The organism is Massilia consociata, from assembly GCF_042432755.1.
Taxonomy (GTDB): domain Bacteria; phylum Pseudomonadota; class Gammaproteobacteria; order Burkholderiales; family Burkholderiaceae_D; genus Telluria; species Telluria consociata.
Window position 1 is genome coordinate 1 of sequence record NZ_JBHLWP010000015.1, and the last position, 56982, is coordinate 56982.

The 56982-nt window shown below is 66.1% G+C and carries 49 protein-coding genes and 3 tRNA genes (1 of these 52 only partly in view); 12 read left to right on the plus strand and 40 right to left on the minus strand.

The window, feature by feature from the left end; all coding sequences use genetic code 11:
• Positions 1–166: 166 nt before the first annotated feature.
• Positions 167–242, minus strand: a tRNA-Asn gene (locus ACFFJK_RS16860).
• 135 nt (positions 243–377) lie between these two features.
• Between ACFFJK_RS16860 and purT the strand changes: the two genes are divergently transcribed.
• Positions 378–1592, plus strand: a complete 1215-nt coding sequence (gene purT / locus ACFFJK_RS16865; RefSeq protein ID WP_379680665.1) for a formate-dependent phosphoribosylglycinamide formyltransferase — start codon at positions 378–380, stop codon at positions 1590–1592.
• 124 nt (positions 1593–1716) lie between these two features.
• Here purT and ACFFJK_RS16870 read toward each other — a convergent pair.
• The 4 genes from ACFFJK_RS16870 to ACFFJK_RS16885 all read right to left on the minus strand — a co-directional run bounded on the left by ACFFJK_RS16870 (position 1717) and on the right by ACFFJK_RS16885 (position 4239).
• A tRNA-Asn gene (locus tag ACFFJK_RS16870) sits at positions 1717–1792 on the minus strand.
• A gap of 67 nt (positions 1793–1859) precedes the next feature.
• Positions 1860–2585, minus strand: coding sequence for an alpha/beta fold hydrolase (locus tag ACFFJK_RS16875; protein ID WP_379680667.1), 726 nt, complete (start codon positions 2583–2585; stop codon positions 1860–1862).
• A 251-nt stretch (positions 2586–2836) separates the two neighbouring features.
• Positions 2837–2912, minus strand: a tRNA-Asn gene (locus ACFFJK_RS16880).
• A 115-nt stretch (positions 2913–3027) separates the two neighbouring features.
• Positions 3028–4239 (minus strand): amino acid aminotransferase, encoded by a 1212-nt coding sequence (locus ACFFJK_RS16885; RefSeq protein ID WP_379680669.1) that lies wholly within the window; start codon positions 4237–4239, stop codon positions 3028–3030.
• Positions 4240–4378: 139 nt separating this feature from the next.
• On the opposite strand from ACFFJK_RS16885, the gene uvrB reads away from it, so the two are divergent.
• A complete protein-coding gene (gene uvrB, locus ACFFJK_RS16890; RefSeq protein ID WP_379680671.1) occupies positions 4379–6475 on the plus strand; it encodes an excinuclease ABC subunit UvrB in 2097 nt (698 codons plus the stop codon).
• A 143-nt stretch (positions 6476–6618) separates the two neighbouring features.
• On the opposite strand, the gene ACFFJK_RS16895 is transcribed toward uvrB, so the two are convergent.
• From ACFFJK_RS16895 to ndk, 19 genes are all read right to left on the minus strand, one after another.
• Complete coding sequence (locus ACFFJK_RS16895) at positions 6619–7083, minus strand: RES family NAD+ phosphorylase (protein WP_379680672.1); 465 nt, start codon at positions 7081–7083, stop codon at positions 6619–6621.
• A 70-nt stretch (positions 7084–7153) separates the two neighbouring features.
• Positions 7154–9172: a hybrid sensor histidine kinase/response regulator gene (locus ACFFJK_RS16900; protein ID WP_379680673.1), complete on the minus strand. Its 2019-nt coding sequence runs from the start codon at positions 9170–9172 to the stop codon at positions 7154–7156.
• A gap of 90 nt (positions 9173–9262) precedes the next feature.
• On the minus strand, positions 9263–9859 hold the full coding sequence (locus ACFFJK_RS16905; protein WP_379680675.1) for a MarC family protein: 597 nt from the start codon (positions 9857–9859) through the stop codon (positions 9263–9265).
• Between the two features lie 195 nt (positions 9860–10054).
• Positions 10055–10594 (minus strand): phosphoribosyltransferase, encoded by a 540-nt coding sequence (locus ACFFJK_RS16910; RefSeq protein WP_036212409.1) that lies wholly within the window; start codon positions 10592–10594, stop codon positions 10055–10057.
• A gap of 39 nt (positions 10595–10633) precedes the next feature.
• Entirely contained in the window at positions 10634–11950 is a 1317-nt protein-coding gene (locus tag ACFFJK_RS16915; RefSeq protein WP_379680676.1) for an adenylosuccinate synthase, read from the minus strand.
• Positions 11951–11953: 3 nt separating this feature from the next.
• Positions 11954–13108 (minus strand): ATP phosphoribosyltransferase regulatory subunit, encoded by a 1155-nt coding sequence (locus tag ACFFJK_RS16920; RefSeq protein WP_379680677.1) that lies wholly within the window; start codon positions 13106–13108, stop codon positions 11954–11956.
• Between the two features lie 279 nt (positions 13109–13387).
• Positions 13388–14263 (minus strand): protease modulator HflC, encoded by an 876-nt coding sequence (gene hflC, locus ACFFJK_RS16925; protein ID WP_379680678.1) that lies wholly within the window; start codon positions 14261–14263, stop codon positions 13388–13390.
• Positions 14263–15555: an FtsH protease activity modulator HflK gene (hflK, locus tag ACFFJK_RS16930; RefSeq protein ID WP_379680680.1), complete on the minus strand. Its 1293-nt coding sequence runs from the start codon at positions 15553–15555 to the stop codon at positions 14263–14265. The genes hflC and hflK overlap by 1 nt, the downstream gene beginning before the upstream one ends.
• Positions 15556–15558: 3 nt before the next feature.
• Positions 15559–16773, minus strand: coding sequence for a GTPase HflX (hflX, locus tag ACFFJK_RS16935; protein WP_379680750.1), 1215 nt, complete (start codon positions 16771–16773; stop codon positions 15559–15561).
• A gap of 32 nt (positions 16774–16805) precedes the next feature.
• Complete coding sequence (gene hfq / locus ACFFJK_RS16940) at positions 16806–17042, minus strand: RNA chaperone Hfq (protein ID WP_026354376.1); 237 nt, start codon at positions 17040–17042, stop codon at positions 16806–16808.
• A 153-nt stretch (positions 17043–17195) separates the two neighbouring features.
• Positions 17196–18539 carry a ribosome biogenesis GTPase Der gene (gene der / locus ACFFJK_RS16945; RefSeq protein ID WP_379680681.1) on the minus strand — a complete coding sequence of 448 codons (1344 nt, stop codon included), beginning with the start codon at positions 18537–18539 and terminating at the stop codon, positions 17196–17198.
• A gap of 9 nt (positions 18540–18548) precedes the next feature.
• Complete coding sequence (gene bamB, locus ACFFJK_RS16950) at positions 18549–19703, minus strand: outer membrane protein assembly factor BamB (RefSeq protein WP_379680682.1); 1155 nt, start codon at positions 19701–19703, stop codon at positions 18549–18551.
• 84 nt (positions 19704–19787) lie between these two features.
• The gene (locus tag ACFFJK_RS16955) at positions 19788–20465 is read right to left on the minus strand and encodes a tetratricopeptide repeat protein (protein WP_379680684.1); all 678 of its coding nucleotides are present in this window, start codon (positions 20463–20465) and stop codon (positions 19788–19790) included.
• A gap of 71 nt (positions 20466–20536) precedes the next feature.
• A complete protein-coding gene (gene hisS, locus ACFFJK_RS16960) occupies positions 20537–21904 on the minus strand; it encodes a histidine--tRNA ligase (RefSeq protein ID WP_379680686.1) in 1368 nt (455 codons plus the stop codon).
• A gap of 145 nt (positions 21905–22049) precedes the next feature.
• Positions 22050–23336, minus strand: a complete 1287-nt coding sequence (gene ispG / locus ACFFJK_RS16965) for a flavodoxin-dependent (E)-4-hydroxy-3-methylbut-2-enyl-diphosphate synthase (RefSeq protein ID WP_379680688.1) — start codon at positions 23334–23336, stop codon at positions 22050–22052.
• Positions 23337–23369: 33 nt separating this feature from the next.
• A complete protein-coding gene (locus ACFFJK_RS16970; protein ID WP_379680689.1) occupies positions 23370–24386 on the minus strand; it encodes a RodZ domain-containing protein in 1017 nt (338 codons plus the stop codon).
• 23 nt (positions 24387–24409) lie between these two features.
• Complete coding sequence (gene pilW / locus ACFFJK_RS16975) at positions 24410–25213, minus strand: type IV pilus biogenesis/stability protein PilW (RefSeq protein WP_379680690.1); 804 nt, start codon at positions 25211–25213, stop codon at positions 24410–24412.
• The gene (gene rlmN, locus ACFFJK_RS16980) at positions 25213–26385 is read right to left on the minus strand and encodes a dual-specificity RNA methyltransferase RlmN (protein ID WP_512700284.1); all 1173 of its coding nucleotides are present in this window, start codon (positions 26383–26385) and stop codon (positions 25213–25215) included. The genes pilW and rlmN overlap by 1 nt, the downstream gene beginning before the upstream one ends.
• Before the next feature lie 110 nt (positions 26386–26495).
• Positions 26496–26921, minus strand: a complete 426-nt coding sequence (gene ndk, locus ACFFJK_RS16985; RefSeq protein ID WP_379680692.1) for a nucleoside-diphosphate kinase — start codon at positions 26919–26921, stop codon at positions 26496–26498.
• A gap of 243 nt (positions 26922–27164) precedes the next feature.
• Here ndk and ACFFJK_RS16990 point away from each other — a divergent pair, with 243 nt between their 5' ends.
• A complete protein-coding gene (locus ACFFJK_RS16990) occupies positions 27165–27860 on the plus strand; it encodes a Bax inhibitor-1/YccA family protein (protein WP_379680693.1) in 696 nt (231 codons plus the stop codon).
• Positions 27861–28067: 207 nt separating this feature from the next.
• Here the strand turns inward: ACFFJK_RS16990 and rlmD are convergent, their stop codons facing one another.
• The 7 genes from rlmD to ACFFJK_RS17025 all read right to left on the minus strand — a co-directional run bounded on the left by rlmD (position 28068) and on the right by ACFFJK_RS17025 (position 36493).
• Positions 28068–29456 carry a 23S rRNA (uracil(1939)-C(5))-methyltransferase RlmD gene (gene rlmD / locus ACFFJK_RS16995; protein WP_379680694.1) on the minus strand — a complete coding sequence of 463 codons (1389 nt, stop codon included), beginning with the start codon at positions 29454–29456 and terminating at the stop codon, positions 28068–28070.
• A gap of 196 nt (positions 29457–29652) precedes the next feature.
• A complete protein-coding gene (gene rpoS / locus ACFFJK_RS17000) occupies positions 29653–30648 on the minus strand; it encodes an RNA polymerase sigma factor RpoS (RefSeq protein WP_379680696.1) in 996 nt (331 codons plus the stop codon).
• A 127-nt stretch (positions 30649–30775) separates the two neighbouring features.
• Positions 30776–31678 (minus strand): peptidoglycan DD-metalloendopeptidase family protein, encoded by a 903-nt coding sequence (locus ACFFJK_RS17005; RefSeq protein WP_379680697.1) that lies wholly within the window; start codon positions 31676–31678, stop codon positions 30776–30778.
• A 158-nt stretch (positions 31679–31836) separates the two neighbouring features.
• Positions 31837–32721 carry a protein-L-isoaspartate(D-aspartate) O-methyltransferase gene (locus ACFFJK_RS17010; protein WP_379680698.1) on the minus strand — a complete coding sequence of 295 codons (885 nt, stop codon included), beginning with the start codon at positions 32719–32721 and terminating at the stop codon, positions 31837–31839.
• Positions 32718–33452 (minus strand): 5'/3'-nucleotidase SurE, encoded by a 735-nt coding sequence (gene surE, locus ACFFJK_RS17015; protein WP_379680699.1) that lies wholly within the window; start codon positions 33450–33452, stop codon positions 32718–32720. The genes ACFFJK_RS17010 and surE overlap by 4 nt, the downstream gene beginning before the upstream one ends.
• 90 nt (positions 33453–33542) lie before the next feature.
• On the minus strand, positions 33543–35876 hold the full coding sequence (locus tag ACFFJK_RS17020; RefSeq protein ID WP_379680701.1) for a tetratricopeptide repeat protein: 2334 nt from the start codon (positions 35874–35876) through the stop codon (positions 33543–33545).
• Positions 35877–35884: 8 nt separating this feature from the next.
• Positions 35885–36493 carry a toll/interleukin-1 receptor domain-containing protein gene (locus ACFFJK_RS17025; protein ID WP_379680702.1) on the minus strand — a complete coding sequence of 203 codons (609 nt, stop codon included), beginning with the start codon at positions 36491–36493 and terminating at the stop codon, positions 35885–35887.
• Between the two features lie 168 nt (positions 36494–36661).
• Here ACFFJK_RS17025 and ACFFJK_RS17030 point away from each other — a divergent pair, with 168 nt between their 5' ends.
• Positions 36662–37636, plus strand: coding sequence for an NADPH:quinone oxidoreductase family protein (locus tag ACFFJK_RS17030; RefSeq protein ID WP_379680703.1), 975 nt, complete (start codon positions 36662–36664; stop codon positions 37634–37636).
• A gap of 54 nt (positions 37637–37690) precedes the next feature.
• Here ACFFJK_RS17030 and yoaA read toward each other — a convergent pair whose 3' ends face one another.
• Positions 37691–39790, minus strand: coding sequence for a DNA repair helicase YoaA (gene yoaA / locus ACFFJK_RS17035; RefSeq protein ID WP_379680705.1), 2100 nt, complete (start codon positions 39788–39790; stop codon positions 37691–37693).
• A 27-nt stretch (positions 39791–39817) separates the two neighbouring features.
• Complete coding sequence (locus ACFFJK_RS17040) at positions 39818–40018, minus strand: YdcH family protein (protein WP_379680706.1); 201 nt, start codon at positions 40016–40018, stop codon at positions 39818–39820.
• Between the two features lie 212 nt (positions 40019–40230).
• Between ACFFJK_RS17040 and ACFFJK_RS17045 the strand changes: the two genes are divergently transcribed.
• A complete protein-coding gene (locus tag ACFFJK_RS17045; RefSeq protein WP_379680708.1) occupies positions 40231–41037 on the plus strand; it encodes a PP2C family protein-serine/threonine phosphatase in 807 nt (268 codons plus the stop codon).
• Between the two features lie 95 nt (positions 41038–41132).
• On the opposite strand, the gene ACFFJK_RS17050 is transcribed toward ACFFJK_RS17045, so the two are convergent.
• From ACFFJK_RS17050 to ACFFJK_RS17075, 6 genes are all read right to left on the minus strand, one after another.
• Positions 41133–41813, minus strand: coding sequence for a hypothetical protein (locus ACFFJK_RS17050; RefSeq protein WP_379680710.1), 681 nt, complete (start codon positions 41811–41813; stop codon positions 41133–41135).
• A 14-nt stretch (positions 41814–41827) separates the two neighbouring features.
• A complete protein-coding gene (gene zapE / locus ACFFJK_RS17055; RefSeq protein ID WP_379680712.1) occupies positions 41828–42925 on the minus strand; it encodes a cell division protein ZapE in 1098 nt (365 codons plus the stop codon).
• A gap of 189 nt (positions 42926–43114) precedes the next feature.
• Positions 43115–44548: a dihydrolipoyl dehydrogenase gene (gene lpdA, locus ACFFJK_RS17060; protein WP_379680713.1), complete on the minus strand. Its 1434-nt coding sequence runs from the start codon at positions 44546–44548 to the stop codon at positions 43115–43117.
• A gap of 15 nt (positions 44549–44563) precedes the next feature.
• Positions 44564–44911 (minus strand): PspC domain-containing protein, encoded by a 348-nt coding sequence (locus tag ACFFJK_RS17065; protein WP_379680714.1) that lies wholly within the window; start codon positions 44909–44911, stop codon positions 44564–44566.
• Positions 44912–45025: 114 nt separating this feature from the next.
• Positions 45026–46288: a 2-oxoglutarate dehydrogenase complex dihydrolipoyllysine-residue succinyltransferase gene (odhB, locus tag ACFFJK_RS17070; protein ID WP_379680715.1), complete on the minus strand. Its 1263-nt coding sequence runs from the start codon at positions 46286–46288 to the stop codon at positions 45026–45028.
• Between the two features lie 71 nt (positions 46289–46359).
• Positions 46360–49215: a 2-oxoglutarate dehydrogenase E1 component gene (locus ACFFJK_RS17075; RefSeq protein ID WP_379680716.1), complete on the minus strand. Its 2856-nt coding sequence runs from the start codon at positions 49213–49215 to the stop codon at positions 46360–46362.
• Between the two features lie 288 nt (positions 49216–49503).
• Here ACFFJK_RS17075 and ACFFJK_RS17080 point away from each other — a divergent pair, with 288 nt between their 5' ends.
• The 5 genes from ACFFJK_RS17080 to ACFFJK_RS17100 are packed head-to-tail and all read left to right on the plus strand — an operon-like array spanning position 49504 to position 54022.
• On the plus strand, positions 49504–50199 hold the full coding sequence (locus ACFFJK_RS17080; protein ID WP_379680717.1) for a PepSY-associated TM helix domain-containing protein: 696 nt from the start codon (positions 49504–49506) through the stop codon (positions 50197–50199).
• A 45-nt stretch (positions 50200–50244) separates the two neighbouring features.
• Positions 50245–50757 carry a DUF2271 domain-containing protein gene (locus ACFFJK_RS17085; RefSeq protein WP_379680719.1) on the plus strand — a complete coding sequence of 171 codons (513 nt, stop codon included), beginning with the start codon at positions 50245–50247 and terminating at the stop codon, positions 50755–50757.
• A gap of 24 nt (positions 50758–50781) precedes the next feature.
• Complete coding sequence (locus tag ACFFJK_RS17090; RefSeq protein WP_379680720.1) at positions 50782–51603, plus strand: DUF4198 domain-containing protein; 822 nt, start codon at positions 50782–50784, stop codon at positions 51601–51603.
• Between the two features lie 15 nt (positions 51604–51618).
• Complete coding sequence (locus ACFFJK_RS17095; protein WP_379680722.1) at positions 51619–52626, plus strand: FAD:protein FMN transferase; 1008 nt, start codon at positions 51619–51621, stop codon at positions 52624–52626.
• A 7-nt stretch (positions 52627–52633) separates the two neighbouring features.
• Complete coding sequence (locus ACFFJK_RS17100) at positions 52634–54022, plus strand: sulfite reductase subunit alpha (RefSeq protein ID WP_379680724.1); 1389 nt, start codon at positions 52634–52636, stop codon at positions 54020–54022.
• 139 nt (positions 54023–54161) lie between these two features.
• Here ACFFJK_RS17100 and ACFFJK_RS17105 read toward each other — a convergent pair whose 3' ends face one another.
• On the minus strand, positions 54162–54533 hold the full coding sequence (locus ACFFJK_RS17105) for a KGG domain-containing protein (protein WP_379680725.1): 372 nt from the start codon (positions 54531–54533) through the stop codon (positions 54162–54164).
• A 278-nt stretch (positions 54534–54811) separates the two neighbouring features.
• On the opposite strand from ACFFJK_RS17105, the gene ACFFJK_RS17110 reads away from it, so the two are divergent.
• Both ACFFJK_RS17110 and ACFFJK_RS17115 read left to right on the plus strand, forming a co-directional pair.
• Entirely contained in the window at positions 54812–56407 is a 1596-nt protein-coding gene (locus tag ACFFJK_RS17110) for an ATP-binding protein (protein ID WP_379680726.1), read from the plus strand.
• Positions 56404–56982, plus strand: partial view of a response regulator gene (locus tag ACFFJK_RS17115; RefSeq protein WP_379680728.1) — the 5' portion only. The gene runs 84 nt beyond the window's last position; the window shows 579 of its 663 coding nt (coding positions 1–579); the start codon lies at positions 56404–56406; its stop codon lies off the right edge, out of view. The genes ACFFJK_RS17110 and ACFFJK_RS17115 overlap by 4 nt, the downstream gene beginning before the upstream one ends.

Below are 56982 nucleotides of genomic sequence, written 5' to 3' on the forward strand. Positions count from 1 at the left end.
GTGATTTACGCTCCGCGCTTCCTCCCCACGGTCGATTACTCTTCCGCAGTTGCGCTTCACTTCGCTCGCTGTGGTCAGCTTGCGGCCGGACTTTCACCCGCAGGAGTGCGCCCATGCTGGGCGCACAAACAAAAAGGGCCGCATTCACATGCGGCCCTTCGTATTCTGGCTCCCCGACCTGGACTCGAACCAGGGACCTGCGGATTAACAGTCCGTCGCTCTACCGACTGAGCTATCAGGGAAAGGAGGCCGCATTATAGCGGCTCGATGGCGGTTTGCCTAGTGCCGAGCATGAACAGTGCCCGCATGCCGTCCGCGCCAGCAGCCGGAGAGGCGCTTTGCTATAGTCGCAGCATTTTCACTATCCGCCATCGACCATGACCACACCACGCCTCTTCGGTACCCCGCTCTCCCCTTCCGCCACCAAAGTCATGCTGCTCGGCTCGGGCGAACTGGGCAAGGAAGTCATCATCGCGCTGCAGCGCCTGGGCGTGGAGACCATCGCGGTCGACCGCTACCCGAACGCGCCGGGCCACCAGGTGGCGCACCGCGCCCACGTGATCGACATGACCGACGGTGCCGCGCTGTCGGCCCTGATCGCACTGGAAAAGCCGGACCTGGTGGTGCCGGAAATCGAAGCCATCGCCACCGAGACCCTGCTTGCGCTGGAAGAGGCCGGCAGGATCACCTGCATCCCGACCGCGCGCGCCGCGATGCTGACCATGAACCGCGAAGGCATCCGGCGCCTGGCCGCCGAGGAGCTCGGCCTGCCCACCTCGCCCTACCGCTTCGCCAGCAGCCTCGAGGAACTGCAGCAGGCCTGCGCGGCGGTGGGCTTCCCCTGCGTGGTCAAGCCGGTGATGTCCTCGTCCGGCAAGGGCCAGTCCAAGCTCGACGGCGCGGCCGACGTGCCGGCGGCGTGGGAATACGCGGCCAGCGGCAGCCGGGTCGATGCCGGCCGCGTGATCGCGGAAGGCTTCATCGACTTCGACTACGAGATCACGCTGCTGACGGTGCGCTCGGTGGGCAGCGACGGCGGGATCGAAACGAGCTTCTGCGAGCCGATCGGCCACAAGCAGGTGCAGGGCGACTACGTGGAGTCGTGGCAGCCGCACCCGATGAGCCCCGTCGCGCTGGAGCGTGCGCGCGACATCGCGGCCAAGGTCACGGCCAACCTGGGCGGCTGCGGCGTGTTCGGCGTCGAGCTGTTCGTCAAGGGCGACGCCGTGTGGTTCTCGGAAGTGAGCCCGCGTCCGCACGACACCGGCATGGTGACAATGGCCACGCAGGTGCAGAGCGAATTCGAGCTGCACGCCAAGGCCGTGCTGGGCCTGCCCGTGAACGTGGCGCTGCGCGCGCCGGGCGCCTCCGCCGTGATCTACGGCCAGCTCGAAGGCAGCGGCATTGCCTTCGAAGGCGTGGCCGAGGCGCTGCGCGTGCCCGATACCGACATTCGCCTGTTCGGCAAGCCGGAATCGTTCGCGCGCAGGCGCATGGGGGTGGCGCTGGCGACGGCCGGGGACGTCGAATCGGCGCGCGAACGGGCGCGCGAGGCGGCAGCCAGGGTCAGGCCGCTACCTTTCCGCCCATAGAGGCAGGCGGGAAGCGCCGCACCGCGCATCGGACGAAGGGAGCCCGCTGTCCAGGGGCTCGCGAATATCCGGTGCAGGCCCGAAAAACAAAAAGGGCCGCATCTTCATGCGGCCCTCCGTATTCTGGCTCCCCGACCTGGACTCGAACCAGGGACCTGCGGATTAACAGTCCGTCGCTCTACCGACTGAGCTATCAGGGAAAGGAGGCCGTATTATAGCAGCGCTTTTCGATTTCGCGAACCCCTGAGCTATCGAAAAGCAAGATTTCTACGCCGGCGACTGCGAGCGGGTCCGCGCGACCAGCTTCGATAGCGCTTCCAGCACCACGTGCGGCTCCGACACCTGCGGGAAATGCGCACTGCCCCTGGCGATGATGCGCTCGCCCAGCGGCGACAGGCGCGCCAGCGCCTCCTGGTTGCGTTCGCGCTCGAGCAGCGCTTCGCGCGAGGCCATCCAGCGCGGCAGGCGCTTGCCGCCCGAAATCACCGTCACCGGAATCGGCGGGAAGTCCGGCGCCTCGCCGATCTCGGCCACGGTTTCGAGTTCGTTGCTGATTTCGTCGTTCGGATCCGGCGGCGAAAAGCGGTCGAGCAGGCCGGCCACCACGCGCTGCAGGGTCGAGCGGTATTGCTTCATGTTGAGCACGTCGTCGGGCGCCGTCGCCTCGATGAACAGCACGCCGCAAGTCTCGTCCGAATACACGCGTGCGAACAGGTTCGCATGCAAGCCGCCGAACGAGTGGCCCACCAGCAGGAACGGGGGGCGCGCGCCGATTTCGCGCAGCAGCGCGCGCAACTGCAGGACGACCGTGGTGCCGAGCTGCGGCTCGCGGGCGCGGGCGCTGCCGCCGATGCGGGGGCGGTCGTAGGTCACCACCGTGCCGAGCGCCTCGATTTCCGGGAACAGCTTGAACCAGCCTTCGAGCGGGCCACCGGCGCCGCTGAACATGACGATGGTCGGGCTACCCTGCCCCGACATGGAGAAGCGGAGCACGTGCCCCGCGACGGCAACGCTTTTGCTGGTTGGTAATTGCTTCACTATGCAATCCGGATAACGAAAGTGTTGCCAGCGTACTCCTACTGCCCATGAATAGGCAACTACTATCGGTCACCCTTTCACAACTCCCTTCCGGCGCATGTTCGAACAAGAGCCGCAAGCGGATCGGCCCGGGCCAACGACACAGGCCATGTGCGAAAGGCGGAAATGACAAAGGGCCGCGTTTTCACGCGGCCCTTCGAATGTTCTGGCTCCCCGACCTGGACTCGAACCAGGGACCTGCGGATTAACAGTCCGTCGCTCTACCGACTGAGCTATCAGGGAATTGAAGACAGCATTATATGTTTGCGATGACACGTTGTCAAACCTGGATCGTGTCGCGCAGCCACTTTTGCTGCTCTTCGGAATCAAGTCGCCTTAGTTCCGAAGAGCCAAGATTTTAAAGAACTTTCGCGACGGCGTCAACGACGCGATCGATATTCGTCGAGTTCAGTGCGGCGACGCAGATGCGGCCGGTGTCCACGGCGTAGATCGACTGCTCGCGCAGCTTGGCCACCTGCTCTTTCGTCAAACCCGAGTACGAGAACATGCCCACCTGTTGGCGCACAAAGTCGAAATCGTGGCCCGGGGCTTTTTCCTTGAGCTTCTCGACCATGCTGCCGCGCATGTCGCGGATGCGCACGCGCATGCCGGCCAGTTCGTCTTCCCACAGCTGGCGCAGCTCCGGGGTCGACAGCACGGTGGCCACCACCTTGCCGCCGTGGGTCGGCGGGTTCGAGTAATTGGTTCGGATGACGCGCTTGAGCTGCGAGAGCACGCGTGCCGATTCTTCGGCACTGGTGGCGACGATCGACAGCGCGCCGACGCGCTCGCCGTACAGCGAGAAGGACTTCGAGAACGAGTTCGACACCAGCAGCGGGATGCCGGTCTCGGCGAAGCGGCGCACCACGGCGCCGTCTTCCGCGATGCCGGCGCCGAAGCCCTGGTAGGCCATGTCGAGGAAGGGCACGAGGCCGCCGTCGACCACGGCCTGGATGACCTGGCTCCACTGTTCCTGGGTCAGGTCGGCGCCGGTCGGGTTGTGGCAGCAGGCGTGCAGCACCACGACCGCGCCCTGCGGCATGGCCTTCAGGGAGGCCAGCATGCCGTCGAAATTCACGCCGTGGGTGGCCGGGTCATAATAGGTGTAGTTGTTGACCACGAAGCCGGCGCTCTCGAACAGCGCCCGGTGGTTTTCCCAGCTCGGGTCGCTGATGTAGACCTCGGACTGCGGCGAGAAACGCTTGAGGAAGTCGGCGCCCAGCTTGAGTGCGCCGGTGCCGCCCAGGGCCTGCACGGTGATCGCGCGCTTGTCTTGAATTACGGCGCTGCCGGCCCCAAATACGAGCTCCTGCACAGCCTTGTCGTACGCCGCCAGCCCTTCGATCGGCAGGTAGGTGCGCGGCGCCGGCTGTTCCATCAGCTTCGCTTCCGCTTTCTGAACGCACTGCAGCAAAGGTACCTTGCCGTTATCGTCGTAATAGACGCCGACCCCCAGGTTGATCTTGGCCGGGTTGGTATCGGCGTTGAATGCTTCGGTAATGCCCAGGATCGGGTCGCGCGGGGCCATGTCGATGGCGCCGAAGAGGCTGGCGGAGGCTGTGGAAGTCATCGTGATAGACTGAAGAAACTGAGTGAGTTGTCGGTGGATTCGCGGTGGGTTCGCAGCGGTTGTATAGACAAAGACGTCATTGTCACGCATGTGCTGCACTGCGGCATGCGGACTCCCATTCTAGCAAAGGTCTGAAAGTATGGCAGATTTATCCATTGCAAATGCCCCCGAGCCGACCGTCATCACCTATCCGGGATCGCCTTTCAAGCTGCACCAGCCCTTCCCGCCGGCTGGTGACCAGCCGACCGCGATCGCCGGCCTGGTCGAGGGCATCAATGACGGCCTGATGTACCAGACGCTGCTCGGCGTGACGGGTTCCGGCAAAACCTACACGATGGCCAACGTGATCGCGCAGGCCGGCCGTCCGGCCATCGTCTTCGCGCCCAACAAGACGCTGGCGGCCCAGCTGTATGCGGAGTTCCGCGAATTCTTCCCGCAGAACGCGGTCGAGTATTTCGTGTCCTACTACGACTATTACCAGCCGGAAGCCTACGTACCCCAGCGCGACCTGTTCATCGAAAAGGACTCGTCGATCAACGAGCATATCGAGCAGATGCGCCTGTCGTGCACCAAGTCGCTGATGGAGCGGCGCGACGTGGTCATCGTGGCCACCGTGTCGGCCATCTACGGTATCGGTAACCCGAACGAATACCACAAGATGATCCTGACGCTGCGCCACAAGGACAAGGTGGCGCAGCGCGACATCATCGCGCGCCTGATCCAGATGCAGTACACGCGCAACGAGATGGACTTCGCGCGCGGCTCCTTCCGCGTGCGCGGCGACACCATCGACATCTTCCCGGCCGAGCACGCCGAACTGGCCATCCGCGTCGAGATGTTCGACGACGAGATCGAGTCGCTGCAGCTGTTCGACCCGCTGACCGGCCGCGTGCGCCAGAAGATCCCGCGCTTCACCGTGTACCCGGGCTCGCACTACGTCACGCCGCGCTCGACCGTGCTGCGCGCGGTGGAATCGATCAAGGCCGAGCTGCGCGACCGCCTGGAAGAGTTCCGCCAGCAGAACAAGCTGATCGAAGAACAGCGCCTCGAACAGCGCACCCGCTTCGACCTCGAGATGCTTGCCGAGATCGGTTTTACCAAGGGCATCGAAAACTACTCGCGCCACCTGTCCGGCTCGATGCCGGGCGAACCGCCGCCCACGCTCATCGACTACCTGCCCAAGGACGCGATCATGTTCATGGACGAGTCGCACGTGATGATCGGCCAGCTCAACGCCATGTACAACGGCGACCGCTCGCGCAAGGTCAACCTGGTCGACTACGGCTTCCGCCTGCCCTCGGCGCTGGACAACCGGCCGCTCAAGTTCCAGGAATTCGAGAGCAAGATGCGCCAGACGGTCTTCGTCTCCGCGACGCCGGCCGAGTACGAAAAGGAAAAGGCCGACAACGTGGTCGAGCAGGTGGTGCGCCCCACCGGCCTGGTGGACCCGAAGGTCATCGTCAAGCCGGCGCGCTCGCAGGTCGAAGACCTGATGAGCGAGATCACCGACCGCATCACCAAGGACGAGCGCGTCCTGGTGACCACGCTGACCAAGCGCATGGCCGAGCAGCTCACCGAGTACCTGAGCGACCACGGCATCAAGGTGCGCTACCTGCACAGCGACATCGAGACGGTGGAGCGCGTGGAGATCCTGCGCGACCTGCGCCTGGGCACCTTCGACGTGGTGGTCGGCATCAACCTGCTGCGCGAGGGCCTGGACTTGCCGGAAGTGTCGCTGGTGGCGGTGCTGGATGCGGACAAGGAAGGCTTCCTGCGTTCGGAACGCTCGCTGATCCAGACCATCGGCCGCGCGGCGCGTAACCTGAACGGTATGGCGATCCTCTACGCCGACCAGATGACCGATTCGATGAAGCGCGCGATCGACGAAACCGAGCGCCGTCGCGCCAAGCAGATTGCCTTCAACGAGGCGAACGGCATCACGCCGAAGGGCTTGAACAAGAAGATCAAGGACATGATCGACGGCGTCTACAGCAACGCCGCGCAGAAGGCCATGGTCGAGGGCATCCAGGAAGATGCGGCGACGGCCAAGGTCGAATCGATGAGCGAGAAGCAGATCAGCAAGGAGATCAAGCGCCTCGAGAAGCTCATGGTCGACCACGCCAAGAACCTGGAGTTCGAGAAGGCGGCGCAGGTGCGCGACCAGCTGCATGTGCTCAAGCAGCAGGCGTTCGGGGCACCGGGGGCGGACAACGTGGTGTCGATGCTGGGCAAGTAAGGCTCAACGGCAGCGGTATCGGCACTGCCACCTGCAAGACCATCGTTCCCGCCTGCGCGGGAACGACGGTCTTTAAGCCAACAAAATCGTCATTAACTCACGACGTTCCGCGATTGGTGGGACTGGGTGAGCATGGCTCGCCATTAGTCCTTCCGATTGAACATCCTCGGATCAAAACTGAACGACCGCACGATGCTCAGCTTCACCCGCTCATACGCCGGATGCGCCGGATTGATGACCAGGTTCAGCCCCTCCCCCACGATCACGGACGGCACCCGCATGTAGAGGTGCTTGCAGTCCTTGAGAAAATTGGTGCCGAAGGCGGTGGCGCTGCCGCCGTCTTCCAGGTCGTCCCAGCCGTTGGGCAGCCGGTCGGCCGGGATGTCGATGCCCAGTTCCGGGTCGTCCGGCACATCGACCGCCACCAGCACCAGGGTCGGGTCGTCGCCCTCGGTGTGGACGAATTTCTCCAGCACCGCTAGCTCGGGCGTCATCGCGGAATACAGGGCGGGGCAGCCTTCCATGTGCCAGTGTCCGCCGCTCTTGCGCGCGCCTTCGCAGTTGCGGTCCAGCGCCACGTCTTCGTTTGCAATTCTCCAGGTTCGCATGCCAGTCCCATGATGTTCAGTCCGGAACCCAGCATACAACGGGACGCGCGCGCGCCCGCGCACGGATAAGCTAGCCGGACTGGGTGCCGACTTGGCCTAGGATGTCGAGCAGCTGGCCCAGGTCGGCCGGTTTGACCAGATGGTGGTTGAAGCCGGCCTCGCGCGCGCGCTGGCGGTCTTCGGCCTGGCCGTAGCCGGTCAGCGCGATCAGCGTTGCGCCGGCGGTCTCGGGCGAGCCGCGCAGCTGTCGCGCAAGCTCGTGGCCGTCCATGTCGGGCAGGCCGATGTCGAGCAGCATCGCTTGCGGGCGCTCGCGCAGGGCACGTTCGAGCGCGCCCTTGCCGTCGTATTCGACCGTGACCGCGTGGCCGTGCGCCTCGAGCAGCGTCGCCAGCATCTGGGCCGCGTCGACGTTGTCGTCGACCACCAGCACGCGCACGGCCCCAGGCGCCAGGGCCGGCTCGCCTTCAGCGGGTGCTGCGGGCGCGTCCTGGCGCAGATGCAGCGGCAGCCGCACGTCGAATTCGCTGCCGCGGTTCAGGCCGTCGCTGTAGGCCGCCACGCTGCCGCCATGCAGTGCCACCAGGCTCTTGACCAGCGCCAGGCCGATGCCCAGGCCGCCCTGCGAGCGGTCGGGGGTGCGCTCGGCCTGCGTGAACAGGTCGAAGATATACGGCAGCACTTGCGGATCGATGCCCTGGCCATTGTCGCGCACGCCGATCACGGCCTGCTCGCCCTCGACACGCGCGCGCAGCACGATGCTGCCGCCCGCCGGCGTGTACTTGGCTGCATTGTTCAGGATGTTCGAGACCACCTGGACCAGGCGCGTGCGGTCGCCGCACACGTAGGCAGGCTCCCGGGGCACCTCGACCTGCAGCGCATGGCGCTTCATGTCGAGCAGCGGCCGCACCTGCTCCACGGCGCCCTGCACGATTTCGGCGGCATCGATCACTTCCTTCTCGATCGCCACCAGGCCGCGCGTCACGCGCGAAACGTCCAGCAGGTCGTTCACCAGCGCGGTCATGTGCTCGGCCTGGCGCGCGATGATCTCGCTGGCGTGGCGCGTGCGCGCCGGGTCGAGCTGGCCGCCGCGCAGCAGCTCGGCGGCGGTCGTGATCGGCGCCAGCGGGTTGCGCAGCTCGTGCGCCAGCATTGCCAGGAACTGGTCCTTCTGGCGGTTGGCGGCGCGCAGCTCGTCCTCGACCCGCTTGCGCACGGTGACGTCGCTGCCCTCCACGAAGATGCCGACCACGTCGCCCTTGGGGTCGCGGATCGGCTGGTACACGAAATCGATGAAACGTTCTTCCAGCGGGCCGTTGGCCTCGCGCTGCACGCGCAGCGGCAGCGCATGGCCGACGAAGGGCTCGCCGCTGCTGTAGACCTGGTCGAGCAGCTCGAAGAAGCCCTGCCCCTCCACCTCCGGCAGCGCCTGGCGCGCCGTCTTGCCCACCAGCTCGCGGTGCCCGACCAGCTGCAGGTAGGAGCGGTTGGTGATCTCGAACACGTGTTCGGGCCCGCGCAGCACGGCAATGATGCCGGGCGCCTGCTCGAACAGCGTCACCAGGCGCTGGTTCTCTTCCTCGCGGTAGCGTTCGGCCAGCACCTCGGCCGTCGTCTCGACGCAGGCGCAGAACATGCCGGCCACCGTCCCGTCCTCGTCGCGCACCGACGAATATGAAAACCGGAACCAGGTGTCCTCATCGTACCCATGGCGGTTCATGCGCAGCAGCATCCGGTCCACATACGTGGATTCGCCCTTGAGGGCACGCACGATCAGGGGATGGATATCGTCCCAGATCTCGCCCCAGATGTCGTGGAAGCGGTTGCCGAGCGAGGCCGGGTGCTTCTCGCCCAGGACCGCGGTATAGGAGTCGTTGTACAGGAAGCCGAGCTCCGGTCCCCAGGCGACGAACATGGGGAACTTGGAGTTGAGGATGAGCCCGACCGTGGTGCGCAGGGCCTGCGGCCAGGTGCGCGGATGGCCCAGCGGGGAACCCGACCAGTCGTGGGCGCGCATCATCGCCCCCATCTGGCCGCCGCCGCTGAGGAAAGGCAGCCATTCGGAAGGCGTAGCGTGTTCCTGTTTCATTCGTTTCTTACCGGGTTTGTCGTCGATCGTTGCCGCGTTCGCGCCGGCAAAGTGTGCCAGATTTGACCGTTTCGCCCCGCACCGCTCGCATCACAGCGTTTGTACAAATTCACGTATGCCGCCAAGCAGCATCTCGACCGCCATGGCCGTCAGGATCAGGCCCATCAGGCGCTCGAAGGCCGTCATCACCTGCGGACCAAGCCGCTGCTGCAGGCGTTCCGCGCTGAGGAACACGGCCAGCCAGACCACGCCGACGGCAGCCAGCGCCGCAACATGGACCAGGGTGTCGTTCAGGCTGCCGGAGGTGAACAGCAGCACGGTCGCCAGCGCCGACGGGCCCGCCAGCGCGGGAATCGCCAGCGGCACGATGAAGGGTTCGCCATGCTCGCTGCGGCCGAGCACGCCGTCCGGGTGCGGGAAGATCATGCGGATCGCGATCATCAGGAGGATCACGGCGCCGCCGATGCGCAATGCGACCGGACTCAGGTGCAGCGCCTCGAGGAAGGGCGTGCCGAAGAACATGAAGATCAACAGCAGCAGGAAGGCGATGGCGCATTCGCGCACGACGATACGGGAACGGCGCTCGACCGGCACGTCCTTCAGGGCGGCGGCAAACAGGGGGACGTTACCGAAGGGGTCGGTGACGAGGATCAGGAGGATGAAGGTCTGGAAGAAGCTCTGGGTCATGGATTTCTTATTGTTTGCATAGCCCGTTTCTAGGATTTTGCAATCTTAACAGAGAAACAGCATTCGAGAACTATCTGTGCGGAAAACACTTATACCGCCAGTAAATACAATCAGGCGTGGCAATAAAAAAGCGGGGAAGGCTTGCACCCTCCCCGCTTCGTCCGGCGCCTGCGGCGCCGATTGTTGATTGCTGGATTACTTCTCGAACTTCTTCATCCACGCCGCCAGCTGGTGCGGGCGCAGGCCGTCGTAGTCTTCGAACGGCTGGTGGATCCACGGATTGTGCGGCAGGTCTTCCAGGTGGTAGTCCGGCTTGAAGGCCGAGGTACCTTTCACCCAGATGACGGCCGAGCGCACTTCCGAAACGTCCGGGTAGTTGGTCTGCAGGTGCTCGCGCACCTTTTGCAGGGTCACGCCGGAGTCGGCCAAGTCATCGACCAGCAGGATGCGGCCGGCCAGCGGGCCCTTGGTCATCGTCATGTACTTGGCGATGTCCAGGTTGCCCTGCTTGGTGCCGGCTTCTTCTCGGTAGGAGCTGGTCGACAGGATCGCCAGCGGCACATCAAAAATGCGCGAGATCACGTCGCCCGGACGCACGCCGCCGCGCGCCAGGCACAGCACCATGTCGAACTTCCAGTTCGATTCATACACTTGCAGGGCCAGGCGCTCGACCAGGCGGTTGTACTCGTCCCACGAAACCCAGAGGTCCTTGTCGGTCGATGCAGGGGTGTTCATTTCAGGTAATTCCTATCTTCTACTTTTATGCGTTGGTGCTTATGCCGCGAACGGATGGCGCAGCACGATGGTTTCTTCGCGGTCCGGGCCGGTCGACACCATGTCGATCGGCACGCCCACCAGTTCTTCGATGCGCTTGATGTAGGCGCGGGCGTTGGCCGGCAGCTCATCCATCGACTTGGCGCCGACGGTCGAGTCAAGCCACCCCGGCATTTCTTCGTAGATAGGCTGGCACAGCGCGGCTTCCTCGGCGCCGACCGGGAAGATATCGACGTCGCGGCCGTCGATCTTGTAGCCGGTGCACAGCTTCAGGGACTCGATGCCGTCCAACACGTCCAGTTTGGTCAGGCACATGCCCGACACGCCGTTGATCTGCACCGAGCGGCGCAGCAGGGCGGCGTCGAACCAGCCGCAGCGGCGGGCGCGGCCGGTCACGGTGCCGAACTCGTGGCCCACGCGCGACAGGTGCTCGCCGACGCCAGCGTCGGTCGGCAGTTCGGCCGGGAACGGGCCCGAACCGACGCGGGTCGTATACGCCTTGGTGATGCCAAGGATGTAATGCAGCATGCCCGGGCCGACGCCGGCGCCGGCGGCGGCATTGCCGGCCACGCAGTTCGACGAGGTGACGAACGGGTAGGTGCCGTGGTCCACGTCCAGCAGCGAGCCTTGTGCGCCTTCGAACAGCAGGCTGCCGCCGGCCTTGTGCGCGGCGTACAGTGCCGAGGACACGTCGCCGACCATCGGGCGCAGGCGCGGCACCAGTGCCATCGCGTCGTCGTAGGTCTGCTGGAAGTCGATCGCTTCGGCGCCCAGGTAGTTGACCAGCACGTGGTTGTGGTACTCGAGGTTTTCACGCAGCTTCTCGGCGAAGCGCTCTTCGTTGAGCAGGTCGGCGATGCGGATCGCGCGGCGGGCGACCTTGTCTTCGTAGGCCGGGCCGATGCCCTTGCCGGTGGTGCCGATCTTGTTCTCGCCGCGCTTGGCTTCGCGTGCCTTGTCGATGGCGACGTGGTAAGGCAGGATGACCGGGCAGGCTTCCGAGATCTTCAGGCGCGACACGACTTCGATGCCGGCGGCCTGCAGCTTGTCGATCTCGCGCATGACGTCAGGCACCGAGACCACGACGCCGTTGCCGATGTAGCAGGCCACGCCTTCGCGCATGATGCCCGACGGGATCAGCTGCAGCGCGGTCTTCTGGCCCTTGATGACGAGCGTATGGCCCGCGTTATGGCCGCCCTGGAAACGGACGACGCCGGCCGCATGGTCGGTCAGCCAGTCGACGATCTTACCCTTGCCTTCATCGCCCCACTGGGTGCCGATGACAACGACGTTCTTTGCCACGTTAGTATTTGACATCACTTAACCTAAGTTTTTGAGAATCCAATTTCCGTTTTCGAGGACGAGCACGCGGTCGCACTCGAACTCGTCCTGAACATTGTCGTGACCCGGCATGCTTTGGATCACGACTTCGCCTGCCTTGCGCAGGTCAGCGATTTTTTCGCGCAGCTCGGGGGCATTGCCCCACGGCGCGCGGATGGAGTGCTTGCGCTCGGCCGTCGGCAGCAGCCGCGCCAGTTCGCGCAGGTCGAGCGAGAAGCCGGTTGCCGGACGCGCGCGCCCGAATGCTTCGCCGACATGGTCGTAGCGCCCGCCCCGGGCCACCGCGTTCGGCAGGCCCGGTACGTAGAGTGCGAACATGGCGCCGCTTTCGTACTGGTAGCCGCGCAGGTCGGCCAGGTCGATCGCCACTTCGGCGCGGCCGATGGCGCCCGCGGCCAGCGCTGCCAGTTCGGCCAGCGCGCGGGTGATGCCCGGCAGTGCCGGCAATTCCTCTTTGGCACGCGCCAGCACGTCGATGTCGCCGTACAGGTGCGGCAGCGCCAGCAGCGCCTGGCGCGTGGCGGGCAGGTAGTGCTGCGTGAACTCATCCAGGCCCGGCGCATCCTTGGCGCGCAGCAGGCAGGTCAACTGGGCTTCGTCGCGCTGCGCGGCCGGGTCCTCGGCCAGCAGGGCGCGCAGGATGCCGACGTGGCACAGGTCGAGGCGCACGTCGTCGAAGCCGGCCAGCGCCACCGAGCTCAATGCCAGTTCCTGGATCTCGGCGTCGGCTTCCAGGCCGGCGTGGCCGTAGATCTCGCAACCGACCTGGATCGGCTCGCGCGTGGAGTGCAGGCTGGAGGGACGGGTGTGCAGCACGCTGCCGGCGTAGCACAGGCGGGTGACGGTGTCGCGGTTGAGCAGGTGGGCGTCGATGCGGGCGACCTGGGTGGTCATGTCGGCGCGCAGGCCGAGCAGGCGGCCGGACAGCTGGTCGACCACCTTGAAGGTGCGCAGTTCGGTATCCTGCCCTGCCCCGGCCAGCAGCGACTCGACGTACTCGAGCAGCGGCGGCATCACCAGCTCGTAACCGTACAGGCGGAAGGTGTCGAGCATCCTGCGGCGCAGGTCCTCGATCTTGCGCGCTTCGGACGGCAAGACATCGGCGATATTCTCAGGCAATAGCCAGTTCGGCATGGGCTAGCAGCAGTTTGTTATCAAGATCAAAGGGAGCACACGGGACCCGGGGTACGGGCGTGCTGGCGCACGGTGCGAGCGCCGAATCGGCAATTTTACCCGAAAATGGGGAGGCGTAGGCGGGGGATGTTGGTTTGACAGCTTATGCGGCTTGCCTGAATGCCACTTTGCAACGCTTGTCTATACCGATGAGTGAGCGGCCTGCAAAGTAAATTGGGCTGCACAATGCCGGTGACATCGTGCAGCCCAAGTTTGTCGCGCAGGGTTGGCGCCGGTGGATTACCTGCTGGCTCCCGGCTGCCTGAAGTACTTGAAGAACTCCGAGTTCGGATCCACCACCATCACGTCGCCGCGGTTCTTGAACGTGGCGCGGTAGGCTTCCAGCGAACGGTAGAACTTCGCGAACTCCGGGTTCTTGCCGAACGCGTCGGCGTAGATCGCCGATGCCTTCGCATCGCCTTCACCCTTGATCTTCTCGGCCTCGCGGAAGGCTTCGGCGATGATCACGGTGCGCTGGCGGTCGGCGTCGGCGCGGATCTGCTCGGACTCGGCGGCGCCGGTCGAACGCAGTTCGTTGGCCACGCGCACGCGCTCGGCCCGCATGCGGTCGTAGACCGAAGCGTTGATCTGCTCGATGTAGTCGACGCGCTTGAGGCGCACGTCCACCACGCCGACACCGATCTCCTTGGCTTCGGCGACCACCTTCTGCTTCACCGCTTCCATCACGCGGCCGCGTTCGCCGGAAATCACTTCGCGCACGGTGCGCTTGGTGATCTCGTCGTTCAGGGCCGCCTTGATGATCTGCGACAGGCGGTTGCGGGCGCGGGCCTCGTCGCCGCCGAAGCTGACGTAGTACAGGCGCGGGTCGGTAATGCGCCATTTCATGAAGGCATCCACCAGGATGTTCTTCTTCTCGGCCGTGATGAAGCGGTCGGCGTCAGGCGTGTCCAGCGTCAGGATGCGCTTGTCGAGGTACACCACGTTCTGGAACGGCGGCGGCAGCTTGAAATGCAGGCCCGGTTCGGTGATGACGTCGCGCACCTGACCCAGTGCAAAGACGATGGCGAAGCGGCGCTGGTCGACCACGAACACGGTGGACGACAGCAGCATCAGGGCAATGAAGCCCGCCACAAAAATAGTTACCAGGCGGTTCATTAACGGCTCTCCCGATCACGTGAGGAATCGCGGCTCCGGCTGTCGCGTTGACGAACCGAATCCATTGCTTGCATGACATCTGCCGACGGCGCGGACTGCGGTCCCTGAATCTGCTGCGGGCCCGACTTGCTGCCGACGCCTTCGCCGCCTGCGGCCTGCTGGATCAGCTTGTCGAGCGGCAGGTAGATCATCGGGTTGCCGGCGCGCGAGTCGACCATCACCTTGCTGGTGCTGGAGAAGATCTGCTGCATCGTGTCGATGTACATGCGGTCGCGGGTGACGGCAGGCGCCCTGGCGTATGCCGCGACCACCTGGTCGAAGCGCGATGCGTTACCGGTCGCGTTCTCCACCACCATCGAGCGGTAGGCTTCGGCGTCCTGCTGCAGGCGGAAGGCCTGGCCGCGTGCCTGCGGGATCACCTGGTTGGCATAGGCTTCACCCTCGTTGCGGGCACGGGCGCGGTCCTGGCCGGCCTTGACCGCGTCGTCGAAGGCTTCCTGCACCTGCTCCGGCGGCTGCACCGCCTGCATGGTGACGTTGGTGACCAGGGCGCCCAGCGCGTAGCGGTCGACGATCTGCTGCATCATCTGGTGCACGTCCACCGCGACTTTCTCGCGGCCTTCATACAGGACGAAGTCCATCTTGCTCTTGCCGACCACTTCGCGGATCGCGGTCTCGGCGACCTGGCGCACGGTCTCGTCGTTCTCGCGGTTATTGAACAGCCACTGGACCGGGTCCTTCAGCGTGTACTGCACCGCGAACTGGATGTCGATGATGTTCTCGTCGTCGGTGAGCATCAGCGACTCTTGCGGCTGCTTGTTGCGCACGTTGGCGCGGTAGCCGATCTCGGCGGTACGAATCTGCGAGACGTTGACGGTCTCGTGCGCCTGGATCGGGTACGGCCAGCGCCAGTTGAAACCGGGGCCGGCAGTATGACTGAGCTTGCCGAAGGTCGTGACGACGCCGGCCTGGCCTTCCTGCACGATGAAGGCGCCGCTGGCCAGCCAGATCAGGCCGACGATGACGGCCACCACGCCGGCAGTGATGCCGGCGCCGCCGCCGCCGCGGTAGGGAGTTCCCCCGTCGCCGCCGCCGTTGTTGCCATTGCCGCGCGAACCGAACAGGCGGTTGAGGCGCGCATTGAAATCGCGCCAGAGTTGATCGAGGTCGGGCGGACCTTCACCCGGACGGCGGCCCTCCTGGGCCTTGTGGTCACCGTCGGGCTTGTTGCCCCAACGTGGATCGTTCAGCGACAGTTTGATGCCGCAACGTTTTAATAAAGAAACGAGCATAGGCTAGTGGGGCCCGACATGGGGGGGAGTTGGCATATTATCGGCAGGACCACCCAAGGAGCCGCCACCCGTCGGCCCGTCTTCGGTGAAGCCATGACTGAATTCGTCATCGCTCAGGTCCTGCTCTTCGTTCGAATTATCGCCGCCTTTCACGGACTTGGCGGCCTCGACGATGGCGTCGCGCAGCAGGTCCAGGCCAGCGCCGCTATGGGCGCTGATGAAAACGCGGCTGATCTTATCATACTCATCACGCTCGACCCCAGGTTCCAGCCCGGCGGCATCGATCTTGTTCCAGACCAGGATCTGGGGAACATGGTCGGCCCCGATCTCGCGCAGCACGTCGTTGACCTGCTCGATCTGCTCCATGCGCACCGGCGAATTGCCGTCGACCACGTGCAGCAGCAGGTCGGCGTGGATGGTTTCCTCGAGCGTGGCGCGAAAGGCGGCCACCAGCTGGTGCGGCAACTCGCGCACGAAGCCGACGGTATCGGAAATTACGACACTGCCGACCTCGTCGCCGAGGTACAGGCGGCGGCTGGTCGTGTCCAGGGTGGCGAACAACTGGTTCGCAACATACACGCCGGCCTTGGTGAGCGTATTGAACAACGTCGACTTGCCGGCGTTGGTATAGCCGACCAGCGACACCGAGAAGGTCTGGTTGCGTCCGCGCTGGCGGCGCTGGGTCTCGTGCTGCTTGCGCAGCTTGGTGAGACGGATGCGCAATTGCTTGACGCGCTCGCCGATCAGGCGGCGGTCGGTCTCGAGCTGGGTTTCACCCGGGCCGCGCAGGCCGATACCGCCCTTTTGACGTTCCAGGTGGGTCCAGCCGCGGATCAGGCGCGTGGCCAGGTGCTGCAGCTGGGCCAGTTCCACCTGCAGCTTGCCCTCGTGACTCTGGGCACGCTGGGCGAAAATGTCGAGGATCAGGCTGGTACGATCGACCACGCGCACCTCGAGGCGACGCTCGAGGTTACGCTGCTGCGCAGGCGACAGTGCATGGTTGAAGATGACGATCTCGATGCCGTCGGCCTTGCAGGCCATGGCGATTTCATCGGCCTTGCCGCTGCCGACGAAATGGGCGGGATCGGGGCTGCTGCGCTTGGCCGTGATCGTGGTGATCGGGTCGGCGCCGGCGGAGCGCGCAAGCAGCGACAGCTCTTCCAGGCTGGCGGCAAAGTCGCCAGCACCGAAATCGATGCCGACCAGCGCTGCGCGCATGGTGGTGTTGCCGGGGGCGTCAGCCATCGGCCTCACTCGGCTTCGGAGTCGAGGTTAAGGTTGACGGCGCGGGCCGGGACGACGGTGGAAATGGCATGCTTGTAGACCATCTGGGTCACGGTGTTACGAAGCAGGACGACGTACTGGTCGAAGGACTCGATATGGCCTTGCAGTTTGATGCCGTTGACCAGGTAGATGGAGACGGGGACGTGCTCCTTGCGCAGTGCGTTCAGGAATGGGTCTTGTAACAGTTGCCCTTTGTTGCTCATAACAGCTCCGTAATGTTGTTGTAGTTCAGGTGTATAGATGCGAGTTGGAGGCGTTTTGCCAATTTTCAAGTGCTTGGGCTACATTCCGCTGTGGCGAATGAAAGCCCTGAGCTACTGTAACCTGTTTCGCCGCTTTTTGTCGTACTGCTACGCCTACTTCTGCTCCTTGGCAAAAGGATTCTTGCCGGTACGCATTTCAAGACGCACCGGGGTGCCCACCAGGTTGAAGGTCTCGCGGAAATGCTTTTCCAGGTAGCGCTTGTACGGGTCGCTGACGGCCTCGAGCGCGTTGCCGTGGATGACGATGATCGGCGGGTTCTGGCCGCCCTGGTGGGCATAGCGCATCTTCGGCCGCACGCTGCCCTTGCGCTTCGGCTCCTGCTTCTCGATCGCTTCCTGCAGCGCGCGGGTCAGGCGCGGGGTCGAGAGGTTCGCCGTCGCCGCCGCATAGGCCGCGTCCACCGACTTCATCAGCTGGCTGATACCGGTCCCCTTCAGCGCCGACACGAAGTGGGTCTTGGCGAAGGACAGGAAATCGAGCTTGCGGTCGAGGTCCATCTTGACCTGGTCGCGCTGGTCCGAGGTCAGGCCGTCCCACTTGTTGACCGCCACCACCAGGGCCCTGCCGGACTCCAGGATGAAGCCGGCGATGTGAGCGTCCTGCTCGGAGATGTCCTGCTGCGCGTCCAGCAGCAGGATGACCACGTTGGCGTCCGAGATCGACTGCATGGTTTTAACCACCGAGAATTTCTCGATCGCCTCGAAGATCTTGCCGCGGCGGCGGATGCCGGCGGTGTCGATCAGCGTATAGCTCTTGCCGTCGCGCTCGAACGGCACCTCGATCGAGTCGCGGGTGGTGCCCGGCATGTCGAAGGCGATCACGCGCTGTTCGCCGACCAGGGTGTTGATCAGGGTCGATTTGCCGACGTTCGGGCGGCCCACGATGGCGATCTTGATGCCGTGGTCGGCCGGCTCCAGTTCTTCCTCGTCTTCCGCGCGGTTCTCGAAGGCGAAGTCGAGCGCCTCGACCACCAGGTCGTGCACGCCGTCGCCGTGGGCGGCCGAGATCACGTACGGGTCGCCCATGCCGAGTTCGTAGAAATCGGCAGTGACCGAGGTGTACTTCATGCCCTCGGACTTGTTGACCACGAGCATGACCTTGCGGCCCGTCTTGCGCAGGTAATCGGTGATGGTCTTGTCGTGCGGCGTCAGGCCCTGGCGGCCGTCGACGATGAACACGACGACGTCGGCCTCGGCCACCGCCTGGCGCGTCTGCAGCGCCATCTCGTGCATGATGCCCTCTTTGGCCACCGGTTCGAAACCGCCGGTGTCGATGACCAGGAACGGACGGTCGCCGATCCGGCCTTCGCCATAGTGGCGGTCGCGGGTCAGGCCAGGGAGGTCGGCCACCAGCGCGTCCCGCGAACGGGTCAGGCGGTTGAATAGGGTCGACTTCCCGACGTTCGGGCGACCAACGAGTGCAATTACCGGCTTCATGTAGTTATTCTATTCGACCGCGATAGCGGCCACAGTTCCATTTTGTGTTTGAAAAATCAGGTTCGATCCGGCCACCAGCGGGCTGCCCACAATCGGGCTGCCGTCGGTGGCGGCGCGCGCCAGGAAAGAGCCGTCTTCGCGCGACAGGAAGTGCACGATGCCCTGGTAGTCGCCCACCGCCACGGCGCGGCCGTACGAGAGGGGCGTGGACAGGCGGCGGAAGGCCAGCTTGTCGTTCTTCCAGGCGTTCGAGCCGGTGTCGCGGTTGAAGGCGTACAGGGCGCCCTTGTCGTCCGATGCGAAGACGAAACGCTGGTCCACGGCCACACCGACTTCCGACGACAGGTCGCGGGTCCAGCGCGCCGAGCCGGTGGCCAGCTCGAAGCAGCCCACGCGGCCCTGGTAGGACACGGCGCAGACGTCGTCCTCGAACAGCACCGGGGCGCCGCCGATGTCGGTGACGCGCTCGAGTTCCGTCGCGCCGCGCGCCACGCCCACTTCGACGTCCCAGCGCGGGGCGCCGGTCGCCAGGACCAGCGAGGACAGGCGCCCCGCCGGCTGGGCGATGATGACGTCGTTGCCGGCCACCACCATGCCCGGCGCGGTGCGCAGGGTCAGCGGCGGGGCGATGCGCTGCACGGTCCATTTCTTTTCGCCGGTCCTGGCGTCGAAGCCGACGATGCGGTTGTCGAGGCTGCGCGCGACGACGATGCCCTGCCCCACCACCGGCGAGGACAGGATTTCGCTCGACAGCTGCGCGTTCCACAGCTTCTTGCCGTCCATGTCGAAGGCCAGCAGGGTGCCCTTGGTGCCGCCGACCACGATCAGGTTGCCGTCGGTGCCGACGCCGGCCGAGAGTTCGGTGCCGGCCTTGACGCGCCACAGCAGTTTGCCGCTGGACGCTTCCACACGGGCGATGTCGCCGCTGTTGGCGGCCACCACCACGGTGTTGCCGGTCAGCGCAGGCGAGAACTGGTAGCTGCCGGCCTTGCCGATGTCGAGCTTCCATGCGGTACGCACGGCCATCGAACCCTTGAGCTCCACGAGCGGCGCCGGCTGGTCGCCTTTCGACTTCGAGGCGAACGGATTGAGCGAATTCAGGGTCGAGCAACCCGTCATCAGGGCCAGTACACCAACACCAACAAGTTTGCTGCTAATACGCATATTCTTTTACCTTGTTCCTGGACTGTAGAGGACGCAAAGCCCGCGCGCGCCTGCGTGGCGCGCGCGGGCCCGTGAAACTGGAGCTTACGCTGCGGCGGCGTTCTTGTCCGCCTTGTCTGCCTCGTCCGCCGGGACGGTGCCGCCGATCGCTTCGAGCTTGACCTGGACCAGTTGGCGGCCCGGGTTTTCCTTGCTCATCGCGGCCAGCGCGGCAACGTAGGCCTGGCGTGCTTCGGCAATCTTGTTCTGGGCCACCAGCACATCGCCCTTGCGGTCGCTGACTTCGGCCGAGAACTGCGCCGGGAATTTCTCGTTCAGCAGTTTCAGAGCAGCATCGTAGGACTTTTCGTCCAGCAACACGCCGGCCAGGCGCAGGCGGGCGATGGCCTTGTACTCGTCGTTGCCATTGTCCACCACCCACTGCAGCTGGGCCTTGGCGGTCTTCAGGTCGTTCGCCTCGAAGGCGGTCTTGGCGGCGGCGAGCGCGCTCATCTGCGCGTAGGCGGTGCCGTCGTACTTCTTCTGGATGTCGCCGGCGATGCGCTGGGCCTTGGCGTTGTCGTTCGCGATGAGCGCATTCTGCAGCTCGTCATACAGCGCGGATGCTTCGACGGTCTGGGTGCGCTTGTGCGAGTTCCAGAAGTTGTAGGCGGCGTAGGAACCGAGCGCGATGATCAGCACCCAGATGATGAGGTTGCCGAAACGGGCCCAAAAGGCCTTGAAGGTCGCTATCTGTTCCTGTTCTTCGAGATCGTATGCCATTGTCTGCTCTGTTGTTCTGGTCTGTGGTGGTGGATCGGTACTCTTCTTGCCGCCTGTTACGCGACGTCCGCTTACGGACGGTGGTGATGCCCGTGCTCGTTGCAGTTCTCGTCGTCGCAGTCGTGGCCGCCCCCGCCGACGATCTGGTCGACCACGTAGTCGACCACCTCCTCGAACGGGACGCTGGCCTGTTGCTGCTCGCCGGCCTGGACGTCGACTGCGCGCATCGCCTTGACGTTCGCCTTGCCGCTGGCGACCTCGTCTTCGCCGATGATGACGGCGAACGACGCGCCGCTGCCGTCGGCCTTCTTCATCTGGCTCTTGAAGCTGCCCGCACCGGCCGGCGTTGCGCAATGTAACACAACATCCAGCCCGGCATCCCGAAGTCGCTCGGCCAGGATGAAGGCCTGCAGCTGGGCGTCCTCGCCCTGGTGCACCATGTACACGTCGCACTGGCTCGGCGCTTGCGTCTCGCCCAGGCCCTTCATCAGCTCGATGATGCGTTCGATGCCCATCGCGAAACCGACCGCCGGGGTGGCCTTGCCGCCGAACTGCTCGATCAGCGGGTCGTAGCGCCCGCCGGCGCAGATCGTACCCTGCGAGCCCAGCTCGTCGGTGACCCACTCGAACACAGTGCGGTTGTAGTAGTCCAGGCCGCGCACCAGGCGCGGGTTGATCGTGTACTGCACCGCGTTGCGGTCGAGGATCTTCTTCAGGCCCTCGAGGTGGGCCATCGACTCCTCGCCCAGGTAGTCGAGCAGCTTCGGCGCGCCGTTGACCATCTCCTGCATGGCGGGATTCTTGGTGTCGAGGATGCGCAGCGGATTGCTGTGCAGGCGGCGCTTGGCCTCGGCGTCGAGGATGTCCTCGTGCTTTTCAAGATAGGCGATCAGGTCGGCGCGGTGGCGCAGGCGCTCGTCGGCGTTGCCGATCGAATTGAGCTCCAGGCGCACGTTCTGCAGGCCGAGGTCGTCCCACAGGCGGCGGCACAGCATGATCAGCTCGGCGTCGATGTCCGGTCCCGAGAAGCCGACGGCTTCGGCGCCGAACTGGAAGAACTGGCGGTAGCGGCCGCGCTGCGGACGCTCGTGACGGAACATCGGGCCCTTGTACCACAGGCGCTTGGGGCCGTCGTACACGAGGTTATGCTCGAGCACGGCGCGCACCACGCCGGCAGTGCCTTCCGGGCGCAGGGTCAGCTGGTCGCCGTTCATCGAGTCCTCGAAAGAGTACATCTCCTTCTCGACGATGTCGGTGACGGCGCCGATGGCGCGCGCGAACAGGCTCGTATCCTCGACGATCGGGGTGACGATCTTCTGGTAGCCGTAGCTCTTCAGGATGGTTTCGGCGGTGTTCTCGAACAGCTCCCACATCGGCGCATCAAGCGGGAGGATGTCGTTCATGCCTTTGACGGCGACGATTTTTTCTGGTTTGGACATATTGTTAGCCTCAAAACCGTCGTTCCCGCGCAGGCGGGAACCCAATTTCAGCGTGCGTTTCGACTGCTCTGGCAAAAATTGGGTACCCGCCTTCGCGGGTACGACGTGCTAAGGGCGCAGGTCATTGCCTGCGCACCCGGTTATTTTATTGTGCGACTGCCTCTTGGCGGCCGTAATTCTTCTGCACGTAGTTCAACACGATGGTCTTGAACTCATCCACGATCCGCTCGCCGCGCAGCGTGGCAACCTTCTGGCCGTCGACGAACACCGGCGCCGCCGGCGATTCGCCGGTGCCCGGCAGGCTGATGCCGATGTTGGCGTGCTTCGACTCGCCCGGGCCGTTCACGATGCAGCCCATCACGGCCACGTTCATCGCTTCCACGCCCGGATAGGTCTTCTTCCACTCCGGCATCTGCTCGCGCAGGAAGGTCTGGATGTTGTCCGCCAGTTCCTGGAACACGGTCGAGGTCGTGCGGCCGCAGCCCGGGCAGGCGATCACCATCGGGGTGAACTTGCGCAGGCCCATGGTCTGCAGGATCTCCTGGCCCACCACCACTTCCCTGGTGCGGTCGCCGCCCGGTTCCGGCGTCAAGGAAATGCGGACGGTGTCGCCGATGCCTTCCTGCAGCAGCACCGACAGCGCGGCGGTCGAGGCGACGATGCCCTTGCTGCCCATGCCGGCCTCGGTCAGGCCCAGGTGCAGCGGGTAGTCGCAGCGGCGCGCCAGTTCGCGGTACACCGCGATCAGGTCCTGCACGCCCGACACCTTGCACGACAGGATGATCTTGTCGCGCGCCAGGCCCACTTCCTCCGCGCGCACGGCGTTCTCGATCGCCGAGGTGATCAGGGCTTCGTACATCACGGCCTGCGCGCTCCAGGGCGTGGCGCGGGCGGCATTCTCGTCCATGATACGGGCCAGCAACGACTGGTCCAGGCTGCCCCAGTTGACGCCGATGCGCACCGGCTTGTCGTACTTGGCGGCGATCTCGATCATCTGGGCGAACTGGGTGTCGCGCTTGGCGCCCTGCCCCACGTTGCCCGGGTTGATGCGGTACTTCGACAGCGCCTGCGCGCATTCCGGATAGTCGCGCAGCAGCAGGTGGCCGTTGTAGTGGAAGTCGCCAACCAGCGGGGTATCGATTTCCATGCGGTCGAGCTGTTCGCGGATCGCCGGCACGGCGGCGGCCGCGGCCGGCGTGTCCACGGTGATGCGGACGATCTCGGAACCGGCGCGCGCCAGTTCCTTCACCTGGATCGCGGTGCCGATCGCATCGGCGGTGTCGGTATTGGTCATCGACTGCACCACGACCGGCGCGTCGCCGCCGACCCAGACCGTGCGCTGGCCGTGCGACACCGCCACCTTGCGGCTGACGCGGCGCGCCAGCGGGCCGGAGGGGATCGGCTCGCCGATGCAGGGTTCGTTCGGGATCATGTTCTGTTCCATAGCGTTTGCGTTTGCTTCAGCTTATTGCAGGGCGACGCGGGCGATGGTCTTGCCCGGCACCTGGGGCAGCGCGACGTTCGCGCCGCGCAGGGTGGCCGTGACGCCCGACGGGTTGCCGACCACGACGTTCACCGGTTCGGCAACCTCGACGGTCTCGGTCGAACCGGCCTTGACGAGGCGTGAAATCAGCGGCCTGCCGCCCTTGGCCGGGCGCACTTCGATCCAGGAATCTTCGCGCACGTTCAGCACCAGCGGATTGGCGCCAGCAGGAGCGGCCGTGACCGGTGCGGCCAGGGTGGTTGCCGGTGCCGCCGGCGGCGTTGCAGCGGGCGTGGCCGGTGCCGTTGTAGCCGGCGTGGCCGGAGCGGCGCCGGGTGTGGCTGCCGGCGCGCTACCCGGCGTGGCGCCCGGCGCCGTCGCGGGCGCGGCAGGCGTCGTGGCCCCGCCTGCCGGCGCTGGCACCGAGATCAGCGGCACCGAAGGATTGAGCAAGGGATCTTGCGTAACCGGCGCGCCGGCGCCGGGCGTGGTGACGACCGGCGACTCGAGCACGGCCTCGGTGTCGGTAGCCGGCAGCCGGCTGCCCGGAACCAGGCCGAAGTGCCACAGCGCGGCGCCGGCTGCGATCAGGACGGCCACGCCGGCGATCAGGCCGACCGGCACTTTGTTGCGCTTGCCGCCCATCGGGAAACGGCTTTGCGAGAACGAGGCCGGACGCTGCTCGCGGCGCGGAATCGAGGCGGTGGCGCCGGCCTGGGCCTCCGGCGGCATGTTCATCTCGATCTTCGCAACCAGCGGCGTGGCGTCGATCTTCAGCAGCTTGGCATAGGCGCGCACGAAGCCGCGCGTCACGGCCGGGCTCGGCAGCGAGGCGTAGTCGCCCGCCTCCAGCGCCACCACCTGGCGCGGGGCCAGCTTCAGCTGGTCGGCCACCTGCTCCACGCTCCAGCCCATCGCTTCGCGCTGGGTCTGCAGGGTCTTGCCAGGGATGGCGGCGTCGTTGCCCGGCGTCGCCGGCTGGTCTGCATGCTCGTTCATTGTCCTCGTCTCACTTTGATAGTTTACTCATCAAATGCGCCGCGTTCGAAGGCCGCGTACTCGGGCGAACCGGGGAAGCGCCTGCGCAACTGGGCGGCCATGCTCGCTTCCTGGGTCCGGTCGCCGAGCTTGCGCTGCACACGCATGGCGAGCCATAGCGTGTCGGCCGGGAGCGTGTCGAGTTTCGTTGTCTCGATCAGGCGATTGATGAAAAAACCGGCGCGCTGGTAGTCGCGCCGCTCGTAATAGATCCGCGCCAGCCCGGCGTTCGTGGCCTGCAGCTCGGGGTTGTAGCGTAAGGCCTCGAGCAGGTAGCGCTCGGCCGCCTCGTGGTTGCGGGTGCGCAGGCTGCACATGCCGGCGTTCACCAGGGCGCTCACCGGCGTCTGGTAGGCACGGTTACGCAACGCGGCGTCGAAATACGGCATGGCCTGGGCCGGCTTGTTCAGCGTCTGGCACAGGAAGGAACCGTAGTTGTTTGCCAGTTCCGGGTTGTTCGGCGCGATGCGCAGCGCCTGCTGGTAATTCTCGTCGGCCAGCTGCTGCTGGCCCAGCGCGGTGTAGATCAGGGCGCGCAGGCCATAGGCCTCGGCATAGGCCGGGTCGGCCGCAATGGCCTGCTTGACCTCGTCGAGGGCGATCTCGTGCTGGCCGTTCTGGTAGTAGCCGACGGCCAGCTGCAGGCGGATCGCCGCGCGCTTTTCCGCCGCCGTCTGGTCGGACGCGGTCTTCAGCTCCCCGCCGCCATGGCTGGCACAGCCCCCGAGCAGGGCCAGGGCCAGGCCCAGGGCCGGCAGAAAGGCGGCGCGGCCGGCTTTGCTTCCCATCAGGACGGGATCTCCACGATGCGCCCGAAGTCGGCGCCGAACTTCTTCTGGTACTCGGCCATCTTTTCCATGCGCTGCGCCACCCGGGTGCGGTCCTGCACCTCGCCGGCCAGCTGGCCGCAGGCGGCGTCGATGTCGTCGCCGCGCGTCTTGCGCACGGTGGTGACGATGCCGGCGTCCATCAGCACCTGGGCGAAGGCCTTGATGCGCGGGTTCTTGGAACGGGTCAGGCCCGATTCCGGGAACGGGTTGAACGGAATCAGGTTGAACTTGCAGTTCACGCCGACCACCGGGTCGTTCACCAGGGCGATGAGTTCGCGCGCGTGCTCGTCGCTGTCGTTGTAGCCGTCGAGCATGCAGTATTCAAACGTGATGAAGTCGCGCGGGGCGAACTCCAGGTAGCGTTTGCACGCGGCCATCAGCTCGCGCAGCGGGTATTTTTTATTCAAAGGCACCAGCACGTCGCGCAGGGCGTCGTTCGACGCGTGCAGCGACACGGCCAGGGCCACCGGCACGTCCTGCGCGAGCTTGTCGATATTCGGCACGACACCCGAGGTCGACAGGGTCACGCGGCGGCGCGACAGGCCGTAGGCGTTATCGTCGAGCATCATCTTGAGCGCGGTGACGGTCGGCTCGTAGTTGAGCAGCGGCTCGCCCATGCCCATCATCACGACGTTGGTGATCTGGCGCTCGCCCTTGGGACCGGGCTCGATGCCCTTGGTACGGCGCAGCTCGAACTCGGCCATCCACAGCTGGCCGATGATCTCGGCCACGGTGAGGTTGCGGTTGAAGCCCTGCTTGCCGGTCGAGCAGAAGCGGCAGTTGACGGCGCAGCCAGCCTGGGTCGAGATGCACAGCGTGCCGCGGTTTTCTTCCGGAATGAACACGGTTTCCACGGCGTTGCCATTGCCCACGTCGACCAGCCACTTGCGGGTGCCGTCGCTTGACGTGTGGTCGCTGATGATGCCCGGCGCACGGACTTCCGCGCGGGTCTTGAGCTTTTCGCGCAAGGACTTCGCGAGATCGGTCATGCTGTCGAAGTCGGCCGCGCCGAACTGGTGGATCCAGCGTTGCAACTGCTTTGCGCGGAACGGCTTCTCACCCAGCTCGGCGCAGTAAGCGACGAGTTGCGCGGGATCGAAGTCCAGCAGGTTGGTGAGAGTCGTCATGATTGTTCCTGTTTCTATACTAAAACCCGCCTGCAAGCGCCCGTGGCGACGTGCAGGCGGGGTACATCGATCAGTATCCGGCCTGGAGCCGCCTACCGATTGGCGTTAAAAGATTAACGCGAGTAGACGTTCAGTGCCGGGAAGAAGTAAGCGATTTCCACAGCAGCGGTTTCAGCGGCGTCCGAACCGTGGACGGCGTTGGCGTCGATCGAATCGGCGAAGTCGGCGCGGATGGTGCCGGCGTCTGCCTTCTTCGGATCGGTTGCGCCCATCAGTTCACGGTTCTTCAGGATCGCGCCTTCGCCTTCGAGCACCTGGATCATGACCGGACCCGAGATCATGAAGTTGACCAGATCCTTGAAGAACGGACGTGCTGCGTGCACGGCGTAGAAGCCTTCGGCTTCGGCTTGCGACAGCTGGGTCATGCGTGCAGCGACGATCTTCAGGCCAGCGCCTTCGAAGCGGCTATAGATTTGGCCGATCACGTTTTTTGCAACTGCGTCCGGTTTGATGATCGACAGGGTGCGTTCGATTGCCATGTAAACTCCAATGAAAGAAAGATTTATATCAAGAACTTGAGGGGGTTCTTGCAACCCAATTTGGAACTGAATCAACCTTTAATTTTACCATACATCCCTCATATAGCCGATATTGCGGCACTGGCAAGCAAAGTGGTAGAGTTGCGGGGACGAACGTCCTGATTTCACCTCTGCCTTAATGCTCGGCTAAGGAAAATGTTGTATGTTTTCAGTGACGCACCATCCAACTAACCGGAGGCACGAATGTTCCCTAACACGCAAACACAACGCACTGTCGACCTGACCAAGGGCGGTCAGGTAGCGACGCGCAACAAAGTACTGCGCAACACCTACTGGCTCCTGGCCTTGTCGATGATCCCGACCGTCCTGGGCGCGTTCATCGGCGTGTCGATGGAGCTGCCGATGCTCGGCGGCGGCATGGGCTTCATCATCTTCCTGGCCATCGCCTTCGGCTTCATGTTCGGCATCCAGAAGTTCAAGGACTCCGGGGTAGGCGTTGCCCTCCTGCTGGGCTTCACCTTCTTCATGGGCCTGATGCTGACCCCGCTGCTGCGCCACACGCTCGGCTTCGCCAACGGCGGCACCCTGATCATGACCGCCTTCGGCGGTACGGCCTGCGTGTTTGCCGTCATGGCAAGCATTGCCACCACCACCAAGCGCGACTTCTCGGGCATGGGCAGCTGGCTGTTTGCCGGCGTGATCGTCCTGATCCTGGCCGCGGTGGCGAACATCTTCCTGCAGATGTCGGCACTGTCGATCGTGATCTCGATGCTGGCCATCGGTATCTTCTCGGCCTTCATCCTGTATGACGTGCAACGCATCGTCAACGGCGGCGAGACCAACTACATCACCGCCACCCTGGCGATCTACCTGGACGTGTACAACATCTTCACCAGCCTGCTGCACCTGCTGGGCATTGCCGGCGGCGACCGCGAGTAAGCGGCTTCAGCCGGAATGAGAAAGCCGACCCTTGAGGTCGGCTTTTTTTCGTCCGGTTGCCAGAGCTAACGCGGCGCGACGAACTTGGATTCCCGCCTTCGCGGGAATGACGGCGTTCAGGCCGGCGGAAGAACAGCGATAGCTTGTTTCTGGCTGATACCTTTCAAACTGTCGTTCCCGCGAAGGCGGGAACCCAATTTCTGCTTGTTAAACCACCTCAGCCGGCACCTCGTATGCAGCAGCCGAAGCCGGCTTCGGCCCCAACTCGAACACCGCAATCGACTCCACGTGCGAGGTATGCGGGAACATGTTGCACACCCCCGCCTTCTTCAGCACGTAACCCGCCTTGTGCACCAGGATGCCGGCGTCGCGCGCCAGCGTCGACGGGCTGCACGACACGTACACGATCCGCTGCGGCATCAGCTCCTCATGCGTCTCGCGCAGGTCGGCCAGCGCCAGCGACAGCGCCATCGCGCCGTCGCGCGGCGGGTCGACCAGCATGCGGTCAAAACGGCCGAGCGCGACCAGGTCTTCCTTGGTCACCTCGAACAGGTTACGGGTAGAAAACGACGTTTTGGCCGCCAGCCCGTTGGCCTGCGCGTTCTCCAGCGCGCGCGTGGTCAGCGCGGTGCTGCCTTCGATGCCCACCACTTCGCGCGCCTGTGTCGCCAGCGGCAGCGTGAAGTTGCCCAGGCCGCAGAACAGGTCGGCCACGCGGTCGTTCGGCTGCACTTCCAGCAGGCGCAGCGCCTTCGACACCAGCACGCGGTTGATCTGGTGGTTCACCTGCGTGAAGTCGGTGGGCTTGAAGGGCATGCGGATGCCGAATTCCGGTAGCAGGTAGTACAGTTCCTTGCCGAGCGGGTAGTACGGGTAGGCCGTGTCCGGGCCCTTCGGCTGCAGCCACCACTGGATGTCCCACTTGTCGGCGAAGGCCCTGGCGAGCTCTTCGTCGGCCGGGGTCAGCGGCGCCATGATGCGCAGCACCAGCACGGTGACCTCTTCGCCGATGGCGACCTCGATCTGCGGCATCTGGTTGTAGATCGACAGCTGGCCGACGAACTCGCGCAGCGGCACGATCAGGCGGGCCACGTGGTCCGGCAGGATCTCGCAGGTGGTGATGTCGGCCACGTAGGACGAGGCGCGCTCATGGAAGCCAACCAGCACCCCGCCCTTCTTGGCCACGTGGCGCACCGACAGGCGCGCGCGGTAGCGGTAGTCCCAGGTCGGGCCGTACAGCGGGCGCATGATGTTTTCGGCCTTGACCTTGCCGAGGTGCCACAGGTTGTCCTCGAGGACGCGCTGCTTCATCGCCACCTGGCTTGATGCCTCCAGGTGCTGCATCGAGCAGCCGCCGCAGTAGCCGAAGTGCCGGCACTTCGGCTCGACGCGCATCGACGAGGCGCGTTGCAGCGTGACCATCCGACCCGACTCCCAGTTCTTCTTCTTGCGCAGCGTTTCAAAACTGACGCGCTCGCCCGGCAACGCGCCTTCGACGAAGATCACCTTGCCCGGCGTGCCGTCTTCGTTCTCGAGGTGGCCGACGCCGCGCGCGTCCGCATCCAGGGATTTGATGTCGATGAAAATTTCTTGCATGGTGGTCAAAAGAAAGTGGGGGTGGGCACAGGACTCGTTGTGCGGGGAGTTCGCAAACAAAAAAAGGGCTTTTTCGGCCCGGCGGGCATGATAGCAAGGAATTGGGGCGGGCGCCACAAGCGGGCTTTTCAGACTGGGGGCCGATCGTCGTGCGACGATGCATTCGCTGGATGAACTTGGGCCCCACCCAAAGCCGCTACAACAGCGAATCGCGCACCACCCCGCGCGCCGCCATCGCTCTCTTGAGCTTGACCAGCGCCTCCTGCTGGATCTGCCGCACCCGTTCGCGCGTTACGCCCATCTCTTCGGCCAGGGTCTCGAGCGTGGCCGGGTCGTCGTTGTCGAGGCCGAAGCGGCGCGTGACCACCTGGCGCTGCTTGTCGGGCAGGCGCGCCAGCCAGTCGCGCACCAGCGCCGTCATTTCGTGCTGTTCGGCCTGCGCATCGGGTGCGTCCCCGCCATCGTCGGGCAGCATGTCCATGAGGGTGGACTGGGGATCGTTGTCGAGCGGCGCGTCGAGCGAGGCCGCATGCTCGGACAGCGCCAGGATGTCCTGCACCTCTTCCACCGGCCGCCCCAGCAGGCTGGCGATATCCTCGCAGGAGGCATCCTTGCCGTCGCGCTTCTGGGCTTCGAGGTGGTACTTGGCGCGCAGCACCCCGTTCAGCTCGCGCACCATGTGCACCGGGAGGCGTACCGTGCGCGCCTGGTTCATGATGGCGCGCTCGATGCTCTGGCGGATCCACCAGGTGGCGTAGGTGGAAAAGCGGAAGCCGCGCTCGGGCTCGAACTTGTCGATCGCACGCATCAGGCCGATGTTGCCCTCCTCGATCAGGTCGAGCAGCACGACGCCGCGGTTGATGTAGTGCTTGGCGATCGAGACGACCAGGCGCAGGTTATGCTCGATCATCTTCTGGCGCGCCGCGAAGTCGCCGGCCTTGGCCAGGGTGGCGACCCGGACTTCCTCGGCGGCGGACAGCAGCGGGCGGGTGCCGATCTGGTTCAGGTAGTGCTGGGTGGTGTCGGTGGCAAGCTCGGCCTGCAGGACCTTGCGCAGCTCGTCGACCGAATCGACGTCGGCACCGGGGAGGATATCCGCTCCGTCCGCAGCCGCAAGCGCGCCCTCGTTCTCCGGTTCGTCCGGAAACTCGTCCGAATGCTGCTGGTCCAGCGGGTGCGGCGGCTGCGTCATACCCTTCCTACGCGTGTGTGAAAAATTCGTCCATGGCTGCGTTGCCTCGTCTCGCCGTATCAGCGTACTGTCTTCGAGTCGCCGTCGGATTGCCGCGCCACGTGCCCTGGCCGTTTTTTCACACCCTTCAACGGCCGGGCAGGAACCTCGACGGATCGACGGGCTTGCCCTGTTGGCGGATCTCGAAATGCAACTTCACCGAGTCGGCATCCGAATCGCCCATTTCCGCGATCTGCTGGCCCTTGGCCACGTTGTCGCCTTCCTTGACGATGATCTTGCGGTTGTGCGCGTACGCCGACAGCAGGTTGTTGCTGTGCTTGACGATAACGAGATTACCATAACCACGGATACCGCTGCCAGCGTACATTACCTTGCCGGCACCGGCGGCCACCACCTGCTGGCCGGGCCTGCCGGCGATGTCGATGCCCTTGTTCCTGCCTTCATCGAAGGTGGCAATGATGCGGCCGTCGGCCGGCCACATCCAGCTCAGCTTGTCATCGTCGCTGGCCGTCACGGTGCTGCCGGCGGCGATGACCGGGGCCGGGGCCGCCACCTGCGCGGCCGGCTCGGCGCGCGCACCCGATTCGCGCTGGACGCTGGCGACGCTGGCTTCGCTGTACGGCTGCTTGTCGACGCGCGGCGTGGTCTTGCGCGGCGGCGTGGCCGGCGGCGGCATCGGTACCGGCTGGGTCTGGATGCTGGCGGTGCGTTCGCCGCGCTCCGGCGGCGCCACGCGCAGGGTCTGGCCGACCTTGATGTCGTCCGGGTCGGCCAGGTTGTTCCAGGCGACGATGTCGCGGTAATTCTGGCCGAAGTCCAGCGCGATGCGCAGCAGCGTGTCGCCGCGGCGCACGGTGTACATGCCCTTCTCGTCCTTCGCTTCCTCGACGCGGGAGGCAGGCGCCGGGCGCGCCTGCGATACGCCCGATGTGGTGCGCTCGACGACCGGCGCCTGGCGGGTGATGGAATTACATCCGGCCAGCAGGCCGAGGGCGAGGGTGAGCAGTGCTAGGCGGGGTGCTTGGTTCATTGTCTTTCTATTTTCTGTTTCATGTACTGTGGTGCCGGACCGGGGCCAGGCCGGGTGCGCATGGCTGGCTCGCCAAGCTCGGCTGCGAAGCTCTACAACGCCGCCGACAGGCGCGGCGATGACAGGCGGTCCTGGCCGGGCCGGGACGCACTGTACTGTCAGACGGTGCCCGGGCGCAGCGGCACGAAGTGGCACGATTCCAGCGTTTCGCTGGCCCATTCGCTTTTGCCGATACGGGTGATGCGCTCCAGGCGCTGGACCTTGGCGCCAACCGGCGCGACGAGGTGGGCGCCGATGGCCAGCTGCTCGAGCAGGGCTTGCGGTACTTCGAGCCCTGCAGCCGCGAGAATGATGCCGTCGAAAGGTGCAACCTGCGGCAAGCCTAGCATACCATCGCCATATTGCAAACGAAGGTTGGAAATCCGCAAGGGCCGCAGCTTGGTCTTGGCCAGCTCGTGCAGCGGCTTGATGCGCTCGATCGAATACACTTCGCGGGCCACGAACGACAGCACCGCGGCCTGGTAGCCGCAGCCGGTGCCGATCTCGAGCACCCTGCCCAGCTGCGCCCCGGCTTGGGTCGAGGCGCGCATCGCCTCGATCATGCGCGCGACGATGTAGGGTTGCGAAATCGTCTGGTTGTGGCCGATCGGCAGCGAGGCGTCGATGTACGCCTGGGCCCATAGCGCCGGCTCGATGAACAGGTGGCGCGGCACCGCTTCCATGGCGCCCAGCACGACACCGTCCTGGACACCCTGGCGCGCGACCCGCGCCACCATGGCGCGCCGCACCGCCTCCGAGGCCATCAGGTCGGAACGCTGCACCGTGGGCGCGCTCGGCGTATGCGCCTGGGCATAGCCCGGCGGACGCGGCGATGGCGCAGGCGCGGACAGCGCCTGCGCGGCGCCGCCGTTCACCGCGGTGATCGCGGCGTTGCGGGTCGCGGTCTGGGGCGTGGCCACCGGCGCCGGCGCGCCCGGCTTGCGCGCCCCGCCCCCGGTGACCGACGAGAGCGGCAGCGGGAAGGTGCTGCGCTGGTCCTTCATACGATCCCCCGCAGCAGCTCCAGCTGCGCCTTGTGGGTCAGGTCCACCTGCAGCGGCGTGATCGACACGCAGCCCTGGGCGGTGGTATGGAAATCGGTGCCCTCGCCCGCATCGCGGCAGGCGCCGGGCGCGCCGATCCAGAAGATCTCGCGGCCGCGCGGATCCTGCGAACGGATCACCGGCTCGGCCTGGTGCCGGCGCCCGAGGCGCGACGGCGTCAAGGGGCCGATCTGTTCGTACGGCAGGTTCGGGATGTTCACGTTGAACAGGAACGGCAGTTCGAGCTTGTCGAAACGGCGCTCGACCACCTCGCGCGCAATGCGTGCGGCGGCATCGACGTGGGCCCAGCCGGGATTGACTTGCGAAAAAGCGATCGCGGGGATACCGAACAGGTAAGCCTCGGTAGCGGCCGCGACAGTACCCGAATAGAGGGTATCGTCGCCCATGTTCTGGCCGTTGTTGATACCGGAAACGACGAGGTCGGGCGGCGCGTCCATCATCGCGGTCAGCGCGATGTGGACGCAGTCGGTCGGCGTGCCGTTTACAAAATAGAAACCGTTGGCAGCTTTCTGGACCGACAGGGGACGGTCGAGCGATAACGAGTTGGATGCGCCCGAGCGGTTGCTGTCGGGAGCGACCACCACGATGTCCGCGATCGCGGACAACGCATCGGCCAGCGCACTGATACCAGGCGCCAGGTAGCCGTCGTCGTTACTGATAAGAATTCGCATGCTGCGATTTTACCTGAAGCAACGGCCGGATCGCTCGCCGCCGCCGCGTTTTTGTTGCCCGACGGCGATTTTCCTGGCTGCCGGACCGTGCTAACGTGGTGACATCGGGTTGTCCGGCCCTGCCCGGAACAGGGCTCCTTCCAGGGAGGAAACCAGATCCTGGGTAAAGGCCAGCAAGGCGTCCTTGTCCCCTTCCTGCTGGTACACCTGCTTGATCATCGCAGCCCCGCGCCGCCGTAGCGGATGTGCCACACTCGGCCACAGGACCGTATGCCGCAGGCTGTCGGCCAGGGCCCGGGCTTCGCGCGGGCTGCGCTTGTCGATGAGATCCTGGAGCTGCGCGAGCTGGTGCTGGAGGCTGTCCGAAGCCGGGTGCGCCGTCGCCTGTGCGGCCCGGGGCCCGTCCGCGCCGGCCGTCCCCTGGCAGGACCCGCCCGCCTCTTCCAGCCGCTGGCGCAATTCCGCCACCCGCTCGCGCAGGCGCCGCGCCGCGTCTTCCTCGCCCTGCTGGCCGAGGGTGGAGGCCAGCCGCAGCTGGATGCTCAGGGTGTCCGGATGGCTGGCGCCGAGATGGCGCTCGCGCGTCCACGCGAGCGATTCCTGCAGGCTGCGCACGGCCGCCAGGTCGCCCTGGGCCGCCAGGATCTCGGCCAGCGCCTCGCGCGCCTGCAAGGTGACCATGGCGTCGGTGCCGTCGTGGCGTTCGCGCCCGCGCAGCACGGCTTCGAGCAGGCGGCGTGCGTTGCCGAGGTCGCCCATCTCGCCAAGCAGCTGGGCCAGCCGCTGGCCGCAACGCAGCGTGTCGTCGTGTTCGCCGCCCTGGAGCCGGCGGCGGCCGTCCAGCACGCGCTCGTAGAGGACGCGTGCGCGGTCGAACTCGCGCTGCCCGGCCAGCGTCACGGCCAGGTCTTCGAGGCTGTCGAGCGTGATGGCGCACGCCTCGCCCCACAGGCGCTCGCAGGCGGCGACGACCTGTTCGTGCAGCGCCAGCGCGCGCTCGCCCTCGCCCAGCTGGCCGAGCACGCAGGCCAGGCGCGAGCGCGCCGCCAGCGTCTCGGGATGCTCGGCCCCGAGGCTGCGCGCGCATCCTTGCGCCAGCAGTTCGTAGTCGCGGCGCGCTTCCTGCAGGCGCCCGCTCGCGTGGCGCAGCGCCGCCAGCGCGCGCAATCCGGCGCGCGTATCCGCATGGTCCTCACCCAGGGCGCCGCGGCGCAGCGCCAGGCTTTCGCGCAGCAGGTCGTCGGCCTCGCCGGTGCGCCCCTCGTCGCGGCACAGCGCGCCCAAGCGTGCAAGGTCGGCCGCGAGCGGCACGCTGGCGATGGCCGCGGCGGCCGTGCCGTCCTCGGCGCGATTGCGCGCGATGGCCGTGCGCAGGCGCACCTCGGCCAGCGACTGCCATGGAAAGAAGCCCTGCCCGAACCAGGACAGCAGGCGGGCGGCCGGGCGCGCCAGCGTGCGCCGGTCGGCGCCGGGAGCGGCGACGGCCAGGACGTCGGCCAGCGCCAGCTGCAGCTCGTCGAACCAGCTGTCGAGGCGCAGGCGGGTGATGCCGTAGGCGCCGCGCAGCAGCGCCTCGAGGCGCGGCTGGTAGCCGGCCAGGCCCTGGCTGCTGTCGCCGCGGCGCCAGCGCTGGCCTGGGTCGCTGCGCGGGCCATCGACGCTGCACGCGACCGGATACACCAGCAGCGGCCGCTGCTCGTCTTCGTGGGTGCAGCGGTATTCGATGGCGCGCTGTACGACGCCCTCGAGACCGTCGAGGCTGCCGGGCGCGGGCGTGAACAGGCCGACGATGCGGTCCGGGACCAGCGTGGTGCAGACGCTGACCCCGGACGAGCGGCCCGCGCGGCTGGCCACCAGCACGTGGCGGAAGTGGCGCGTCATGCGCGCGGCGAAACGGCGGTACAGCGCGGGACAGGCGTCGAACAGGGCGTCCCAGTCGAGGCGGCCGGCGCGCTCGGCATAGCTGTCGTCGAAGCGCCCGGCGCGCATCAGGTACAGCGGCCGGCGACCGTCCGCGCGCACCACGTGGGCGCGCCAGTCGATGGCGTCGAGCAGGGCCTCGGCCAGTTCTTCGCCGCCGTCGTGCTGCGCCGGCCGGTGCCGCCGCAGCATCTCGTGCAGCCGCCCCTGCAGGGCGGACATGTATTCGACCAGCCCCGGCGGCTGGGCCGTCCCCATCCCCTCTTCCACATCCGTCGCGTCGATGCCGTCGTCCATATGGGCATGCAGGGAAGGCGACTCCAGGTCCCAGTCGATCATCAGGACCGGCGCCTGGGCAGCCTCGCCTGCGAGCTGCAGGGCCATCGCGGCCAGCAGGCCGTTGCGGGCAGCGCCCCCTTCGTACGCATAGAACGTCGTCACCTCGCCGGCGTCGTCCAGCGGCCGCAGCGCAGGTGGAAACAACGTGAAACGGTTCTGTTCCATGTGGCTCCTCATTTTTTTGGAAAAGTCAGGCCTGGCGCCGCGCGCCATTCAGGTGGGACATCGGGGAGCACGAATTGGTTGCAGTCATGGCCAGGCGGTGTATGCTTTTTTTGATACTGGTAATGCGTGGCGATGCGCTTGACCATCTTGTCGATGTCGGGGAGGAAGTCGGGATTCGATTTCAGGTCCGCCGTCGCCATCGTGAAATGGGAAAAGTCCACATAGAAGCTGCTCTCGGTGATCTGCGGCGGCAGCGAATCGGGGTGCCGCGTCATGATGACCGGGATGATCAGGCGGCTCGGCAGCGCATACCAGGAGGCGCGCTCGAGCTCGAGCTGGCGCATGGCGGCGTATTCGCGCCGCGTGTACGCATGGGCTTCGTACTTGGGCGTGTAGATGAGGATCATGCAGACGCTTTCGCACATCGCGCGCGCGATCTTGCGGTCGAGGTCGTCCCCGCCGCCCAGTTGTTCGGTGTCGATGAACAGTTCGTCCTCGTTGTCGAAGTAGGGTTCCAGATAGCAGCGCAGCGCGTCGGCCAGGGCCGTCTTGAACCGTTTCATCAGGTCATGCCTGCCGTGTGCGTAGCTGAAGAAACACCCGTAGCGGATTGCCATGCCTGCCCTCCCCATTCCAATTTGCTAACGCGGTATCCCTCGACTCTAGCGCTGCCGACCCCAGCCATTTTGCGGGCGCACAAGCGTGCTGGCGGACTCGACAGCACAAGCTGCGCTGCCTCTTCAGGCATAATTCCGCCGATTAATGAACATGAGATTGGAGAGCAAATGAAAGCCGTGCGATGCAAGGATTGGGGACCGATCGACAAGCTGGTGGTCGAGGACCTGCCCGACCTGGTGCCGGGCCCTGGCCAGGTCGTGGTCGATGTCAGGGCCGCCGGCGTGAACTTTCCGGACGTGCTGACGGTCCAGGGCAAGTACCAGGTACGCCCGGAGCTGCCGTTCACGCCGGGTAACGAGTTCGCGGGCACGGTGCGCACCCTCGGCGAAGGCGTCACCGGCTTCGCCCCCGGCCAGATGGTGATCGGCTTCACGCGCACCGGCGCCTTTGCCGAGCAGGCGCTGGCGCCGGTGGAAGCCCTGATGCCGATGCCGCCCGGAATGGACTTCGATACCGCCGCGGCGATCACCCTCACCTACGGCACCTCGCACCATGCGGTGGTGGACCGCGCGGCCCTGCAGCCGGGCGAAACCATGCTGGTGCTGGGCGCGGCCGGCGGCGTGGGGCTGGCCGCCATCGAGATCGGCAAGGCGCTGGGCGCGCGCGTGATCGCGGCGGCGTCGAGCGACGAGAAGCTGGCGGTCTGCCGCGCGCACGGGGCCGATGCCGTCATCAATTACGAGAAGGAAGACCTGCGCGAGGCGCTGAAGGCGGCGACGGACGGGCGCGGCCCCGACGTAATCTATGACCCGGTGGGCGGGCCGTACAGCGAGCCGGCGCTGCGCTCGATCGCCTGGCGCGGGCGCCACCTGGTGGTCGGCTTCGCGGCCGGCGAGATTCCGAAGCTGCCGTGGAACCTGATGCTGCTGAAAGGCGCCTCGGTGGTCGGCGTGTTCTGGGGCGACTTCGTGCGCAAGGAACCGGCGGCGAACCTGGCGGCGATGCGGCAGATGCTGGGGTGGATGGCGGAAGGCAAGCTCAAGCCGCTGGTGTCGGCGCGATATCCGCTCGAAGCGACAGCGCAGGCTTTGAATGATATGGCGGCGCGCAAGGTGACCGGCAAAGTTGTGATTTGCCCTTAACTGGGAAATGCCGATTTCGTAGGGTGGGCGGGAGACCGCCCACCCTACAAAAAGCTATGCGTTCAAGTCCGCCGCATCCCCGATCGTCCCCGGCCGGAAGAACTCGATCACGTCTGCCTGCACCCGGGTGCGCTTGAACGGCGGCAGGCTCTGCCAGATACGGCGCCCGTACGGCTTGGTGATGAGGCGCGGGTCGCAGATCATCAGGACGCCGCGGTCGTCGACGTCGCGGATCAGGCGGCCCGCGCCCTGCTTGAGCGTGATGATCGCTTCCGGCAACTGGTGGTGCATGAAGCCGTTCATGCCCTGCTTTTCCATCACCTCGATGCGTGCGGCCAGCACCGGGTCGTCCGGCGGCGCGAACGGCAGCTTGTCGATGATCACGAGCGACAGCGCGTCGCCGCGCACGTCGACGCCCTCCCAGAAACTCTGGCTGCCGACCAGCACGGCGTTGCCGGCATTGCGGAACGAATCGAGCAATTCGGTGCGCCCGCGCTCGCCCTGCACGAACAGCGGGAAGTCCAGCCCGCGCGCGGCAAACTCTTCGCGCAGGCGCTCCGCCACCTTGTTCACAGCGCGAATCGTCGTGCACAGGAAGAAGGTACGTCCACCAGCCGCCTCGATCACGGGCAGCGCGATGTCGACGCAGGCGTCGGTGTACTGGAAGGAGTTCGGCTCCGGCAGCCCGGTCGGCACGTACAGGATGCCCTGCTCGCCGTAGTTGAACGGGCTCGGCCAGGTCATGGCCGGCTCGCCCGTCAGGCCCATCTGGTCGGAGAAATGCTTGAAGTCGTTCTTCACCGCCAGCGTCGCCGAGGTGAAGATCCAGCTGCGCGGCGTGCCTTCGCGCTGGTTCGAGAAGATCGGCGCGATCGACAGCGGCGTCTTGTGCAGCTGCAGCGACGAGTTGAATGCCTCGACCCACAGCACCGCCGCCTCGTCGCCTTCGGCCGGCTTGCCTTTTTTGCTATCCGGCTTCCAGGCGTCGATCGAGGCGGACAGCTCCTGCGCGCGCACGCGGCAGGCCTCGATGGTCTCGGCGCGCGCCGCGTGCTCCTCCAGCACGGTGATCAAGCCGCCCAGCTCTTCCTTGAGCTTTTCCAGCGCCGGGAAGAAGGCGGAGGTCGGCAGGATCTGCGGCAGCGACAGGCGCGTGCCGCCTTCGGGGAAGGTCAGGCGCAGGTCGCGCGCCGCCTTCTCGACGCTTGTCACGACCTTGGCCCAGTCCGGACCGCGCGCGTGCGCCAGGCCTTCGGCCAGCACGTCGCGGCACAGTTCCAGCACCTGCGAGGTCGACACCGACTGGCCGAAGAACAGCGTGGCGGTGTCCGGCAGCTGGTGCGCTTCGTCGAAGATGATGGTGTTGGCCGACGGCAGCAGCTCGGCCACGCCGGTGTCCTTCAGTGCCACGTCGGCGAAGAACAGGTGGTGGTTGACCACCACCACGTCGGCCTGCTGGGCCTCCCTGCGCGCCTTCATGACGAAGCAGTCCTGGTAGTACTGGCACTCGGCGCCCATGCAGGTGTCGCGGGTCGAGGTCACCAGGTTCCATACCGAGGCGGTCTCGGGCACCTTGGTCAGCTCGGCCTTGTCGCCCGAGTTGGTCATCTTCATGAAGCGCGAGATCTCGCGCAGGTGGCCGACGTCGTCGCGCGAGGTCAGGCGCCCGTTGTTCAGCGTGCGCTCGAGGTGGAAGTGGCAGACGTAGTTCGAACGGCCCTTGAGCAGCGCCACCGACACCGGCGCGCGCAGCGCGGCCCGGATGGTCGGGATGTCGCGCAGGAACAGCTGGTCCTGCAGGTTCTTGGTACCGGTCGAGATGATGGTCTTGCCGCCCCACAGCAATGCCGGGACGAGGTAGGCGAAAGTCTTGCCGGTGCCGGTGCCGGCTTCGGCCATCAGGACTTTCTGGTCGGCGATGGCTTGCGCGATGGCCTTGGCCATCTCGGTCTGGGAAGTGCGCGGCTTGAAGGTGCCGACGGCAGGCGCGAGCGGGCCGCCCGCGCCGAACAGGCGGTCGAGCTCGTCATCGTATTTGCCGGGAGGCCTGGCGGCGGCGGGGAGAACGTCGCCCTGTGGCGCCGCGCTCGCCGCATTCGCCGGCCCGGCGGCGGCGCCGGGGGCCGGAACGGAAGCGGGGAGATGGTCGGTCAAAATGCGTGTTTCTTGTTAACCTGAAATTCAGGCGGGGATATCGGGTACCAGCTGCATCTTCAGCAGCGTAATATGATCCTTGAGCTGCAGCTTACGCTTTTTCAAACGGCGCAGCTGGAGCTGGTCCGCATGGCCGTCCGCGGTCAGCATGGAAATGACAGCATCGAGGTCGCGATGTTCCACATCGAGTTCAATGATGCGGCGCTGGATATCCTGGACGTTGCTCATGATTGCTGTTCCAAACAGTTCTGTTCAAAGCGTTTGCGGGAAAATTGTCGGCGTCATGCGCCGGCGTCGGACGCCGGACGGCGCCGCGTGCTGCGGCGCAGGCCCGTTCGAGTGTTCGGCTTGCAACACTGGGGCTTCTCGGTGCATAGTTTAATCTACGCTGAGGTTGCCGCCAACAAAGATTGGCGCTGGCGCTACGAAACACACCATTTATGACACGATACAAGATCGAAGCGGGAACCGCGCAACACATCGGTAACCGCCCGCAGCAGAACGACCGCGTCGCCCTGCTGACCGGCGCCCGCGCGCCCGGTTACATGCTGGCGGTGCTGTCGGACGGGATCGCCGGCTGCTCGGGTTCGGAGCAAGTGCTGCACACGGCGCGGCAGGTCTTCGACGAGTTCAAGCCAGGAGACAATCCGGGCACCGAACGCCTCGGCGACCTGCTGCGCGAGATGGTCGGCGAGACCCACCTGGTCATGAAGATGAATGCCATGATGGCCGGCGCAGGCGCCCAGGCCGAGGGGCACGCGAGCTTCGTCGCGCTGGTATTGTCGCCGCACGGCCAAGCCGTATGGGGGCATGTGGGCGATTCGCGGCTGTACCGCTTCCAGGGCGACCGCTGCCTGTCGCGCACCAGCGACGCCGCCTATATCGAGCACCTGGTGTCGAGCGACAAGCTACCCGAAGACGCGGCCAGGAACCACCGCAAGTCCAAGCTGCTGCTCAACGTACTGGGCAACAGCCGCAAGGAACCGTTCGTCACGATCGACAGCGCAACCGGACTGGCGCCCGGGGACAGCTTCCTGCTGGCCACCGACGGTTTGTGGCACTTCTTCACCGATGCCGAACTGGCGGCGGCGACCGGCAAGGCTTCGCCACGCCAGGCCTCGGAGATGCTGATCAACAAGGCATTGGAACGCTCGCAGGGCAAGGGCGGGAACTGCACGATGGCGATCGTGAAGCTGGTGAAGCCGGCGCAGGAAGGACTGACGGGGGTGGCCGGGCGCGTTGTGTGATGCGGTCGCAAGCCTCATGCGCTCGATAGCACCGCCGGAGCGACGGCGTGCGTTGTAGCGACTGAGTAGAAACGCAACCGTCAGCAAGCCAACGCTTACTTGTTCGCCGGCGCAGCCGTCTTCGCCTTCTCTTCCTCCGCCTTGCGCGCCGCAGCCTTCGCCTCGCGCTCGGCCACGCGCTGCGCGACTTCGCGCTGCTTCTGTTCCGACTTGCGCTTGCGCTCCTCGAAGGCCGCCGCGTTCGCTGCCGCCTTCGCGGCCTCCTCCGGCGCGCGCGCCGCTTCTTCCTTCGCCTTGGCGTTACGGCGCGCGATGCGCGATGCGGCCGGTGACGGCTTCGGCGGCGGCAGCGCCGTGGTCTCGCGCGGCGGTGGCGGCGGCTCGGCCGCCAGGCGCGCCTCTTCCGCCCTGTATTCGGCTTCCGCAGCCGCGATCTCGCGGTCGCGCTCCTCGACCTTCAGGCGACGCTTGAAGCGCTCGGCTTCGATCTCGATGTTGCGCTGGGCGGCCAGTGCCACCCTGCGCCGCTCCTTGGCTTCATCGAGGCAGTGGTTGACGAAGAATTTCTCGTAGCACTCGGCCTCGCGCTCGGCAAAGCGCGCTTCGATGGCGGCGCGTTCGCGCGCCACTGCGGCGAGGCGCTCGTCGGCCTGGGCCACCGACGTGGTCGGATCGACCGCGACGACGGCCGGACCCGGCTCGACCGTCGAGCAGGCGCCCAGAGCAAGGGCTGCTGCCGCCGCGAACAAGGCGCGCAATGCTGGATGACTCGTCATGGATGTCCTTTCGTTCAGGCGATGGCGTCCGCGGCACCGCGGCGCTCGGCAAGCATATACTCGCGCGACTGCATTTCAATGATACGCGACACGGTCCGGTGGAATTCGTTCGCGAGCATGCCTTGCGTGTACAGCGCTTCCGGCTCCACCGCCGCCGACATGATCAGCTTGACCTTGTGGTCGTAGAACACGTCGATGAGCCAGGTGAAGCGGCGCGCTTCCGACGACTGCGCCGCCGACATCGCCGGAATGCCCGAGAGGATCACGGTGTGGAAGCGCGAGGCCAGTTCCAGGTAGTCGTTCTGGGAACGCGGCCCGCCGCACAGGGTGGCGAAATCGAACCAGATCACCCCGCCGGCACGGCGCAGCGCACGGATCTCGCGGTTCTCGATGTGCACGATCGGGCTCTCGTCCGCGGTATCCGCCACCTTGGCGTACGCGTCGCGCAGCAGCTGGTCGGACGCCGCATTGAGCGGCATGTAGTAGGCCTGCACCTGCTCCAGCGCGCGCTTGCGGTAGTCGTTGCCGGCGTCGACGTTCAGGATGTCGAGCTTTTCCTGCAGCAGCGCGATGGTCGGCAGCATGCGGTCGCGGTGCAGCCCGTCGGGATACAGCGTGGACGGCTCGTAGTTCGAGGTCATCACGAAGCTCACGCCGTTGTCGAACAGGGCCTTGAGCAGGTTGTACAGGATCATCGCGTCGGCGATGTCCGAGACGTGGAATTCGTCGAAGCAGATCAGGCGGTATTTCCTGGCGATGCGCTTGGCCACTTCGTCGAGCGGATCGGCCACGCCCTTGAGCTCGTCCAGTTGGTGGTGGACCGCGCGCATGAACTCGTGGAAGTGCAGGCGCGTCTTGCGCACCACCGGCACCACCGAATAGAAGGAGTCCATCAGGAAGGACTTGCCGCGCCCCACCCCGCCCCACATGTACACGCCTTTCGGCACGTCCGGACGGTTGATGAGGCGCTTGAAAGCGGACGACCGCTGGGCCTTGTAGTGGACCCAGTCGTCGTACGCCTGCTGCAACCTGGCCACCGCGGCGGCCTGGGCCGGATCGGACTTGAAACCGCGCTCGGTCAGCGCGTGCTGGTAATACTCTTGGACGTTCATGATGATGATCTTACGTGGCACGGGCAGGTACTGATGCGCGTGCATGTGGCGCTGTTAACGTAGGGTGGGCGGGTCTCCCGCCCACGCGTTCAAGCAGCGTATGAAAGCCACGGAGCGGGCCATGAAACGTGATTTGAACGCGCGGGCGGCAGAGCCGCCCACCCTACAAAGGCGAAACGCCTGGATTGCTTAGAAGTTCAGCGAACGCTTGTCCACCGCCAGCGCGGCTTCCTTGACGGCTTCCGACAGCGACGGGTGCGCGTGGCAGATGCGGGCGATGTCTTCCGACGATGCCTTGAACTCCATCGCGACGACGGCTTCCGAGATCAGCTCGGAGGCCACCGGGCCGACGATGTGCACGCCCAGGATCTCGTCGGTGGTCGCGTCGGCCAGGAACTTCACCATGCCCGAGGTATCGCCCAGCGCGCGCGCACGGCCGTTGGCCATGAACGGGAAGGTGCCGGCCTTGTAGGCCACGCCTTCGGCCTTGAGCTGCTGCTCGGTCTTGCCGACCCAGGCGATTTCCGGCGAGGTGTAGATGACCCACGGGATGGTGTTGAAGTTGACGTGACCGTGCTGGCCGGCGATGCGCTCGGCAACCGCGACGCCCTCTTCTTCCGCCTTGTGCGCCAGCATCGGGCCGCGCACGACGTCGCCGACTGCCCACACGCCCGGCAGGCTGGTGCGGCACTCGTCGTCCACCACCACGAAACCGCGCTCGTCGAGTTGCAGGCCGACGGTCTCGATACCGAGGCCATTGGTGTTCGGCACGCGGCCGATCGAGATGATCAGGCGGTCGAAGGTGGCCTTCTGCTCGGCGCCGGTCGAGTCGGCGTATTCGACGGTGACGTCGTTCTCGCCCTTGGTGATCGCACCGATCTTGCAGCCCAGGTTGATTCTCAAGCCCTGCTTGGTGAACAGCTTGTGCGCTTCCTTGGCGATCTGCTCGTCCACGGCGCCCAGGAAGGTCGGCAGGCCTTCCAGCACGGTGACTTCGGCACCGACGCGGCGCCACACCGAACCCATTTCCAGGCCGATGACGCCGGCGCCGATCACGCCCAGCTTGCCAGGTACGGCTTCGATCGCCAGTGCGCCGGCGTTCGACAGGATCAGCTTCTCGTCGAACTCCGCGCCCGGCAGCTGGCGTGCGTTCGAACCGGTGGCGACGATCACGTTCTTGGCGGTGAGGGTGTCCGTGGTCGGGCCGCTCACGTTGATGGTGTAGCCTTCGTCCGTCTTGCCGGCGAACGCGCCGCGGCCGTGGAAGAAGCTGACCTTGTTCTTCTTGAACAGGAACAGGATGCCGTCGTTGTTCTGCTTGACGATGGTGTCCTTACGCTTGAGCATGGTCGGCAGGTCGAGCTCCAGGCCCGAGACCTTGATGCCGTGCTCGCCGAAGGCGTGGCCGGCGTGCTCGAAGTGCTCCGACGACTGCAGCAGCGCCTTCGACGGGATGCAGCCGACGTTGGTGCAGGTGCCGCCCGGGGCCGGCTTGCCGGCCGCGTTGCTCCACTCGTCGATGCAGGCGGTCTTGAAGCCCAGCTGTGCTGCACGGATGGCGGCGATGTAGCCGCCAGGGCCGCCGCCGATCACGACGACGTCAAATTGTTTCTCGTTACTCATGAATAGCTTCCTTATTTATTCTTCTGGGACAAAGATCCACAACAGCAGATACACCACCGCGCCAATGCCCGAGGTCATGATGGTCAACAGGGCAAAGATCAGGCGCCAGACCCAGGCATCCATGCCGAAGGTCACGCCCAGCCCGCTGCAGACGCCGCCGAGCCAGCGATCGGTGCGCGAACGGCGCAGCGTGCGCAGTCGCGCCTCGAAGCCGCCGACCTGGCGCTCGTAGCCGCCGGTACCCTTGTTCAGGTTGACCTGCTCCGAGGCCAGGACCTTCGCCTTGGCCTGCTCGAATTCGGCGTCGCTCAGCGCCCCGGCCTGGTGCAACTCGTGCAAGCGCCGGATTTCATCGGAGATCATGGCAATCCTCCTGGTGTTGGTGGACCGCGCGCCGCGAGCGGGCGGGTCCGTGTACTGCCGTGTCAGCGGGCATGCGCATCGGCGGCATGCCCGCACTGCACTGTGTGCTGCCGATTACAGGTCGAGCAGCAGGCGTGCCGGATCTTCCAGCGCGTCCTTCATCGCCACCAGGCCCAGCACGGCTTCGCGGCCGTCGATGATACGGTGGTCGTACGACATCGCCAGGTAGTTCATCGGACGGATGACGATCTGGCCGTTTTCCACGACGGCGCGGTCCTTGGTCGCGTGCACGCCCAGGATGGCCGACTGCGGCGGGTTGATGATCGGGGTCGACAGCATCGAGCCGAACACGCCGCCGTTCGAGATCGAGAAGGTACCGCCCGACAGGTCTTCCAGGGTCAGCTTGCCGTCTTTTGCCTTCTGGCCGAACTCGCCGATCTTCTTCTCGATCTCGGCGATCGACATCTGGTCGGCGTTGCGCAGGATCGGCACCACCAGGCCGCGCGGCGAACCGACGGCGATACCGATGTCGAAGTAGCCGTGGTAGACGATGTCGTTACCGTCGACCGAGGCGTTCAGGATCGGGTACTTCTTCAGGGCGGCGACGGCGGCCTTGACGAAGAAGGACATGAAGCCCAGCTTGACGCCGTGCTCTTTCTCGAACTTGTCCTTGTACTTGTTGCGCAGTTCCATGACCGGCGCCATGTTCACTTCGTTGAACGTGGTCAGGATGGCGTTGGTCTGCTGCGACTGCAGCAGGCGCTCGGCGATACGGGCGCGCAGGCGGCTCATCGGCACGCGCTCTTCCGGACGGTCGCCCAGGTTCGCGCTTGGTACGGCCACTTGCTGCAGCGCCGGCTTGGCGGCGGCAGGAGCAGGAGCGGCGGCTTGTGCAGGCTTGTTGGCGACAGCGGCCAGGGCATCGCCCTTGGTCACGCGGCCGTCGCGGCCGGTGCCGGTGGCATCCTGGGCGCTCATGTTGTTGTCGGCCAGGATCTTGGCGGCGGCAGGCATGGCGACGTCGCCCTTCGAACCGGTGGCGGCTGCAGCCGGTGCGGCGCTTGGCGCTTCGATCGGCGCGTTCGGGGCGGCCGATGGGATCGCCTTCACTGCCAGCGGGCTGGTCTGTGCGGAGGCTTCGGTATCGATGATCGCGATGGTCTCGCCCGAGACGACGGTGGCGCCGTCGGCCTTGATCAGCTGCACGATCACGCCAGCCGATGGGGCCGGCAGTTCCAGGACCACCTTGTCGGTCTCGATGTCGATCATGTTTTCGTCGCGGTCAACCGACTCGCCGACTTTCTTGTGCCAGGACAGGAGGGTTGCTTCAGCGACCGATTCCGACAGTTGGGGGACCTTGACTTCGATTTGTGCCATGTTGATGTAACTCCGTTGATTATTCTGTATGCAAACGCCCCCGGGCGATGGACGCGCCGGGGGCTTCGTGTTTATTTCGTCAGGATGAAACCCTTCAGTTTCGAGAACGCGGTTTCCAGCAGTTCCTTCTGCTGCGCCACGTGCTTGTCGGCATAGCCGACCGCAGGCGACGAGGAAGCGGCGCGGCCGGCATATGCCAGGCGCTGGTTTTCTTCCATGCTTTCGAAGATGTTGTGCTGGATCTGGAACCACGGACCCTGGTTCTGCGGCTCGTCCTGCACCCACACCACCTCGGTCGCGTTCGGGAACTTCTTCAGTTCGGCCGCGAACGACTTGTGCGGGAACGGGTACATCTGTTCGATACGGATGATCGCGACATCGCTGACGCCACGGGCCTTGCGGGTGTTGACCAGGTCGTAGTAGACCTTGCCCGAGCAGACCTGCACGCGCTTGACCTTGCCCGCGTCGATCTTGTCGTCGCATTCGCCGATGACGGTCTGGAAGCCGCCCTTGGCCAGGTCAAGCAGCGGCGAGCCGGCGTCCTTGTTACGCAGCAGCGACTTCGGCGTGAAGATCACCAGCGGCTTGCGGAACTGGCGCACCATCTGGCGGCGCAGCAGGTGGAAGATCTGGGCGGCCGTGGTCGGCTGCACCACTTGCATGTTGTTGTCGGCGCACAGTTGCAGGAAGCGCTCGATGCGTGCCGACGAGTGCTCCGGACCCTGGCCTTCGTAGCCGTGCGGCAGCATCATGGTCAGGCCCGAGGCGCGGCCCCACTTCGCTTCACCCGAAGCGATGAACTGGTCGATGACGACCTGGGCGCCGTTGACGAAGTCGCCGAACTGGGCTTCCCAGATGGTCAGCGTGTTCGGTTCGGCGGTCGAGTAGCCGTACTCGAAGCCGAGCACCGCTTCTTCCGACAGCACCGAGTCGATCACGGTGAAGTTGGCCTGGTTGTCCGACACGTTGGCCAGCGGCAGGTAGATGCCCTGGTCCCAGCGCTCGCGGTTCTGGTCGTGCAGCACGGCGTGGCGGTGCACGAAGGTGCCGCGGCCGGCGTCCTGGCCCGACAGGCGAACCGGATAGCCCGAAGCCAGCAGCGTCGCGAAGGCCAGGTGCTCGCCCATGCCCCAGTCGAGGTTGATCTCGCCGCGGCCCATGGCGGCGCGGTCGTTCAGGACCTTCTCGACCAGCGAGTGCGGCTTGAAGCCTTCCGGCACCTTGGTGATGCGTTCGGCCAGGCGCTTCAGCTCGGTCAGCGGCACGGCGGTGTCGCAGGCATCGGTCCACTTCTTGTTCAGGAACGGCGCCCAGTCGACGGCGTACTTGTTCTTGAAGTCGGTCAGCACCGGATCGACGGTGTGCTTGCCGGCGTCCATGGCGGCGCGGTACTCGGCGACCAGCTGGTCACCGGTTTCCGGCGGCACGGTGCCCTGCGCAGCCAGCTTTTCCGCGTACAGCTTGCGGGTGCCCGGGTGCTTGGCGATCTTCTTGTACATCAGCGGCTGGGTGAGCGCCGGAGTGTCCTGCTCGTTGTGGCCCAGCTTGCGGTAGCAGACGATGTCCACGACCACGTCCTTGCCGAATTCGGTGCGGTAGTCCATCGCGATCTGCGAGGCCAGCACGACCGCTTCCGGATCGTCGGCGTTCACGTGCAGCACCGGTGCTTCGATCATCTTGACGACGTCCGAGCAGTAGATGGTCGAACGGGCGTCGCGCGGGTCCGAGGTGGTGAAGCCGATCTGGTTGTTGATGACGATGTGGACGGTACCGCCGGTGCCGTAGCCGCGGGTCTGGGCCAGGTTCAGGGTTTCCATGACCACGCCCTGGCCGGCGAAGGCTGCGTCGCCGTGCACCAGGATCGGCAGCACCTGCTTGCCCTGGCGGTCGCCGCGGCGATCCATGCGCGCCTTGACCGAACCTTCGACGACCGGGTTGACGATCTCGAGGTGAGAAGGATTGAAGGCCAGCGACAGGTGGACCGGGCCGCCCGGGGTCGAGATGTCGCTCGAGAAGCCCTGGTGGTATTTCACGTCGCCTGCCGGCAGGTCGTCGGCGTGCTTGCCTTCGAATTCTTCGAACAGGTCGGCCGGGCTCTTGCCCAGGGTGTTGACCAGCACGTTCAGGCGGCCGCGGTGGGCCATGCCGATGACGATTTCCTGCACGCCCTTTTCACCGGCGCGCTGGATCACTTCGTCGATCGAGGCGATGAAGGATTCGCCGCCTTCCAGCGAGAAACGCTTGGCGCCGACGTACTTGGTGTGGAGGTAGCGCTCCAGGCCTTCGGCCGCGGTCAGGCGCTCGAGGATGTGCTTTTTCTTTTCGCCGGTGAAAGTCGGGGTCGAGCGGATCGACTCCAGGCGCTCCTGCAGCCAGCGCTTTTCGGTCGGGTCGCTGATGTACATGAACTCGGCACCAATCGAACGGCAGTAGGTGTCGCGCAGCATGTTCAGGATGTCGCGCAGCGGCGCGGTTTCCTTACCGAAATAGGTATTGCTGATGTTGAAGACGGTGTCGAGGTCCGCTTCGGTGAAGCCGTAGAAGGCCGGATCGAGTTCCGGCAGCGGCGGACGTTCCTGGCGCTGCAGCGGATCGAGGTTGGCCCAGCGCGAGCCGAGATAGCGGTAGGCGGCGATCAGCTGGGTGACGGCGACGCGCTTGCGGCCCATTTCCGGGTCCTGCGTGGCGCTGACGGTGCGGATCGGGCCCTGCTTCGCGCGTTCCGCGAACGAGGCGATGACGGACGAGTGGACCACGTCCGGGCGGGTGCTGCCGTCGACCGCGGGCACGTTCTGCATCTGGTCGAAGTAAGCGCGCCAGTTGTCCGGGACCGAACCCGGATTGTTCAGGTAGGCCTCGTACAACTCTTCCACGTACGGCGCATTACCGCCGAACAGGTAGGAGTTGGCTTTCTGTTGTTGCATCATTCTTGCTCACCTTTCTTCGCGCTTCGCGAGTATGGGGCGGGTTAGTTAACCTTCCGCGACACGGCCTGACCGGTTAGCGGATCGCACTTACTACATCAAGTTGTGGGGGAAGGACGAATTCTGGACAGCCATTACTTGCGCTACAGCAAACATTTTGCCAATTAGCGCACATTATTGTAACGCAAGCGCTCATGCAAGGCAGACCCTGCGGCCAGAATTTATTTATTTCAATTTGTAAAGCAACATCGCGCAGTTGACCGCGTAAATGATAATCGTTATCATTTGCTGATGAGCCCAACCGGACCCGCCTCCCCAACCCCTGCGCCGCCCGCCGCCGGCCCCGCCCCGGCAGCCGCCCCCGCCCTGCCGGGCGCCCGCCGCGCCGGCTACCTGAGGCAGCTGCACCAATGGCACTGGATCAGTTCCGCCATCTGTTTGATGGCCATGCTGCTGTTCAGTTTCACGGGTTTTACGCTGAATCACGCGGCCCAGATCGAGGCCAAGCCGGAAGTGACGCGCCTGAAGGCGACGCTGCCGGAACCGCTGCGCGCCCAGCTCGAGCAATATGCGCTCGAGCACGTGGACGCCGAGGTCCCGCTGCCGAGCGAACTGGCGGACTGGGCCAACGGCGCCTTCCCGGTCGAGGTGCGCGGCAAGCGCGCCGAGTGGAGCGAGGACGACGCCTATATTGCCCTGCCCCGCCCCGGCGGCGATGCCTGGCTGCGCATCGCGGTGGACGGCTCGGCCGAATACGAGCGGACCGACCGCGGCTGGATTTCCTGGCTCAACGACATGCACAAGGGCCGCAATACCGGCCCCGTGTGGAGCTGGTTCATCGACATCTTCGCCATTGCCTGCGTCGTGTTCTGCATTACCGGTTTCCTGATCCTGAAGTACCACGCGGCCAACCGGCCGTCGACCTGGCCGGTGATCGGCTTGGGCATCGTGCTGCCGGCGGTGATCGCCCTGCTCTTTGTCCACTAATTATTTGTTCAGCTGATATTTCACGTTCATTTATAAGGCTACCTGATGAAACTGTCCCACTCGCTTGCCCTGACCCTGCCGCTGGCATCCAGCTGGGCCATGGGCGCCGACCTGTCCGTCAAGTTCGAGCTGCCGCGCCTGAACGTCGCCGAATACCACAAGCCGTATGTCGCGATCTGGCTCGAGCGCGCCGACCAGAGCGTGGCCGCCAACCTGGCCGTGCTGTACGACGTCAAGATGAAGAACCGCGAAGGCGAGAAGTGGCTGAAGGACCTGCGCACCTGGTGGCGCAAGGCAGGGCGCGAGGCCAGCATGCCGATCGACGGCGTCAGCGGCGCAACCCGCGCGCCGGGTACCCATACGATGAAGTTCGACGCCGCGCGCAGCGGGCTGGACAAGCTTCCGGCGGGCGACTACACGCTGGTGGTCGAAGCCTCGCGCGAATCGGGCGGACGGGAAGTGGTCAAGCTGCCGTTCAACTGGGCGGGCAAGGGCAAGGCGAGCGCCAGTGCCGCGGGCAAGGACGAACTGGGCGCCGTGTCGCTCCAGATCCAATAACGAACAACACAACAGGAGAACACCATGCAAGCACCTCGTCTCACCAAGGCCGTCGCACTCGGCCTGATTTTCTCCGGCATGTCGATGACGGCCCAGGCGCACGACGCCTGGCTGCTGCCGAACAGCACCATGATCGATGCCAAGGAAGCCTGGCTCACCCTCGACGCGGGGATCTCGAACCAGCTGTTCGAGTTCAACTACGTCCCGCTGCGCCTGGACAACCTGATGGTCACCGATCCGGACGGCGTGACCACCAAGGCCGAGGGCGCGGTGCTGGGCAAGTTCCGCAGCACCCTCGACCTGCGCCTGCCGAAGGATGGCACCTACCGCCTCTCGATCGTCAACAACAATGTGATCGGCAGCTACAAGCTCAATGGCGAAACCAAGCGCTTCCGCGGCGCCCAGGGCAGCCCGGCCGTGCAGGTCCCGGCCGGCGCCACCGAGGTGCAGAGCACGAACGTTCACACGCGCCTGGAAACCTTTGTCTCGGCCAACAAGATGAACGAGACCGCCCTGAAACCGAGCGGTGTCGGGCTCGAACTGATTCCCGTCACCCACCCGTCCGACCTGCGCGTCGGCGAGCCGATCCGCGTACGCTTCCAGCTCAACGGCCAGCCGGCGGCCCAGCTGCCGTTCAGCGTGGTGCCGGGCACCGCCAAGTACCGCAGCGCCTCGGGCGAACAGCGCGTGACCACCGACGCCAAGGGCGAAGCCAGCTTCACCGTGTCGGCGCCGAACATGTACTACCTCAGCGCCGCCGTGCCGCACGGCGAGCGCAGCGGCCAGCCGCAGCCGGGCGCCAAGCGCTACACCTACGCGGCGACCTTCGAAGTGCTGCCGCAGTAAGGGCCGGCACGCAGCATGCGCGACGTCCTGGTTCCGCTCGAGATCGACCTGGCCCTGCCGCCTCCGGGCAGCGCGCTGTGCACGGCGGCCGGCCATTCCATGGGTACGAGCTGGTCGGCCCGGATGGTGGTCCCCGCAGGGACCGGCGCCGACCTCGACGCGCTGCTGCAGCGCGAGCTCGACGAGATCGTCGCGCAGATGAGCCACTGGGAACAGGACTCGCTGCTGGCGCGCTACAACCGCGCCCCGGCCGGCAGCTGGCATGCGCTGCCGCCGCAGTTCTTCGACGTCATCGACTTCGCGCTGCAGGTCCATGAAGACACGGGCGGCGCCTACGACCCGGCCGCCGGCGCGCTGGTCGACCTGTGGGGTTTCGGCGCGCAGGGACGCTACGACCAGGCCGGTTTCTACGCGCCCTCGGCGCAGGACGTCGCCGCGGCGATGGCCCGGCGCGCGACGGCCACGCCGCAGCTCGACCGCGCGGGCCGCCGCCTGCTGCAGCCGGGCGGCGCCGTACTCGACCTGTCCTCGGTGGCCAAGGGCCATGCGGTGGACCGCCTCGGCCACTGCCTCGCACGACTCGGCATCCGGCATTACCTCGTCGAGGTCGGCGGCGAACTGCGCGGCGCCGGCGTCAAGCCCGGCGGCGAGCCCTGGTGGGTCGAGATCGAGGGCGTGCCCGATGCCGGCAGCCAGTGCAAACAGGCCATCGTCGCCCTGCACGGGCTCGCGGTCGCCACCTCGGGCGACTACCGCAGGTACTTCCACCATGGCCAGCGCCGCGCCTCGCACACGCTCGACCCGCGCACCGGCCAGCCGATCGCCAACGACGTCGCCTCGGCCACGGTCGTGGCGCCTACCTGCATGGCGGCCGACGCGCTGTCCACCGCGCTCACCGTGATGGGCGTGGAGCCCGGCCTCGCGTTCGCCGACGCGCGCGGCATCGCGGCCCGCTTCCTGGTACGCCGGGCGGGCGGGCTGGTCGAGACCAGCACCGCCGCCTGGCGCGAGCTGCTCCAGTGATGCCGGCATGCTGACGACGATCCTGACCACCGAACCGCTGCGCTGGGGCAGCGCGCTGGCGCTCTCCGGCGGCTACCTGGCGATGTGCGTGGCGATCCTGCGCGCCCGCGCCGCGCGCAGGGCCGGGCCGGCGGGCAGCGCCGACTGGCTGGTGGCGTATGCCAGCCAGACCGGCAACGCCGAATACCTGGCCGAGCGCACCGCCGCCACCCTGGCGACCGGCGGCCTGTCCGCGCGCGCGGTGTGCATGTCGGCGCTCGACGCGGCTGCCCTGGCGGCTGCGTCCCGGATCCTCTTCATCGCCAGCACCTATGGCGAAGGCGATGCGCCCGATACCGGCGCGCACTTTGTCGACCGGGTGATGCAGGGCGGGACCACGGACGGCCGCTCCGGCTCCTCCGGTCTCTCTCACCTGCACTACGCGGTGCTGGCGCTGGGCGACAGCAGCTACACGAACTACTGCGGCTTCGGCCGCGCGCTCGACGGCTGGCTGGCCGCGCACGGCGCCACGCCGCTGTTCGGGCGCATCGACGTCGACCGCGGCAGCCCGCAGGCGCTGTCCGAATGGCAGCACCACATCGGCCGCCTGGCCGGCACCAGCGATACGCCGGACTGGGAAGCGCCGGCCTACGGCGACTGGCGCATCGCCAGCCGCCAGCTGGCCAACCCCGGCAGCGCGGGCGCCCCGCTCTACCGCATCGCGCTGGCGCCATGCGACGGCGCGCTGCCGGCGTGGGAAGCGGGCGACCTGGCGCAGGTGAGCGCGCCGGGCGACCCCGATCATCCACGCGAATATTCGATTGCCTCGCTGCCGCACGAGGGCAGCCTGCAGCTGATGGTGCGCCTGCAGCGGCGCGCGGACGGCAGCCTGGGCGCGGCCTCCGGCTGGCTGTGCGAAGGCGCGACGGCGGGCACGGAATCAGGCGACGTGATCCGCCTGCGGGTGCGTGCGCACCAGCGCTTCCGGCTCAACGGCAACGCGGCGCGGCCCCTGGTCGCCATCGGCAACGGCAGCGGCCTCGCGGGCTTGCGCGCGCTGCTCAAGTCCCGCATCGATGCCGGCCGCGGCGACAACTGGCTGCTGTTCGGCGAGCGCAATGCCGCGCACGACTTCCTGTGCCGCGAAGAGCTGCAGGGCTGGCTGGCCAATGGCGGCCTGGCCAGGCTCGACCTCGCCTTCTCGCGCGACCAGTCGAGCGCACGCTACGTGCAGCACCTGGTGCAGGAGCAGGCGGACGAGCTGCGGGAATGGATGGCGCGCGGCGCCGCGATCTACGTGTGCGGCAGCCTGCAGGGAATGGCCGGCGGCGTGCATGCGGCGCTGGCCGAGGTGCTCGGCGCGCAGGCGCTCGACGCGCTCGCGGCAGAGGGTCGCTACCGGCGCGACGTGTACTGAAGCGCTGAACGAAAAACACCGGCGGCAAACGCCCGGGGGCGCCAGCGGCCGGTGCCTGCCCGGCCTGCCGGTCCACGCTTCACTACGCGTCGTGCGTACGTAAAACGATCATCCGGCAGACGGTTAGCCGACCTGGCGGTCAGCCCTTGGCGTTCTTGCGGCTCTGCGAGCCTGCCTTGGCATGCTGCTCCGGCGAGCCGCCCTGCACGCCACCGCTGGCCTGGTTGCCGCCGCCCTGGTTGCCGCCGCGGCCGCCGCTCTGCTGGTTGCCGCCCTGGCCGCCGCTTTGCTGGTTGCCGTCGTTCTTGTGGCTCATCGAGCCGGCACGGCGCGCTTCTTCCGAAGTGAATTCATGGGCATTGCCCGATGCGTGGGCTGCACGTCCGCCTTCGCTGGCAATTTCACGCTGGCGCTGCGGGTCCATCGATGCGAAACCGCGGTTGCTGGTGTCGCTCTGGTTGTTACCGCCTTGATTGCCGCCGCGGTTGCCGCCTTGGTTGTTCGATGCCATAGTTGCCTCCTGTTCATCGCTTTCTTCATTGCTGAAGGACCAGCCGGAAGTGGCTGAGACAGGCCCATCCTATCCACGGCGGGCACGGCAGGCCACCCAAAACCGGCAGTGCCCCTGTAGGATAATGCCTTGGCGAGCCACGCGGCTTGTCTGGCAGATCGAAAGAAATTATCAATTAAATATTTTGTCTTTTTGCCACTGCGTAGAATAGTATGAACGTTCATTTCCACTTGATGGAACGTTTTATCTCGATCGATGTAGTCCGACGCTGACCCGACATGGTGAAAATTTCAATCGGCCACCGGCTGTTCTTCTCCGTCCTGCTGGCCATCCTGGCGGTGGTGGCCAGCGCGGTGTACCTGCTGCGCGAGAACGTGCTGGCCGGCTTCGGCGACTATGCCGTCGGCATCGAGCTGGACCGCCTGGACGAGCTGTCCGGGGCGCTCGCGGCGCGCTATCGCGCCCAGGGCGACTGGACCTTCCTGCCGGAGGGCGACGCGCGGCACGGCTGGATCGCCGCCGAACTGGCGCGCCTGCAGGACGAACGCGAACAGCGCAGGATGGCCGTGCCGGCCCCGCCCGCGCCACCGGCGCCGGCAGCCAGGGCGGCACCGGCCAAGGCGGCCCTCGCGCCCGCCGCGCCCGCTGCCCTTAGCACCGCCATCTCCGCCGTGCCGCCCGTACCGCCGGTCCCGTCTGCACCACCGGCACCACCGGCTCCGCCGGCAATGCCGCTGCCCGCTCCGCGCGTCGATGCCGCGCCTGCCGACGGGGTGGCCCACGACCTGCACCAGCGCGTCACCCTGCTCGATGCCGGGCGCCGCTACCTTGCCGGCCGCGTTCCCGGCATGCTGCCGCTGGTCGACCGTCCCCTTGCCGTGGACGGCCGCACCGTCGGCTTCCTCGGCGTCCTGCCCAGTTCCCGGCCCAGCGACGCCATGGCCCTGGCCTTCCTCGGCGGGCTGCACAGCAGCCTGTGGCTGATCGTCGCGGCCGCCGTCGTCCTGAGCGCGCTGGCCGCCGTGCTGCTGGCGCGCCACTTCCGCCTGCCGATCGGGCGCCTGGCGGACGGCGCCGCGGCACTGGCGGGGGGGCGCTACGACGTGCGCCTCCCGGCCACGCGCAGCGACGAACTGGGCGACCTGGCGCGCCACTTCAATGCCCTGGCCCGGCAGCTGGAAAGCGCCGAGGATGCGCGCCGCCAGTGGGTCGCCGACACCTCGCACGAGCTGCGCACGCCGCTGGCGGTGCTGCGCGCGCAGCTCGAGGCGCTGCAGGACGGCGTGCGCAGCGCCACCCCCGACACGATCGACGCCATGCACCGCCAGGTGCTGGCGCTGAACAAGCTGATCGACGAACTGTATGCGCTGGCCCGCGCCGACGTGGGCGCCCTGGAATGCAGGACGGCGCCGCTCGACCTGTGGCAGCTTGCCGCCGCCCACGCGCAGGCCGCCGGCGCGCGCCTGCAGGCGGCCGGGCTGGCGCTCGAACTCGGCCCGGCGCCGCGGCAGCGCATGGTCCTGGGCGATGCCGACCGCCTGCGCCAGGTGCTCGACAACCTGTTCGAGAACAGCCTGCGCTACACAGCGCCGGGCGGCCGCATCGCGCTGCACGCGCATGCCGATACGCAGCAGCTGCACCTCGTCATCGACGACAGCGCGCCGGGCGTGCCGGAAGAAGCCCTGGCGCGCCTGTCCGAGCGTTTCTACCGCGTGGATGCGTCGCGCAGCCGCGCCCACGGGGGCGCCGGCCTCGGGCTCGCGCTGTGCCGCCGCATCCTCGACGCACAGGGCGGCGCCCTCGCCTTCGCGCATTCGCCGCTGGGTGGCCTGCGCGTGACCATCACGCTGCCGCTGGCAGGAGAACGCACATGAGCCCATCCATCTTCATCGTCGAGGACGAGCCGGAGCTGGCCGCGCTGGTGGCCGATTACGCCCGCGCCGCCGGCTACGTGCCGAGCGTCTTCGGCGACGGCGTCCGGGCGCTCGAAGCGATCCGCGCCGATCCGCCTGCACTGGTGGTGCTCGACCTGATGCTGCCCGGCCTGGACGGCCTCTCGGTGTGCCGCGAACTGCGCAGCTTCAGCGCGGTGCCGGTGGTGATGGTCACGGCGCGGGTCGAGGAAATCGACCGCCTGCTGGGGCTCGAGCTGGGCGCCGACGACTACTTGTGCAAGCCGTTCAGCCCGCGCGAACTGATGGCGCGCATCAAGGCCATCCTGCGCCGTGCCGGCCCGCCGCTGCCGGTGCGCGCGCTCGCGGTCGACGGCGCGGCGCGGCGCGCCAGCATCCACGGCCGCCTGCTCGACCTGACCCCGAGCGAATTCGCCATCCTGGCGGCGCTGGCGCGCCGGCCGGGCCAGGTGTTCTCGCGCGCGCAACTGCTCGATGCGGCGCGCGCCGACAGCCTGGACGCGACCGACCGCGCCATCGACAGCCACATCAAGAAC

Bases quoted from the DNA above. Each gene is read 5' to 3' on its own strand.
- rpoS (WP_379680696.1), bottom strand. From the start codon at position 30,648: ATGACGCAGCCGCCGCACCCGCTGGACCAGCAGCATTCGGACGAGTTT.
- ndk (WP_379680692.1), bottom strand. From the start codon at position 26,921: ATGGCAATCGAACGCACCCTGTCGATCATCAAACCGGACGCAGTTGCA.
- ACFFJK_RS16920 (WP_379680677.1), bottom strand. From the start codon at position 13,108: ATGCCGAACTGGCTATTGCCTGAGAATATCGCCGATGTCTTGCCGTCC.
- ACFFJK_RS16915 (WP_379680676.1), bottom strand. From the start codon at position 11,950: ATGTCAAATACTAACGTGGCAAAGAACGTCGTTGTCATCGGCACCCAG.
- purT (WP_379680665.1), top strand. From the start codon at position 378: ATGACCACACCACGCCTCTTCGGTACCCCGCTCTCCCCTTCCGCCACC.
- ACFFJK_RS17020 (WP_379680701.1), bottom strand. From the start codon at position 35,876: ATGGAACAGAACCGTTTCACGTTGTTTCCACCTGCGCTGCGGCCGCTG.
- ACFFJK_RS17105 (WP_379680725.1), bottom strand. From the start codon at position 54,533: ATGGCATCGAACAACCAAGGCGGCAACCGCGGCGGCAATCAAGGCGGT.
- zapE (WP_379680712.1), bottom strand. From the start codon at position 42,925: ATGAACGTCCAAGAGTATTACCAGCACGCGCTGACCGAGCGCGGTTTC.
- hflK (WP_379680680.1), bottom strand. From the start codon at position 15,555: ATGCTCGTTTCTTTATTAAAACGTTGCGGCATCAAACTGTCGCTGAAC.
- ACFFJK_RS17100 (WP_379680724.1), top strand. From the start codon at position 52,634: ATGCTGACGACGATCCTGACCACCGAACCGCTGCGCTGGGGCAGCGCG.
- ACFFJK_RS17025 (WP_379680702.1), bottom strand. From the start codon at position 36,493: ATGGCAATCCGCTACGGGTGTTTCTTCAGCTACGCACACGGCAGGCAT.
- hisS (WP_379680686.1), bottom strand. From the start codon at position 21,904: ATGTCCAAACCAGAAAAAATCGTCGCCGTCAAAGGCATGAACGACATC.
- hflX (WP_379680750.1), bottom strand. From the start codon at position 16,773: ATGCGCGCAGCGCTGGTCGGCATCGATTTCGGTGCTGGCGACTTTGCC.
- ACFFJK_RS17095 (WP_379680722.1), top strand. From the start codon at position 51,619: ATGCGCGACGTCCTGGTTCCGCTCGAGATCGACCTGGCCCTGCCGCCT.
- surE (WP_379680699.1), bottom strand. From the start codon at position 33,452: ATGCGAATTCTTATCAGTAACGACGACGGCTACCTGGCGCCTGGTATC.
- ACFFJK_RS17030 (WP_379680703.1), top strand. From the start codon at position 36,662: ATGAAAGCCGTGCGATGCAAGGATTGGGGACCGATCGACAAGCTGGTG.
- pilW (WP_379680690.1), bottom strand. From the start codon at position 25,213: ATGGGAAGCAAAGCCGGCCGCGCCGCCTTTCTGCCGGCCCTGGGCCTG.
- lpdA (WP_379680713.1), bottom strand. From the start codon at position 44,548: ATGAGTAACGAGAAACAATTTGACGTCGTCGTGATCGGCGGCGGCCCT.
- ACFFJK_RS17080 (WP_379680717.1), top strand. From the start codon at position 49,504: ATGAGCCCAACCGGACCCGCCTCCCCAACCCCTGCGCCGCCCGCCGCC.
- ACFFJK_RS17010 (WP_379680698.1), bottom strand. From the start codon at position 32,721: ATGAAGGACCAGCGCAGCACCTTCCCGCTGCCGCTCTCGTCGGTCACC.
- ACFFJK_RS16910 (WP_036212409.1), bottom strand. From the start codon at position 10,594: ATGAACACCCCTGCATCGACCGACAAGGACCTCTGGGTTTCGTGGGAC.
- hflC (WP_379680678.1), bottom strand. From the start codon at position 14,263: ATGAACCGCCTGGTAACTATTTTTGTGGCGGGCTTCATTGCCCTGATG.
- ACFFJK_RS17040 (WP_379680706.1), bottom strand. From the start codon at position 40,018: ATGAGCAACGTCCAGGATATCCAGCGCCGCATCATTGAACTCGATGTG.
- ACFFJK_RS16885 (WP_379680669.1), bottom strand. From the start codon at position 4,239: ATGACTTCCACAGCCTCCGCCAGCCTCTTCGGCGCCATCGACATGGCC.
- ACFFJK_RS17075 (WP_379680716.1), bottom strand. From the start codon at position 49,215: ATGATGCAACAACAGAAAGCCAACTCCTACCTGTTCGGCGGTAATGCG.
- ACFFJK_RS16895 (WP_379680672.1), bottom strand. From the start codon at position 7,083: ATGCGAACCTGGAGAATTGCAAACGAAGACGTGGCGCTGGACCGCAAC.
- ACFFJK_RS16970 (WP_379680689.1), bottom strand. From the start codon at position 24,386: ATGAACGAGCATGCAGACCAGCCGGCGACGCCGGGCAACGACGCCGCC.
- ACFFJK_RS17110 (WP_379680726.1), top strand. From the start codon at position 54,812: ATGGTGAAAATTTCAATCGGCCACCGGCTGTTCTTCTCCGTCCTGCTG.
- rlmD (WP_379680694.1), bottom strand. From the start codon at position 29,456: ATGCAAGAAATTTTCATCGACATCAAATCCCTGGATGCGGACGCGCGC.
- ACFFJK_RS17050 (WP_379680710.1), bottom strand. From the start codon at position 41,813: ATGACGAGTCATCCAGCATTGCGCGCCTTGTTCGCGGCGGCAGCAGCC.
- ACFFJK_RS16900 (WP_379680673.1), bottom strand. From the start codon at position 9,172: ATGAAACAGGAACACGCTACGCCTTCCGAATGGCTGCCTTTCCTCAGC.
- odhB (WP_379680715.1), bottom strand. From the start codon at position 46,288: ATGGCACAAATCGAAGTCAAGGTCCCCCAACTGTCGGAATCGGTCGCT.
- ACFFJK_RS17065 (WP_379680714.1), bottom strand. From the start codon at position 44,911: ATGATCTCCGATGAAATCCGGCGCTTGCACGAGTTGCACCAGGCCGGG.
- ispG (WP_379680688.1), bottom strand. From the start codon at position 23,336: ATGATCCCGAACGAACCCTGCATCGGCGAGCCGATCCCCTCCGGCCCG.
- bamB (WP_379680682.1), bottom strand. From the start codon at position 19,703: ATGCGTATTAGCAGCAAACTTGTTGGTGTTGGTGTACTGGCCCTGATG.
- ACFFJK_RS16990 (WP_379680693.1), top strand. From the start codon at position 27,165: ATGTTCCCTAACACGCAAACACAACGCACTGTCGACCTGACCAAGGGC.
- ACFFJK_RS17090 (WP_379680720.1), top strand. From the start codon at position 50,782: ATGCAAGCACCTCGTCTCACCAAGGCCGTCGCACTCGGCCTGATTTTC.
- ACFFJK_RS17085 (WP_379680719.1), top strand. From the start codon at position 50,245: ATGAAACTGTCCCACTCGCTTGCCCTGACCCTGCCGCTGGCATCCAGC.
- ACFFJK_RS16955 (WP_379680684.1), bottom strand. From the start codon at position 20,465: ATGGCATACGATCTCGAAGAACAGGAACAGATAGCGACCTTCAAGGCC.
- uvrB (WP_379680671.1), top strand. From the start codon at position 4,379: ATGGCAGATTTATCCATTGCAAATGCCCCCGAGCCGACCGTCATCACC.
- ACFFJK_RS17045 (WP_379680708.1), top strand. From the start codon at position 40,231: ATGACACGATACAAGATCGAAGCGGGAACCGCGCAACACATCGGTAAC.
- ACFFJK_RS17005 (WP_379680697.1), bottom strand. From the start codon at position 31,678: ATGAACCAAGCACCCCGCCTAGCACTGCTCACCCTCGCCCTCGGCCTG.
- der (WP_379680681.1), bottom strand. From the start codon at position 18,539: ATGAAGCCGGTAATTGCACTCGTTGGTCGCCCGAACGTCGGGAAGTCG.
- hfq (WP_026354376.1), bottom strand. From the start codon at position 17,042: ATGAGCAACAAAGGGCAACTGTTACAAGACCCATTCCTGAACGCACTG.
- ACFFJK_RS16905 (WP_379680675.1), bottom strand. From the start codon at position 9,859: ATGACCCAGAGCTTCTTCCAGACCTTCATCCTCCTGATCCTCGTCACC.